Source organism: Streptosporangium sp. NPDC001681 (assembly GCF_040298085.1).
GTDB lineage: Bacteria > Actinomycetota > Actinomycetes > Streptosporangiales > Streptosporangiaceae > Streptosporangium.
In genome coordinates this window covers 1-42,077 of sequence record NZ_JBEOZN010000090.1, presented here as the reverse complement: position 1 = coordinate 42,077, position 42,077 = coordinate 1, and the positions used below count along the sequence as shown (strand labels likewise).

At 68.7% G+C, this 42,077-nt stretch carries 40 protein-coding genes and 1 pseudogene; 17 read left to right on the top strand and 24 right to left on the bottom strand.

Features of this window, described 5'->3' with window-relative positions; translation table 11 throughout:
- Positions 1 to 196 precede the first annotated feature (196 nt).
- The 10 genes from ABT130_RS32475 to ABT130_RS32430 all read right to left on the bottom strand — a co-directional run bounded on the left by ABT130_RS32475 (position 197) and on the right by ABT130_RS32430 (position 10,875).
- The gene (locus tag ABT130_RS32475) at positions 197 to 613 is read right to left on the bottom strand and encodes a nuclear transport factor 2 family protein (protein WP_350928604.1); all 417 of its coding nucleotides are present in this window, start codon (positions 611 to 613) and stop codon (positions 197 to 199) included.
- Complete coding sequence (locus ABT130_RS32470) at positions 595 to 1,047, bottom strand: VOC family protein (RefSeq protein ID WP_350928602.1); 453 nt, start codon at positions 1,045 to 1,047, stop codon at positions 595 to 597. The genes ABT130_RS32475 and ABT130_RS32470 overlap by 19 nt, the downstream gene beginning before the upstream one ends.
- 59 nt (positions 1,048 to 1,106) lie before the next feature.
- Positions 1,107 to 2,021, bottom strand: a complete 915-nt coding sequence (locus tag ABT130_RS32465; RefSeq protein ID WP_350928600.1) for an ABC transporter permease — start codon at positions 2,019 to 2,021, stop codon at positions 1,107 to 1,109.
- A complete protein-coding gene (locus ABT130_RS32460) occupies positions 2,018 to 3,250 on the bottom strand; it encodes an ABC transporter permease (RefSeq protein WP_350961872.1) in 1,233 nt (410 codons plus the stop codon). Before ABT130_RS32460 ends, ABT130_RS32465 begins: the two co-directional genes overlap by 4 nt.
- Positions 3,247 to 4,830 carry an ABC transporter ATP-binding protein gene (locus ABT130_RS32455; RefSeq protein ID WP_350961869.1) on the bottom strand — a complete coding sequence of 528 codons (1,584 nt, stop codon included), beginning with the start codon at positions 4,828 to 4,830 and terminating at the stop codon, positions 3,247 to 3,249. Before ABT130_RS32455 ends, ABT130_RS32460 begins: the two co-directional genes overlap by 4 nt.
- Position 4,831: 1 nt before the next feature.
- Complete coding sequence (locus ABT130_RS32450) at positions 4,832 to 5,941, bottom strand: BMP family ABC transporter substrate-binding protein (RefSeq protein WP_350961866.1); 1,110 nt, start codon at positions 5,939 to 5,941, stop codon at positions 4,832 to 4,834.
- Positions 5,942 to 6,059: 118 nt separating this feature from the next.
- Positions 6,060 to 6,728, bottom strand: a complete 669-nt coding sequence (locus ABT130_RS32445; RefSeq protein ID WP_350928592.1) for a flavin reductase family protein — start codon at positions 6,726 to 6,728, stop codon at positions 6,060 to 6,062.
- Complete coding sequence (locus ABT130_RS32440; protein WP_350961863.1) at positions 6,725 to 8,164, bottom strand: amidohydrolase family protein; 1,440 nt, start codon at positions 8,162 to 8,164, stop codon at positions 6,725 to 6,727. The genes ABT130_RS32445 and ABT130_RS32440 overlap by 4 nt, the downstream gene beginning before the upstream one ends.
- Entirely contained in the window at positions 8,161 to 9,147 is a 987-nt protein-coding gene (locus ABT130_RS32435; protein WP_350961860.1) for a zinc-binding dehydrogenase, read from the bottom strand. Before ABT130_RS32435 ends, ABT130_RS32440 begins: the two co-directional genes overlap by 4 nt.
- A gap of 258 nt (positions 9,148 to 9,405) precedes the next feature.
- Positions 9,406 to 10,875 (bottom strand): aldehyde dehydrogenase family protein, encoded by a 1,470-nt coding sequence (locus ABT130_RS32430; protein ID WP_350961857.1) that lies wholly within the window; start codon positions 10,873 to 10,875, stop codon positions 9,406 to 9,408.
- A gap of 75 nt (positions 10,876 to 10,950) precedes the next feature.
- On the opposite strand from ABT130_RS32430, the gene ABT130_RS32425 reads away from it, so the two are divergent.
- The 3 genes from ABT130_RS32425 (at position 10,951) to ABT130_RS32415 (ending at position 15,012) form a co-directional block, all read left to right on the top strand.
- On the top strand, positions 10,951 to 12,033 hold the full coding sequence (locus tag ABT130_RS32425) for an NAD(P)-dependent alcohol dehydrogenase (RefSeq protein WP_350961854.1): 1,083 nt from the start codon (positions 10,951 to 10,953) through the stop codon (positions 12,031 to 12,033).
- A gap of 155 nt (positions 12,034 to 12,188) precedes the next feature.
- The gene (locus ABT130_RS32420) at positions 12,189 to 14,414 is read left to right on the top strand and encodes a cytochrome P450/oxidoreductase (RefSeq protein ID WP_350961851.1); all 2,226 of its coding nucleotides are present in this window, start codon (positions 12,189 to 12,191) and stop codon (positions 14,412 to 14,414) included.
- A 118-nt stretch (positions 14,415 to 14,532) separates the two neighbouring features.
- Positions 14,533 to 15,012, top strand: coding sequence for a hypothetical protein (locus tag ABT130_RS32415; RefSeq protein WP_350961849.1), 480 nt, complete (start codon positions 14,533 to 14,535; stop codon positions 15,010 to 15,012).
- 90 nt (positions 15,013 to 15,102) lie between these two features.
- On the opposite strand, the gene fdhA is transcribed toward ABT130_RS32415, so the two are convergent.
- Positions 15,103 to 16,326 carry a formaldehyde dehydrogenase, glutathione-independent gene (gene fdhA / locus ABT130_RS32410; RefSeq protein WP_350961846.1) on the bottom strand — a complete coding sequence of 408 codons (1,224 nt, stop codon included), beginning with the start codon at positions 16,324 to 16,326 and terminating at the stop codon, positions 15,103 to 15,105.
- Positions 16,327 to 16,566: 240 nt separating this feature from the next.
- Complete coding sequence (locus tag ABT130_RS32405; RefSeq protein WP_350961843.1) at positions 16,567 to 17,406, bottom strand: IS5 family transposase; 840 nt, start codon at positions 17,404 to 17,406, stop codon at positions 16,567 to 16,569.
- 384 nt (positions 17,407 to 17,790) lie between these two features.
- On the opposite strand from ABT130_RS32405, the gene ABT130_RS32400 reads away from it, so the two are divergent.
- Positions 17,791 to 18,555, top strand: a complete 765-nt coding sequence (locus tag ABT130_RS32400; protein WP_350928576.1) for a class I SAM-dependent methyltransferase — start codon at positions 17,791 to 17,793, stop codon at positions 18,553 to 18,555.
- Between the two features lie 67 nt (positions 18,556 to 18,622).
- Here the strand turns inward: ABT130_RS32400 and ABT130_RS32395 are convergent, their stop codons facing one another.
- The 6 genes from ABT130_RS32395 to ABT130_RS32370 all read right to left on the bottom strand — a co-directional run bounded on the left by ABT130_RS32395 (position 18,623) and on the right by ABT130_RS32370 (position 24,741).
- On the bottom strand, positions 18,623 to 19,267 hold the full coding sequence (locus tag ABT130_RS32395; RefSeq protein WP_350961875.1) for a DNA alkylation repair protein: 645 nt from the start codon (positions 19,265 to 19,267) through the stop codon (positions 18,623 to 18,625).
- A 305-nt stretch (positions 19,268 to 19,572) separates the two neighbouring features.
- A complete protein-coding gene (locus ABT130_RS32390; RefSeq protein WP_350961840.1) occupies positions 19,573 to 20,493 on the bottom strand; it encodes a hypothetical protein in 921 nt (306 codons plus the stop codon).
- 330 nt (positions 20,494 to 20,823) lie between these two features.
- Positions 20,824 to 22,356 (bottom strand): apolipoprotein N-acyltransferase, encoded by a 1,533-nt coding sequence (gene lnt, locus ABT130_RS32385; protein WP_350961837.1) that lies wholly within the window; start codon positions 22,354 to 22,356, stop codon positions 20,824 to 20,826.
- Positions 22,357 to 22,672: 316 nt separating this feature from the next.
- A complete protein-coding gene (locus ABT130_RS32380; protein ID WP_350961834.1) occupies positions 22,673 to 23,365 on the bottom strand; it encodes a hypothetical protein in 693 nt (230 codons plus the stop codon).
- 357 nt (positions 23,366 to 23,722) lie between these two features.
- Complete coding sequence (locus ABT130_RS32375; protein WP_350928568.1) at positions 23,723 to 24,199, bottom strand: hypothetical protein; 477 nt, start codon at positions 24,197 to 24,199, stop codon at positions 23,723 to 23,725.
- Between the two features lie 80 nt (positions 24,200 to 24,279).
- Positions 24,280 to 24,741 (bottom strand): hypothetical protein, encoded by a 462-nt coding sequence (locus ABT130_RS32370; protein WP_350961832.1) that lies wholly within the window; start codon positions 24,739 to 24,741, stop codon positions 24,280 to 24,282.
- A gap of 656 nt (positions 24,742 to 25,397) precedes the next feature.
- Here ABT130_RS32370 and ABT130_RS32365 point away from each other — a divergent pair.
- Genes ABT130_RS32365 through ABT130_RS32355 form a run of 3 tightly spaced genes read left to right on the top strand, consistent with a single transcriptional unit; the run spans position 25,398 to position 26,733 of the window.
- Entirely contained in the window at positions 25,398 to 25,733 is a 336-nt protein-coding gene (locus ABT130_RS32365) for an ArsR/SmtB family transcription factor (protein ID WP_350961829.1), read from the top strand.
- Positions 25,730 to 26,200: an SRPBCC family protein gene (locus ABT130_RS32360; protein ID WP_350961826.1), complete on the top strand. Its 471-nt coding sequence runs from the start codon at positions 25,730 to 25,732 to the stop codon at positions 26,198 to 26,200. Before ABT130_RS32365 ends, ABT130_RS32360 begins: the two co-directional genes overlap by 4 nt.
- 20 nt (positions 26,201 to 26,220) lie before the next feature.
- Complete coding sequence (locus ABT130_RS32355) at positions 26,221 to 26,733, top strand: DUF6069 family protein (RefSeq protein ID WP_350961823.1); 513 nt, start codon at positions 26,221 to 26,223, stop codon at positions 26,731 to 26,733.
- Positions 26,734 to 27,019: 286 nt separating this feature from the next.
- On the opposite strand, the gene ABT130_RS32350 is transcribed toward ABT130_RS32355, so the two are convergent.
- A complete protein-coding gene (locus ABT130_RS32350; RefSeq protein WP_350928558.1) occupies positions 27,020 to 27,481 on the bottom strand; it encodes a MarR family winged helix-turn-helix transcriptional regulator in 462 nt (153 codons plus the stop codon).
- Positions 27,482 to 27,579: 98 nt separating this feature from the next.
- On the opposite strand from ABT130_RS32350, the gene ABT130_RS32345 reads away from it, so the two are divergent.
- Complete coding sequence (locus ABT130_RS32345; RefSeq protein ID WP_350961820.1) at positions 27,580 to 28,446, top strand: alpha/beta fold hydrolase; 867 nt, start codon at positions 27,580 to 27,582, stop codon at positions 28,444 to 28,446.
- Here the strand turns inward: ABT130_RS32345 and ABT130_RS32340 are convergent.
- Entirely contained in the window at positions 28,403 to 28,804 is a 402-nt protein-coding gene (locus ABT130_RS32340) for a hypothetical protein (RefSeq protein ID WP_350961817.1), read from the bottom strand. The genes ABT130_RS32345 and ABT130_RS32340 overlap by 44 nt on opposite strands.
- 488 nt (positions 28,805 to 29,292) lie before the next feature.
- Between ABT130_RS32340 and ABT130_RS32335 the strand changes: the two genes are divergently transcribed.
- From ABT130_RS32335 to ABT130_RS32310, 6 genes are all read left to right on the top strand, one after another.
- Entirely contained in the window at positions 29,293 to 30,009 is a 717-nt protein-coding gene (locus tag ABT130_RS32335; protein WP_350961815.1) for an ABC transporter ATP-binding protein, read from the top strand.
- Positions 30,006 to 30,728, top strand: coding sequence for an ABC transporter permease (locus tag ABT130_RS32330; RefSeq protein WP_350961812.1), 723 nt, complete (start codon positions 30,006 to 30,008; stop codon positions 30,726 to 30,728). Before ABT130_RS32335 ends, ABT130_RS32330 begins: the two co-directional genes overlap by 4 nt.
- The gene (locus tag ABT130_RS32325) at positions 30,722 to 31,975 is read left to right on the top strand and encodes a histidine kinase (RefSeq protein ID WP_350961809.1); all 1,254 of its coding nucleotides are present in this window, start codon (positions 30,722 to 30,724) and stop codon (positions 31,973 to 31,975) included. Before ABT130_RS32330 ends, ABT130_RS32325 begins: the two co-directional genes overlap by 7 nt.
- A 15-nt stretch (positions 31,976 to 31,990) precedes the next feature.
- Entirely contained in the window at positions 31,991 to 32,617 is a 627-nt protein-coding gene (locus ABT130_RS32320) for a response regulator (RefSeq protein WP_350961806.1), read from the top strand.
- Positions 32,618 to 32,868: 251 nt separating this feature from the next.
- Positions 32,869 to 34,170, top strand: coding sequence for an FG-GAP-like repeat-containing protein (locus ABT130_RS32315; RefSeq protein ID WP_350961803.1), 1,302 nt, complete (start codon positions 32,869 to 32,871; stop codon positions 34,168 to 34,170).
- A 181-nt stretch (positions 34,171 to 34,351) separates the two neighbouring features.
- On the top strand, positions 34,352 to 34,549 hold the full coding sequence (locus ABT130_RS32310) for a hypothetical protein (RefSeq protein ID WP_350928540.1): 198 nt from the start codon (positions 34,352 to 34,354) through the stop codon (positions 34,547 to 34,549).
- 75 nt (positions 34,550 to 34,624) lie between these two features.
- Here the strand turns inward: ABT130_RS32310 and ABT130_RS47830 are convergent.
- A pseudogene (locus tag ABT130_RS47830) lies at positions 34,625 to 34,807 on the bottom strand (IS30 family transposase); the annotation flags it as partial.
- Between the two features lie 174 nt (positions 34,808 to 34,981).
- On the opposite strand from ABT130_RS47830, the gene ABT130_RS32305 reads away from it, so the two are divergent.
- Both ABT130_RS32305 and ABT130_RS32300 read left to right on the top strand, forming a co-directional pair.
- Entirely contained in the window at positions 34,982 to 37,411 is a 2,430-nt protein-coding gene (locus ABT130_RS32305; protein WP_350961800.1) for a GDSL-type esterase/lipase family protein, read from the top strand.
- 178 nt (positions 37,412 to 37,589) lie between these two features.
- Positions 37,590 to 37,721, top strand: coding sequence for a hypothetical protein (locus ABT130_RS32300; RefSeq protein ID WP_350961798.1), 132 nt, complete (start codon positions 37,590 to 37,592; stop codon positions 37,719 to 37,721).
- Positions 37,722 to 37,810: 89 nt separating this feature from the next.
- On the opposite strand, the gene ABT130_RS32295 is transcribed toward ABT130_RS32300, so the two are convergent.
- From ABT130_RS32295 to ABT130_RS32285, 3 genes are all read right to left on the bottom strand, one after another.
- A complete protein-coding gene (locus ABT130_RS32295) occupies positions 37,811 to 38,308 on the bottom strand; it encodes a flavin reductase family protein (protein ID WP_350961797.1) in 498 nt (165 codons plus the stop codon).
- Between the two features lie 9 nt (positions 38,309 to 38,317).
- Entirely contained in the window at positions 38,318 to 39,541 is a 1,224-nt protein-coding gene (locus ABT130_RS32290) for a styrene monooxygenase/indole monooxygenase family protein (RefSeq protein ID WP_350961794.1), read from the bottom strand.
- A gap of 187 nt (positions 39,542 to 39,728) precedes the next feature.
- Positions 39,729 to 40,718 carry an AraC family transcriptional regulator gene (locus ABT130_RS32285; protein WP_350961791.1) on the bottom strand — a complete coding sequence of 330 codons (990 nt, stop codon included), beginning with the start codon at positions 40,716 to 40,718 and terminating at the stop codon, positions 39,729 to 39,731.
- Between the two features lie 285 nt (positions 40,719 to 41,003).
- Between ABT130_RS32285 and ABT130_RS32280 the strand changes: the two genes are divergently transcribed.
- Positions 41,004 to 42,077: aldo/keto reductase (locus tag ABT130_RS32280; RefSeq protein WP_350961788.1), on the top strand; the 1,074-nt coding region annotated here is incomplete at its 3' end.

Below are 42,077 nucleotides of genomic sequence, written 5' to 3'. Positions count from 1 at the left end.
ACAACCTCTCGCGGGCGGGGGGTACCACCCCCCCGCCCCTTCCCAGTTTGGGGGCCTCCGGACGCCCCCCCGGGGTCCTCGGGGGCCTCTCGGTGCCCGTTCCGGCACCGAGAGGCCCCTGAGGGTCATTTCGGCTCACCTAAGCCCTTACCGATGCTTTGGGAGCCTTTATTGGTTTGATCGACCTAAAGGGAACTTAGGGCTGGGTGTCGAGTTGTCGCCGTACCTCGCCGCTGTCCCAGTAGTCGGTGCGGTGCGCGATCAGGCCGTCGGCGTCGACCCGGAACCTGAACACCCCGCGCACCACCACCGGCCTGCCGCCCGCCGAGGCCAGCCGGAACGACATCCGGTAGGCGAGCGACGCCCGGTCGCCCTCGACGAGGAGGTCCTCGACCTCGTAGCGCAGATCCACGAAGTCGGCCAGGAAACCGGTGAGGTTGGCGCGGTAGCCGTGCCTGCCGGTCACGCTCCGCCCCAGGGCCGAGGTGTGCTCGTTGACGAAGTCCTCGCTCACGCAGGCCGCGACCGCATCGGCGTCGTGCGCGTTGAGCGCCTCGACGTACCGTGCGACCGCGGCCCGGGTGAGCTGTCCGCTCAGGAGGGGTTCGCCCACAGCTTGCGCACCGTGTTGAAGACCTGCTGGTTGTGGGAGATCTCGATGACGTTGCCGTCGGGGTCCTTCAGCGCGCAGATGTAGCCGACCGGGTCGGGCATGTCGCGCGGTTCCCAGTGCAGGCAGCCCAGCTCGCGCGCCCGCTCGGCGATGCCGTCCACGTCGGTGCGCTCGGGCACCTCGATGCCGATGTGCGCGAACGGCGTCAGCAGCCCCAGCTGCCCGCCCTTGTCCTTGTTGAACGAGACGAGCACCAGGACCATCGGGGTCTCAACCTGCTTGTCGTTGGAGAGCCAGGCGCTCTCACCGTCGGCGTCGCGGAACCGCTCGACGACCACCAGCGGCGTCAGCGACGTGTAGAACTCGATCGCCTTGTCGAGGTCGCCGGTGGGCAGCGCGACATGGGTCCATCTCGCCTGGGTCAGATCACTCATTGATTCCTCCAAATATCGTGTGTTTCACTGCGGGTGGTCATCGGGGCTCGACCCGGTCGTCAGGTAGATCCCCGTTCGAACGGTTGGCCGAGCGCCCTGGGTTCACGGTTCTGGTTCGCGAAGAGCAGCATCGCCAGCAGCGCGAGCAGGTACGGCGCCACCACGAGCAGCTGCGAGTTCATCGTCAGGCCCAGCGCCGGCAGCGCCAGGCGCATGGCGTCGGCCAGGCCGAAGAGCGCGCAGCCGATCAGGGTCCGCCGCAGCCGCCAGGCACCGAAGATCACCGCCGCGATGACGATGTACCCGCGCCCGGCGGTCATGTTCTGGTTGAACGAGCCGACCTCGCCGACCGCCAGGTACGCGCCTCCCAGCCCGGCCAGCGCGCCGCACCACAGCAGCGCCTGGCGGCGGCGCAGGTTGACCCGGATACCGGTGACGTCGGCGGCCTGGGGCTGCTCGCCGACCGCTCGCAGTTCCAGGCCCCACCTGCTGCGTTCCACCAGCCACCAGGTCAGCGGGATGAGGACGATCAGCAGGTAGACCGGCCAGCGCTCGACGAACAGCGGGTGGCCGATCAGCGGGATGTCGCGCAGCCAGGGGATGCTGACCTGCGACACCTGGTGCGACTCGAACGAGCTGACCGTGATCAGGTAACTGGTCAGCCCGAGCACGAGGGCGTTGAGCACCAGGCCGATCACAAAGGTGTTGATCTCCAGCCGGTGTGAGAGGTTGCCGTGCACGAACCCGATCAGGAGCCCGATCAGCACGCCCGCGACCAGCCCGGTGGTGGCACTGCCGGTGGCGCTGGCCGTGGCGACCGAGCCGAACGCGGCGCCCAGCATCATCGCCTCGACGGAGATGTTCATCGCGCCGGCCCGCTCGGCGAGGTACTCCCCGCACGCCGCGAAGGCCAGCGGAACGGTGAGCCTGATCCCGCTGGACAGGATGGTGGAGATGTCGTCTACGGCGATCACAGCGCGGCCCCCTCTGCGACGGGCGCGGGCCGGTGCTCGGCGCGCGCGGTACGGACACCGGCCCTGCGACGCCGGATCATGGCGACGATGACGGGCGGAGCGACGAAGGCCAGCACCAGCAGGGCCTTGACCACGTCCACGAGGAACGGGGGCACACCGGTCGCGGCGAGGAAGCCGCCGCCGGAACGCAGCACGCCGAAGAGCAGGGCGACGGGTACGGTCAGCAGCGGCCGGTTACGCGCGACCAGGGCCACCAGCATGCCGTCCCAGCCGATGTTCATCGCTATGCCCGGCTGAAGCCGGTTGACTCCCACCGGGCTGGCCAGCAGCACGGCCCCGGCCAGACCGGCGAAGGCGCCGGAGATGGCCAGCGCCATACCGCCCAGCGCGTTGACGCGCACCCCCGCGTGCTTGGCGGCGAGCGGGTTGAGGCCGAGCATGGTGAGCCGGAACCCCCACCGGGTGCGGGCGAGCGCCACCGCGACCACCACGGCGCCGACCAGCGCCAGCAGCAGGCCCCCGTTGACCTGAAGGTTGGGGTACTCACCGACCGAGCCGAGCAGCGCGCCGGCCGGCAGCGGGTTGGACTGCGGCGAGACGATGGCATCCCCGATCCGCGACTCCTGCAGCAGCCACGACGTGTTCACCGCGAACGCGACGACCTGCTGGGCGATGAAGATCATCAGGAGCGTGCTGACCACGATGTTGACGCCGCGGATCCGGTACATCAGCGCGCTGAGGGCCGCCCAGGCGCCGCCCGCCAGCGAGGCGGTCAACAGGACGATCACCAGCAGCAGCGGCCCCGGGACCGCCAGGCGCAGGCCGACCCAGGCCCCGAAGAGGGCGCCGATCAGCACCTGGCCCTCCTGGCCGATGTTGAACGTGCCCGATCGGGCGCTGACGCAGGCGCCCACGGCGACCAACAGCAGCGGTGCCGCGTACAGCAGCGTGGAGGTCCAGGCCGTCCAGTTGGCCATGCTGCCCTGGAAGAGGGCCTGCACCGACGCCAGGGGAGATCCCCCGGTGACGGCGATCAGCAGTGACGACAGGGAGAGCGCCACGAGCACGCCCGCGGCGGTCGCCAGGCCGGTCTGCCAGCCGCCCGCACTCGGGGTGAGGAAGGCCAGCAGGCGACGCCCGGAGGTGTCGTCCGTGCCGGGAGCCGGATGGGACTTTCGCCCCGGCTTCTGGGGGGAGTCCTGGCGGAGGTCCTCGCGGACTTCGTTCACGCGGCCACCCCGCCCACCAGCATCCCGAGCCGCTCGGCCGTGGCCTCCCCGGTGGAGAGCACGCCGGTGATCTTCCCGGAGGAGATCACCGCGATCCTGGAGGAGAGCGCCATGACCTCCTCCAGTTCGGTGGATATCAGCAGCACGGCCACTCCTCCTGACGCGACGTCGCGCAATCGCCGGTACATGTCCTCGATGGCCCCCACGTCCAGCCCGTGCGTGGGCTGCGCGGCGACCAGCACGAGCGGTCCCGCCGAGAGTTCACGGGCGAGCACGACCCGCTGCTGGTTGCCTCCCGACAGGCTGCGCACCGGGGTGTCCATCGACGGGGTGACGATGTTGAACTCGGCCGCCAGGCGGCGGGCCACCTCATGCGTCTTCCTGCGGCTGACGAACGCGCGGCCGCTCACCGCGTTCAGCGACTTCATGACCAGGTTCTCGGCGACGCTCATGTCCAGCACCACCCCGGATGCGTGCCGGTCCTCCGGCACGATGCCGAGTCCGGCCGCGTGCAGCGCCCCCGGGCGGTTCAGGTCCACCTGCCTGCCGGAGATCTCGACAGACCCGGCGTCCGGGACGACGAGCCCGGACAGCACGTCGCCCAGGTTCGACTGGCCGTTGCCCTCGACCCCGTACAGGCCGACGATCTCGCCGGGGGCGACGTCCAGATCGAGGTCGGACAGCACGCGCACCCCGTCGACGGTGACGGTCAGGCCGCGCAGCCGCAGCGCGGCCACCGAGGACTCCGCTTTACCCGCTCCGGATTCACCCGTCCGCGGGGTATCGACCGGCAGCAGGCCGAGCGCCGCGGCCTCGCTGCCCAGGGAGACCTCCCTGCCCACCATCTGGCGGGCCAGTTCCTGCGGCCCCGTCTCCGCGGTCACGCTCTGGAAGACGACCCTCCCCTTGCGCAGCACGGTCACCCGGTCGGTGGCCGCGGCGATCTCCGCCAGCTTGTGGCTGATCAGGATGACCGCACGGTTCTCCGAGCGGACCACGTGGCGCAGCACACCGAACAGCTCGGCCGACTCCGCCTGGGTCAGCACGGACGTCGGCTCGTCGAGGATGAGCACCGACGGATCCCGGCGCAGGCATTTGATCAGCTCGACCCGCTGCCGCTCGCCCGCGGAGAGCCGTTCGACCCTGGCCAGCGGGTCGATCGGCAGGCCGTAGCGCTGGGAGACGTCCCGCACCTGGTCACAGGCGGCGGCCTTGTCGATCTTCCCGGTGTCCCCCAGGATGACGTTCTCCCAGACCGTCAGCGGATTGATCAGGCTGAAGTGCTGGTGCACCATGCCGATACCGAGAGCCACGGCCTCCTGCGGGCTGCCGATGTCGACGGGCCCGTCATGATGCAGGATGGTCCCGGCGTCCCGCTGGACGAGGCCCAGCAGGATCTTCATGAGCGTCGACTTTCCGGCCCCGTTCTCACCGAGCAGACCGTGGATCTCGCCCTGGTGCACGGCGAGATCCACGGCGTCGCAGGCGACGACCGGACCGTAGCTCTTGCTGATTCCCCGCAGCCGCAGCGCGGGCGCCGATGGCGGGGTGAGCTCCCTCGCCCGTTCGTCCTCTGTCATCTCAGGAACCGAGCCTCTTCACCGTCTCCGTGGTGTCGATCTTCTTGCTACCGACGTCGGCGATGAAGGCCTTCAGCTTCTCGTTCTGCTCGGGGGTCCCGTTACAGATCTTGACGGTCGGGAACGGGTCGACGCCGAGCGTCCAGACCTTCTCCACGCCCATCTGCAGCTTCGCGGCGGCGAGTTCCTCCAGCGCGGCCTTGAAGTAGTCTCCGGGGCTGAAGAGCACCGAGATGTCGAACTTGGGCTTGGTGGAGTCGCACCGGTCGGTACCGGGGGTGAGGGTGAGGACCCCGTTGGCGTTGGCCAGCTCCGCCGCCGCGTCGGTGGCGCCGCCGAGGTAGGGGTAGATGACCTTGGCACCCTGGCTGATCTGCGCCTGGGTGGCCTCCTTGGCCTTGGCGGAGTCGTTGAGGTCTCCGCTGTAGGTGGTCGTCAGCGTGGCCTCCGGAATCACCAGCCGGATGCCGGCCTTGAACGCGGCGGACGCGGTGACGGTGAAGTCGGCCTCGGGGCCGGTCACGAACCCGGCCTTGGTGTCGCCGTTGTCCTTCATGATCAGGCCCGCCGCGTACCCCGCGGCCAGCATGCTCTGGTCGGCCCGGTCGGTGGAAAGCATGATCTTCGGGGTCTGCAGGATGTTGTCGGCGGACGGCACGTACCAGGCGGTGTTCGCGCACACCGGCTCCTCCGAGGCCGGGATCGCGTCCCGGAGCTCCGAGGCGCCGAGGGCCACCATGTCGACCTTCTGCTGGCAGAGCGCCCGCGCGGCGTTGAGCGCCTCGCTGGTGTTGACGCTGCCGCGCTTGATGATCGTCCAGCCCTTCTCGTTGGCGAACGCCTCCGCCGTGTCGACGAAGCTCTGGTAGTAGCCCTTGTCGTTGATGTCACCCGGGCTCAGCACCCCGATGACGACCTTGCCGTCGCCGTTGATGTCCGGCTGACCCGGCAGCACGTTGCCACCCTCGGTCTTCGCGCTCGCGTCGGCCGGGGCGGGGGCCGTGGCCTGGGGCGCGGTGGCGTCGTTGCTCGCGCACCCGGCGAGCGCCAGCGCGCTCAGGCAGGCGGTCAGTGCGGCCGTGGCCCGGCCCCTTCGATAGTATGCGGCCATGACGATCCTCTCGATCTGAATGCTCGCGCACCGCCCACGGTGCGCGAGTGGGGGATGAATCTTGGTCGCCGGCGGGGTGCGGGCTTTAGCGGAGCCCCTCCCCTGCCTGCGCGACAGGTCAGGCGAGCACCTCCTCGCCACCCGGCAGGTCGGCGTAGGCGATGCGGTCCTGGCTGAAAGTCGACTCCGGCGACGCCGCGACGAACCAGGGAAAGCCCATCCTGCCGACCGCGTGCACCTTGGTCGGGTCGATCCTGGTGGGGGACGCCATGATCGACTCGTCCACCGTTATGCAGACCACCTCGGCCAGCACGATGTGCACGCCCGAGAAGCAGGAGGAGGAGTCCCCCCGGTCGATGACCTCGCGCACCCGGCACTCCAGGTGCGCCGGGCTGTCGGCCAGCGACGGGGGCTGGACGACCTGCGACGGCACGGTCCGCCAGCCGACGAGGTCGGCCTCGTCGACGCCGGCCGGATACTCCCTGGCCACCGTCTCGATGTGGTCGGCCAGGGCGGTCGTGGTCACGTTGATCACGAACTCGCCCGAGGCGTTCAGATTCACCCAGCTGTCCTTGGGCTCATCCGTCGCCTCCCTGACCGAGCCCACCGTGACCGCGACGAGCGGGGGTTCTCCGGAGACCGGCATGTAGTAGCTGAACGGGGCGACGTTCACGCCGCCCTTGGCGTCCAGCGTGGTGATCATCGCGATCGGGCGCGGCACGACGAGCTGGGAGAGCAATCCCTGCTTCTGCGCCGGCGTCCTGTCTGCGAGATCAATGATCCTCATCCGTGTACTCCTTGGATGTATTCTTCCGCCGACAGGGCCTGCCAGCGGTGGGGAACGTCGATACCGGTCCTGCGGAGCAGCGCAGCGGACCGTGCCTGCGCCTCCTTCGACAGGGCTTCGAGATCGACGGTGGTGATCCGGCGGTCGCGCACGACCACCTGACCGTCGACGAGGACGTCCCGGACCGTGTGGCTCGGGGCGCCCCAGACGAGGTGGGTCGCGAGGTCACCGCGCGGGGCCCAGACAGGGTCCCCGGTGTCCAGGACCACGAGGTCCGCGGCCTTGCCGACCTCGATCGAGCCGACGAGGTCGCCCAGGCCCACCGCGGCGGCGCCGTCGATCGTGGCCAGCGCGAACGCCTGGTCGGCGCGGAGGACGGGCCGCACGTCGCGGTCGCGCTCCAGCGCGGCCAGCAGCCACGCGGCACGCAGCAGATCGGGCACGTCGCCCGCGTTGTGGGAGTCACAGCCCAGGGCGACCCTGCCGCCTCGGCGTACGAGCTCGGCGTGCCGGCCGGCGCGGGTGTAGCCCTGGCCGAGGCGCAGGTAGGCCCCGGGGCAGGATGCCACCGCGGTCCGCGTCTCGACGAGGGCGTCCAGTTCCGCGTCGTCGAGCCAGACGGCGTGGCCGAGCACCAGCCTCGGGCCCAGCACGCCCAGCTGCCCGAAGTGGAGCACCGGCCGCCTGCCCGCGCGCCGCGCGTAGGCGTGGACGTCCGCCTCGCCCGGCGAGATGTGCCAGGTGAGACCGACATCCAGCCGCTCGGCCAGCTCGGCGGCGCCGGTGAACAACTCGTCGCTCGCCAGATCGTGCCCCACCAGGGTGACCCAGCCGGTGACGGTCCCGCCTGGCGGCAGCGCGCGTACCGTCTCCTCCTGCAGGGCCAGGGTCTCGGCCGCGGGCAGCGCGTGAAGGGCGCCGGGCACGTCCCAGCCCCACCGGCCGACCCGGCCGCGGATGCCGGCCGCCCGGAGCCCCGCCGCCACCCGCAGCGGGTGGGCGACGGTGCCCGGCTCCAGGATGGTGGTGACCCCGCGCAGGAGCGACTCGGCGGCGGTCAGGGTGGCGGACAGCTCGTCGTCGTCGCCGGTGACCTTGCCGTGCAGCGGGACGATCCAGTCGAAGATCGACTCCTGGGAGTCGATGTCGTCCGGGATCATGCTGCGCACCAGCGGGTCGGCGGTGGTGTGCTGGTGGGCGTTGACCAGGCCCGGGATGACGACACAGCCGCCCGCGTCGAGTTCGGCCGCGCCGGGGAAGTCCTTCCGCAGGGTGGCTGCGGGACCGATCGCGGCGATGCGCCCGTCGGCGACGGCGACGGTGGCGCCGGTGACCACCTCGCGACGCGGCGACATCGTCACCACGTCCCCGCCGACGATCAGCAGAGCGGCGTCATGCCCCGCTCGACCCGGCTGCGTTGCCCGCTCCTCCGTCATGGCCGCACCAGCACCCTGCCGACCAGATCGCGCGAGCGCTCCAGCCCGAAGCTCTCGTGCAGGTCTTCCAGGCCGCACTCGGCGGCGCGGAGGGTGCGCATGCCTCCCGCGAAGTACGCGTCGAGCATGGCGGTGAAGTCAGCCGGGGCGTAGGCGCCGGCGCCCAGCAGGCGGAGCCCTCGGTGGTAGATCTCGGCGAGGGAGAGGGAGACCTGGTCGCCGCTGGTGTTGCCGAAGGTCACCAGCCTGCCGCCGATCCGCAGGCAGCTCAGGGAGTGCCGCCAGGTGGCGGCGCCCACGTGATCGAGGACGACGTCGGCACCCCTGCCGCCCGTGTAGTCGCGGACCGCGTCGGCTATCGGGGCGTCGTTGCGTAGCAGCAGGTCGGCACCGAGCCCGGCCGCGACGGCGAGCTTCTCGTCGCTTCCGGCCACGGCCACCACTCGGGCGCCGGCCCGCTTGGCCAGCTGGATCGCGGCGATGCTGACGGAGCCGGCGGCGCCCTGGATCACCACGCAGTCGCCGGCGATCACCTTCCCGACGGCGTAGGTGGCGTTCCAGGCGGTGCTCCACGGGGTGGGCAGCGCCGCGGCCTCGTCGAGGTCGACGTGGTCCGGCACCGGGTGCGCCAGGTTGGCGGGGACCGCCACGAACTCGGCGTAGCCGCCCGGCATGTTCCCGCCGATGACCCGCAGCCGGACGCAGTGGCCGCGGTCACCGGCCAGGCAGTGCGAGCACGATCCGCAGCCCACCGTAGGATCGACCACGACCCGGTCTCCGGCCGTCAGGCCGGTGACCGCCGATCCGATCGCCGCCACGTGGCCGGCGATGTCCATGCCGGCGATGTGCGGCAGGCTGAAGCCGGGGAGCACCCCGGGGCCGCGCCGCTGGAGCAGGTCGAGCCGGTTGAGGGCGCAGACGCCGACCCGGACGACCACGTCGAGCGGACCGGGCTCGGGGTCGGCGACCTGTTGAACGCTCACCGCCTCCGGACCTCCGAAGGCCGTCTGGACCAGTGCTCGCAACTCTAACCCTCCAAGCGATCGTTATTCACGATGGCATCTCGCATTGTGATTCATCGCCCGCAATGCGTCGTACTCTGCCGCCGCTCCGATAGGCGTGTCAATGCCTCCGGAGCCAACTGCCCCGCGCGTCACATGCTTGTTACATGCGTGCCGCGTGGCGTGAATATGTGCAGGTTGGAACGCTGCCATTTAACAGCCGCTCCGTCACTGTCACGTTCATTCCACGGGCGACCGGTCGAGCAGACGTACCGCGACAGCCTTCTCCTGCGTGTACTCCCGCATGGCGGCGTATCCGCCGCCACGGCTGAAGCCGCTGTCCCTCTGCATGTTGAAGGGGAAGCCGATGACCCCGGCGTCGGCGAACTGGTTGACCGAGACCTGCCCCGAGCGCACCTCCTGGGCCAGGCGCAGCGCCCGGGAGACGTCGCTCGTCCAGATGCACGCCAGCAGGCCGAAGTCGGTGTCGTTCATCATCTCCACCGCCTGCCGGGCGCCGGAGAACTCCTGCACCGCGAGCACCGGGCCGAACACCTCCTCCCTGGACAGCCGGGAGCGCGGGTCCACGCCGTCGAAGAGCGACGGCTGGACGAACCAGCCGCCGTCCGCCCGCTGCGCGGGGCCACCCCCGGTGACCAGGCGGGCACCCTCGGCGGGGGCACTCTCCAGGAAGCCGAGCACCCGGCGGTACTGCGCCTCGTTGACCAGCGGCCCCATGTCGAGGTCGGCGTCCCACGGGCCGATCCGCACGGCGCGCATCGACTCCGCCACCCGCTCCACGACCTCGTCCCTGATGGACGCCTCGACGAGCAGCCTCGACCCCGCGTAGCAGTTCTGCCCGGCGTTCTCGGTGATGGAGCCCACGATCGCCGGGATCGCCACGTCGAGATCGGCGTCGGCGAAGAGCACGTTGGGCGACTTGCCGCCCAGCTCCAGCTTGACCGGGACCAGGTTGTCCGCCGCGGCCCGCATGATCGCACGGCCGGTGGTCGTGGAGCCGACGAAACTGATGTGGTTCACCTCGGAGTGGGAGGTGAGCGCGGCACCGGCGTCGGCGCCGACTCCGGTGAGCACGTTGAGCACGCCCGGCGGGAAACCGGCCCGCCGCGCCAGCTCCGCCAGCGCGAACGGCGCCAGCGGCGCCACCTCCGAGGGCTTGAGCACCACCGTGTTGCCCGCGGCCAGCGCGGGGGCCACGTTGGCCGCGGTGAGCACTGCCGGAACGTTCCAAGGGATGATGACCGCGCAGACGCCGTACGGCTCCTGCAGGGTGTAGCCAAGGTAGTCGGGGGTGCGGGTGGGAAGAGTCACGCCGGTCAGCTTGTCGGCGGCACCCGCGAAGTACTCGATGATGCCCTGGGCGATGAAGATGTTCATCCGGCCACCCGACAGCGGCTTGCCGACGTCTCGGGCCTCGAAGCGGGCGAGGTCCTCGACATGCTCGCCGATCAGCTCCGACCAGCGGCGCAGCAGCCTGCCGCGCTCGGAGGCCGAGGTCGCGGCCCAGCCGGGGAAGGCCCGCCTGGCGGCCGCCACGGCGTCGTCCACGTCCGCTCGGCCCGCGCAGGCCACCGTCTGGATGGTCTGGCCGGTGGCGGGGTCGGCGATGTCGAGCTCACCGGCGTCGCGAGCGGCTGCCCACTCTCCGTCGATCAGTTGCTGGGCGGATGGGATCACAAGTTCGGCCATGTCGGAATCCTTGACCCCCCTTGTTCTGCATGTCAAGATGCCATCTCGTTTTATGAAAATAGCTGTGGAGGATCCGTGCGTATCACCGCCGCCGTTCTGGAGGCCTCCGGAGGGTCCTTCGCCCTCCGGGAGACAGAACTCGAAGAGCCCCGTCCCGACGAGGTGCTGGTCCGGGTGAGCAGCACCGGCATCTGCGGTACCGACCTGGAGTTCGCCACCTTCTTCCCCACCCCCGCGGTGCTCGGCCACGAGGGCGCCGGGGTCGTGGAGCGGGTCGGCTCGCGGGTGACCTCGGTGGCCCCCGGTGACCACGTGGCGATGAGCTTCACCTCCTGCGGGGCCTGCCCCCTCTGCCTGACCGGCTCCCCCGCCTACTGCCGGAGCTTCGACGCCCTCAACTTCGGCGGCAGGCGGCCCGACGGCTCCTCGGCGCTCTCCCTGGACGGCGCGCCGGTCAACGGCCACTTCCTCGGGCAGTCGTCCTTCGCCACGCACGTCGTGGCGACCGAGCGCGCCGTCGTTCCCATCGACAAGAGCATCGACCTGACCCATGTCGGCCCGTTCGGCTGCGGCCTGCAGACCGGCGCGGGCGGGGTGTTCAACGTGCTGCGCCCGTCCCCCGGCTCCTCGATCGCCGTCTTCGGGGCCGGCGCGGTGGGGGTCGCGGCGATCATCGCGGCGGCGATCAGCGGCTGCTCGATCGTCGCGGCGGTCGACGTCAACGCCGCCAAGCTGGAGGCCGCCCGCGGCTACGGAGCGACGCACACGGTCGACTCCTCCGCCTCCGGCTCGGCCGAGGCGCTGCGTGAGATCGCACCGCACGGCTTCGACTTCGTCATCGACACCACCGGCCGCCAGGACGTGCTGCGCACCGCCGTCGAGGCGCTCGGCCCGCTCGGCCGGTGCGGCGTGATCGGCGTCGGCCCCAGCCAGGAGATGAGCTTCGACTGGCGCAGTATCCTCAACGGACGCACCGTCACCGGGATCATCGGCGGCAGCAGCCTCCCCCAGGTGTTCCTGCCCAGGCTGCTGGATCTGTACGTCGCGGGACGCTTCCCGGTGGACAGGATGATGACGTCCTACCCCTTCGAGCGGATCAACGAGGCGATCGCCGACCTGCGCGCCGGTAGGACCGCGAAGGCCGTCCTGACCTTCTGAGCTCCCGGTCCTCGCCGGAGACCGTGTGACATCGCTGCGATATGCGAGACATTGTCTCGTGATCCGCACGTGAGTAGACTTCCGGCACCCAGACACCCAGTGGCGCGGCTGGGCAACACCGCGCATCGTTCGTATGGATATGGGGCCTGTGCGCCATGACCCAGCAGGTTGACTTCGACCACCACTCCGCGGCGTGCACCGCGGACCCGGTCACCTACTACGACTCCTTTCGCGAGCAGTGCCCGGTCGGCCGGACCCCGGCCCACGGCGGCTTCGTCTACACGACCCGCTACGCGGACGTGACCAGGATCGCCCGCGACGACGACACCTTCTCCTCCTCCAGGGCCTCCTCGGGCGAGGACCGGGTCGCGATCGTCATCCCCAGCGGGCCTGGCCTGGAGCAGTACCCGATCGAGTTGGACCCTCCACAGGCCACCGAGTACCGCGACCTGATCAATCCCCTGCTCACCCCGGACGCCGTCGACCGGCTGCGGCCGATGATCGCCAGGCACGCCACGCGCGTCGTCGACGCGTTCATCGAGCACGGCTCGGCCGACTTCGTCCGTGATCTGACCAATCCGCTGCCCGCCGCGGTCACCCTGGACTGGCTGGGCTTCCCCGAGGAGGACTGGGCCCGGCTGGCCGGGCCGATCCACGACATCTTCGCCGCGCCCGCCGACAGCGACAGGGCCCGCAGGGGCGCCGAGGGCCTCGCCTACATGGAACGGCGGATCCGCGAGATCATCCGGCTACGCCGGGCCGAACCCGCCTCGGACGCGACGAGCGTCCTGGCCGCACAGCACCGTCCCGACGGCACCCCGTACGGCGAGGACGAACTGGTGTCGGTGATCGGGCTGCTCATCGCGGGCGGTGTCGACACCACCACGTCGCTGACCGGCAGCGTCCTCGTGCATCTGAGCCGCCACCCCGAGCAGCGGCGCCGCCTGATCGAGTCGCCCGACCTGCTCGACACGGCCACCGAGGAGTTCCTCCGGGCGTTCGCCCCCTCGCAGTCCATGGCGCGCACCGTACGCGCCGACACCGAGATCGGCGGGTGCCCGGTGCGGGCCGGCGAGCGCGTGCTGATCTCGTGGGTCGCCGCCAACCACGATCCGGCCGTCTTCCCCGACCCCGCCGAGGTGCGCCTGGACCGGGACGCCACCAGGCACCTCAGCTTCGGCATCGGCACGCACCGCTGCGCCGGCGCTCACCTGGCCCGCGCCATGTTCCGCGAGATGATCACCCAGGTGCTGACCAGGCTGCCCGAATTCCAGGTGCTCGAAGACGGGCTCGTCGCCTACCCCACGCGGGGGAACCAGTCCGGCTGGGACGCGATCCCCGCGATCTTCCCACCGGGACCCCGGCTGGGTGCCGGATCCGCGCCCGGCACCCAGCCGGCCTTCACCTCTTCTTTCAACAAGGCCACCTCCTTCGAGGCGGTCGTCACCCGGGCCGAGCCGGTCGCCGACGGTGTGCTGGCGCTGACCCTGACCAGGGCGGACGGCGGCGAACTGCCCGCCTGGGAACCCGGCGCTCACCTGGAGTTCCGCCTGCCGTCGGGCCGCGTCCGGCAGTACTCCCTGTGCGGCGACCCCGGGCAGCGAGACAGCTACCGGGTGGCGGTGCTGCGCGAGGAGAACGGCCGCGGCGGCTCGGCCGAGATGCACGAGATCGCCCGTGAGGGTGTCACCGTCGGCGTACGGGGACCGCGCAACCACTTCCCGCTGGTGGCCGCCGAGGACTACCTGTTCGTCGCCGGGGGTATCGGCATCACCCCGATCCTGGCCATGGTCCGCGCCGCCGCCCGCCGGGGCAGCCCCCTGCGCGCCGTCTACGGCGGGAGATCCCGCGCGTCCATGGCCTTCGGCGACGAACTGGTGGAGTGCGCGGGCGAGCGCGCCGAACTGGTGCCACAGGACGAGTTCGGCCTTCCCGACCTGGACGCGATCCTGGCCTCGGCGGGGCCGGCCACCGCGATCTACTGCTGCGGCCCGTCCGGGATGATCGAGGCCGTTGAGCGGGTCTGCGAGCGCCTGGGCATCGGCGACCGGCTGCACGTCGAGCGCTTCACCGCCGGGGACGCCCCGGAGGTGCTCTTCGACCCGGCGGCCAACACCGCCTTCGACGTCCACCTCGCCCGGACGGGGCGGACCGTGCGGGTCGAGCCCGACCAGCGCCTCATCGAGGCGATCCGCGAGGTCGCCCCCGGCCTCTCCTACGACTGTGAGAAGGGATACTGCGGCGCCTGCGAGACCCGGGTGCTCGCGGGAACGCCCGAGCACCGCGACTCGCTGCTGACCGCCGAGGAGCGGGAGGCGGGCCGGACCATGATGATCTGCGTCGGCCGCTCGTCGTCACCCCGCCTGGTCCTGGACCTCTGACGGTCCGGCGAGACTCGCAGGAAGCGAGGAGCGGGGGCGGAGGGGGAATCGCCCACGGGTTCCCCCTCCGCCCCTCGCACCTGTACCGCTCGCGCGGATCCGTCATACGATGCCGCACATGCCGAACTTGGGACCCGTGGAACTGCTGATCGTCGCCGTCCTGGTCGCGGTGATCCTGGTGATCGTCATCGGGGTCGTCATGGCCGCCAGGAAGGGCAACCAAGCGCCCATGCCCATGCCGACGCCCATGCCTACCCCGCAGGGGCTGCATGAGCTCGTCACCGGCCTGGTCCGCACGGGACGCAAGATCGAGGCGATCAAGGAGCTGCGCCGCCACACCGGGCTCAGCCTGCGGGACGCCAAGATGACCGTCGACGGCGTGGCCATGGGACACGACCTGTGGAGCCAACCCGTCATGACCCGGTTCAAGCCCGCCCAACCCACCGCTCTGCCGCACGCCGGTGCAGCGGGTCCCGATCTGGCCACCCGCGTGCGCGAACTCAAGGCCGCCGGCCGCGCCGAGCAGGCGGTCTATCTGGTGCGGGGCGAGACCGGCATGGGCGAGCGCGAGGCCGAGTTGTTCGTCGAAGCACTTTGAATCCGGGCGACCACCGGGAGCGGTGGCACGTACGGGGAAGGGATCGGTTCACCCCGCCCGCACGCGGGATCCGGCGTCGGTGACGGATCGCTACCCCGTCGTGCCGAGCATGCCGTTGGGGTCGAGCACGAACTTGGACGCGGCGCCCTGGTCGAAGTCCTGATACCCCTGGGGTGCCCGCTCCAGCGGGATCGGCACCGCGTTGACCGCCTTCGCGATCTGCACCCTGTCGTGCAGGATCGCCTGCATCAGGTAGTAGTTGTAGCGCATGACGGGGCACTGGCCCGTGGTGAAGGAGAGTGACCTGGCCCAGCCGAGGCCGAGCCGGAGGGAGAGCGAGCCCTGCTTCGCCGCCTCGTCGTGGGCACCCGGGTCACCGGTCACGTACAGGCCGGGGATGCCGAGCGCGCCGCCCGCTCGGGTGATCTCCATGAGCGAGTTGAGCACGGTGGCCGGGCGTTCCTGTCCGGCGTCGGCGCCGTGGCCGCGCGCCTCGAAGCCGACGGCGTCGACGCCGCAGTCGACCTCCGGCACGCCGAGGATCTGCTCGATCTGGTCCCTGGGCTCGCCCCGTGACACGTCGACGGTCTCGCAGCCGAAGCTGCGGGCCTGCGCCAGGCGGTCCTTGTTCAGGTCGCCGACGATGACCGCGGCGGCCCCGAGGAGGAACGCCGAGACCGCCGCGGCGAGCCCGACCGGGCCCGCACCCGCGATGTAGACGGTCGATCCCGGCTTCACCCCGGCGGTGACACAGCCGTGGAAGCCGGTCGGGAAGATGTCGGTGAGCATGGCCAGGTCGAGGATCTTCTCCATCGCCTGGTCCCTGTCCGGGAACTTGAGCAGGTTCCAGTCGGCATAGGGCACCAGGACGTACTGGGCCTGCCCGCCGACCCAGCCGCCCATGTCGACATACCCGTACGCCGAGCCCGGCCGGTCGGGGTTGACGTTCTCACAGATCCCGGTCTTGCCCTCCTTGCAGTTGCGGCAGCGGCCACAGGAGATGTTGAAGGGCACCGAGACGAGGTCGCCCACCTTCGTGAACTCCGCGTCCGGGCCGACCTCGACGACCTCTCCGGTGATCTCGTGGCCGAGCACGAGGCCGATGGGCGCGGTGGTGCGGCCACGGACCATGTGCTGGTCGCTGCCGCAGATGTTCGTCGCGACGGTCTTGACGATCGCCCCGTGCGGCACCTTGCGGCCCACGTTGGCGGGGTTGACCCCCGGGCCGTCCTTGAGCTCGAACTCGGGGTAGCCGATGTTCTGGACTTCCACCTTGCCCGGTCCCTGGTAGGAGACGGCTCTGTTGCTCGGCATGACGTCCTCCGTGTTCCCTCGTGGCGCCCTTCCGCATGATGCCCGGTGGAGCAAGCCGGTCATCGCCCGCGAGGGGGGCTACGAGGGGCTGTGACGGCCGAGTCCGGACCGGAGACAATGGCTCACTGTCCGTTTTCCACCATATACCCGCTGTTTTCGGCGCCACCTCGGGAGCCGTTCCCCGCGCGAACAGTTCCTTGAGTGGGTGTTTGATCCCGTGAGTTCTGTCTGATTGTGGTTTCAGGTGTCTCTCCAGGTTGGGGTGGATTCGCGGGTGAGGCGGCGGGTCATGAGGTCGATCATGGCGATGTGAATCATGGCTTCGGAGCGGGTAGGCAGGGCTTCGTAGTCGCGGGCCAGGCGGCGGTGGAACATCAGCCGGCCCAGCGTGCGCTCGATGACCCAGCGTCGAGGCAGAACGGTGAATCCCCTGGTGGCGGAGTCGCGGCGAACGACTTCGAGGTCGATGCCCAGCGCGGCGCCACCTTCGATGACCGTGGTGCGGTAGGCGCTGTCGGCCCAGGTCTTGGTGATGGTCGGGTGATCGGCGGCGACCTGGGTCGGCAGGGGCAGGCCGGCGGCCCCGTCGGAGACACTGGCAGCGGTGACCATGACCGCCAGTAGCAGGCCGAGGGTGTCGGTGACGATGCTGCGCTTGCGACCGGTGATCTTCTTACCCGCGTCGTAGCCCTGGCCGGCGGCGGGCACGTTGGCCGAGGTCTTGACGCTTTGGGCGTCGATGACGCAGGCCGTCGGTTCGGGATCACGGCCTTCGGCGGCGCGTACCAATCGGCGCAGCAGGCCGCTGAGCTGGGTGAAGACGCCGTCGTTCTGCCAGTGGGCGAAGTAGCCGTAGACGCTCTGCCAGGGCGGATACTCGTGCGGCGGATAACGCCAGGGGATGCCGGTGCGGTCGACGTAGACGATGGCGTTCATGATGGCGCGCAGGTCATGCTCGCAGGGGCGGCCGATGTCCAGGCCTCTGCCGCGGCGGTCGGCGCGCCAGGCGCTCAGCACGGGTTCGATGAGCTTCCAGCGGGCGTCGGACAGGTCGCTGGGGTACGGTCGCTGCTCGGCCATGCCTCCGGCGTACCGCGCGGCACATCGGCCGCCCAGGCCTCGATGGGTATCCCTCACCGGCGGGTAAGGACAGGGCGCCAGGTCTTGGGATGAGACAGGATTTTCCTGGACGGGACCGGCGCTCGGCGGCCTGTTCCTCGAAGGCTGCCGTTTCGGAATCCATTGAAAGAGTACAAGTCGGGCGCACAGGCTACCGAATGGATCAGGCGATTCCCCATCTCCTGGGATCAAACACCCACTTAGCGGCCTGGCCGAGGTTCGCTTCGGTACGGCCGTGCCCGATAGGGGCGCCGGGATCAGCGGCGCACTTCGCCGCGCCCGCTTGGCGCCGTAACCCGAGAAAGCAGTGGCCGCGCGGGCTCGGGGCCACATACGTTCGCCTCCATGGTTGACACAGCTTTCGGGCATCCGCGCCTCGCCGCCATCTACGACCCACTCGATCCGGACCGCAGCGATCTCGACGCGTATCTCGCGATGGCGGAGGAGTTCGGCGCGCGGTCCGTGCTGGACATCGGGTGCGGTACGGGCGTGTTCGCGCTGCTGCTCGCCGAGCGCGGGATTACGGTCACCGGGATCGATCCCGCGCGGGCGTCCGTCGACGTCGCGCGTGGCAAGCCGGGCGCGGAGCGGGTGCGCTGGCTCGACGGCGACGCGGGGGACCTGCCGCCCATGCAGATCGACCTGGTGACGATGACCGGGAACGTCGCCCAGGCGATCGCCGATCCGCAGGCATGGCGTACGACGCTGCGCGGCGCGTACGAGGCGCTGCGGCCCGGCGGGCGGCTTGTCTTCGAGACGCGCGATCCGGCGCAGCGCGTGTGGGAGGAGTGGGCGGAGTGGACGCGCGAGACCACGTACCGCATGACGGACATCCCGGGCGTCGGCCACGTCGAGACCTGGGCCGAGCTGACGGACGTGAGCCTGCCGCTGGTGAGCTTCCGGGGTACGCACGTGTTCGCCGCGGACGGGGACGTACTGACCTCGGAATCGACACTTCGCTTCCGCGAACGTACGGAGATCGAGCGGGACTTGCACGAGCACGGCTTCGTCGTCGAGGACGTACGCGACGCACCCGACCGGCCGGGCAGGGAGTTCGTGTTCGTGGCGCGGCGCGGTACCGCGGAGCCCGTCCCTCCCGGAATGCCCTAGGGAGCGTGCGCACCACACAGCGCCGAGCAGATGATGCTTGACGGCACGAGCGTGAGCGCGAACCTTCCTACTTATCGTGCTGTCGGCGCACCATCTCGGTGATCCAGATGGGCGCGAACGGAGACGTGCAGCCCGGGGAAGTCGGATAGTCCTTGAGCACCTCCAGGCGCTCACCAATGTCGATTGCACGGGCGCGGTGCTCGTCGTGCTCGATCCCGATCTGAGCCAGGCAGTGGTTCATCGCCCACTGCAGGCGATCCGGGGCGTCTTTCATCTCCGCCTTGATGACGTCGAGCAGTCCTGCGAGGTCGAGGCCCTCGGGCTTCTTCGTCACGCGTTCGGTGGTCAGCGCCCAGCCGGCACTCGCGACCACTGGATCCGGATCGGCGGACCAGGCCAGGCGCAGCTCTTCGGAGTGCGGGTTCTTCTTCACCACGTAGTTCACGAGCCAGTCGTGCACCTTGGGTGTGCGCGCCTCGCGCAACATGACATCCAACTTGTCACGCTCGAACGCCTTCGGGCGGCAGATCAGGATCGCCAGCAGTCTCGCCGCGGTGTCATCCGTCTCCCAGAGCCGGCACGCGAGTTCCTGCTGCGTCTTCAGCCGCTTCGCGAGCGCGCGCAGCTTGCCGAGGTTCACACCGTGATCGTCACCGTGTTTCTCGTTCACCTCGCGTGTCTTCGGATCCTCGAGCTCGGCCAGCTCGGCCATCACCTCGGCCACCATCGTCTCGGTCAGCGTCGTCTCGGCCACCTCAGCCTCCTGTCCGTCATGTGCGAGATTCAGCCTACGGCGGAAGTCGGCCTCCTGTCGTACACGCCGGTTCGACGGAGCCACCGACACGAAATTCCGCGTCTTCACAAATTTGCAGCAGTTCTCGGCACTGACCCTCGCCTTCGCTGCGAGCAGCCATCCAACTCCTAGCTAACCCGGTACATCAAGCCCGCCAACGCGATCTTGGAATATCTGGCGATCTTCCATAACCGGCGGGCCGTTCTCGTGATCGCCAGAGCGTCTTAAGTGTTCTTGGCGTCCGTCGGAGCGGACGTGTTCTGCATGCGGACGTACTCCAACAGATCACCTTCGTCGATGACCTCATCGGCGGGCGGGGTGGTGATGACGAGATGGCATCCCCAGTCGGTGTAGCGCGTGTCGCTCCGCTTGACCAGCGGTTCTTTCCCCCCTCCCGCGGTGTCGGTGGTGATCAGGCGCTTGGGCAGACCGTCACGGCCGGTCCAGAGTTGCCAGGAGACCTTCCCCTTGCTCTTCTTGCCGATGGGCTTCCCCGAGGTCCAAGCGATGGGGGCGCTCTTGGAAATCCTGCGCAGTTCTTGGTAGCTCACGGTGCCTCGGTAGAGGAAACCGCCGGAGACGGCCTTGCTCGCTGAGCGCTTCAGTACGGCCTTCATCATGGACAGGTCGTACATGTCGATCGGCTGCAGGCTGGCGTCCCGGGCCATGTCCCGGTTCATGCGTCCCCTGTGCTCGTTCGGGAACCGGACCCACTTCTTGCCATCCGGAACGGGCCCGGGGTACCGGGTGGCGTCGTCGTACACGTTTTTACCGACGCGGATCACCCGGTAGGGGTCCGATTTCTTGGACGGGAGCCCCTTGCCTTTCGGCCGGGAGAGATCCCACCAGGTGAAATCCGCAGCCACCGGACCTGACGGGGCCAACTGGAGATGACCGCTGATCCGGATCCCACTCCCGGAGATCGTCGACTTCTTACCGTAGAAGAAGCGGTTGGTCTCGGAAATCCGAACGCCATGCTCATTTCGGAACTGCTGCTTGAGCGCACGTGCCGGATCAGGAGCGCCTGCCTGCGCGGCGGCGGGACTCATGGCGCCCGACATGGACGCGATCAGTACGGCGACTGCTAGGGCAGCCCATCGTCTCATGGGGCGTTTGTCCTTGTTTTGGGTTTTTGAGGCATTCAACGGAAAAGTGAAGCTCAGCTGAGATGATAACGGGCGCATTCCATCGGGGACCTTGCCTGCTTCGGCGTTCGGCCTTGTGCTTTTCTGCGTGGCGGGCGGCAACGCCGAGCACACGTGCGATGAAGCGGGAGCGATGCCTGAAACCCTGGCACTACGCTCGATCTTCCTAACGGAAGTGCTGACACCACCCCTGGACAGGGATGGACACTCACAGAAAACGATCAAGGGCCTGTGAACAGGTCTTGGGGATGCCGGTGGACGCCGACGGACGATCTCGAACTGGCTACGGAACAGAAGGTGAGGGCTGTGCGGGCCTGGCCCTTCGTTCTGCTATCTCCGACTACGGTTGCTGTCTGCCCGAGTCTCGCGGCAGCCCCAATGGGCCAGGCGCCGCCCGACCCTCCGGATGGCAAGCCCGAGAATGGCCGCGATCACGATCGCACCGGACATGAGAGGCACCCAGTCGCCCAACCGGACGTAGAGCGTTTCTTCGCTGGAGAGCGGTACGTCGACGATGAAGGTGCCGCGATACTCGGGCGGGACCCATATCAATGGCCTGCCTCGCGCGTCGAATGCCGCCGAGGTCCCGTCGAGCTCCACCAGCACCGCTGGGCGGCCGGACTCCACCGCTCGTACGGCCTCGAAGCCGGCCTGCTGTGAATGTGCCCAGCTGCCGTGGAATGTGGTGAGCGAGCCTTGCACGATGGTGACATCGGCGCCCATGCGCGCGAGGTCGCGCCGCATGTCGGGGAAGGTCGACTCGTAGGAGATCAGTGGGCCAACCTTCAGACCGGAGACGTTCAGCGTCGTCAGCTTGTCGCCGGGGGATCGGTCCTGTTTGGGGGCCCCGGTGTAATCGGCTATCCAGCCGAGCAGCGGTCGCAGCGGTATGTACTCGCCGAAGGGCGCCAGCCGCTGCTTGGCGTACGTGGCCACGAGCCCTTTGCCGGTGTACTGGTAGGTCGATTTGGTGATCTGCCCGGACGGGCCGCGAGCGTCCACGTTGACCAGCAGGTCGCTGCCTGTCGCCGCAGCGGCCTCACGCAACTGGCGATCAACGTCGGGCCGCTGCTTGGGGTCGAGTCCGACGCTGCTCTGGCCCCACACGATGACGTCGTGGTCGAGTCCCGCGAGTTCGTGGGTGAGCCGCAGATGGACGGCGAGGCGCTTCTGCGGGCCGTAGACGATACCGGGCTGCACACCCGCCACGCGCATGCTGCCGGTCACCACCGGCTCCGGCCGTAATATCCCGTAGCCGACCGCGGCCGCGGCCAGAACGACGGCGACTCCCCCGCCGACCAGCCGGGTACGGAGCATGGCGCCGGGGATCAGCAGGGCGGTGATTCCGATGTTGACCGTGACCAGCAGGAAGCTCAGCAGCCACACCCCGCCGAGGGCGGCGACGGCGAGTACCGGCCTTACCGTCCACTGGCTGAGGCCGAGGAGCCCCCACGTCCCGCCCAGGTGCTTCCAGGAGCGCAGCGCTTCGACGGTCAGCCACACCGAGGGCAGTACGAGCATCGCCACCAGCACTCTGGCGAGCGAGGGCCGCCGCAGTAGCCCGTAGGCGGCAAGCCCGAAGGGCACCCAGACCAGGCCGACTATTCCAGCCGCCACCACCGAGAAGACTCCCAGGTAGGGGAGCACCCAGTGGTGCAGCGTCACAAAGAAGCCGCCCGCCGCCAACCAACTGCGCCATGCCGCCTCCCGAAAAGATCCTGCGCGGGCCAGGAGCAGCAGGAGAGGAACGAGCCCCACCCACGCCCACCACCACGCGCTGACGGCCGGAAACGCCAGAGCCAGGCAGGCGCCGATCAGGAGGGCGAGGAGACGGAGCCCCCAGCGGACCAGCACGGCGAGCATGCCATCGAGCTACCCACGCGGATACCGGCGAACCCATCGGCGATCCCGGTAAGGCGAACGGCCCCTGTGGGTCGGCCGATCGCGTCATACCGGCCGGTCAAGCACCCACCATCCGACGGTCTGCCGATCGTTGCCAACGGCACCGCAGACAACCAGCTCGGCAAGATTCAGTAGACGGGGTTGGCCGCGGCCGTTGACGCCTACGCGCCCTCAGGAATCGAGGGCATCCGCAAACCCGACACCGGCCTGTTCGAGATCGCTGCCCGATGTTCTGGACGCGCCGCGCAAGCAGCGCCACACCGCCAAGCGGATCTGCTTACGGCGACTCCGCAGCTGCCAGAGAGCGCCGACGTCGCTCCACGAGGAGGAAACGGACGACGATGAAGCCGATACTCGCGGCAGCCGCCACCCACACGACCGTCTTCCCTATGGTCGCGATCACCTCATTTCTGCCCGGTGGGAGCAGGATCATCTGTACGGCAGCGCCGGCCGGCACGGTCAATCTCGCGAGGAGACCGATCACTCCCGGACGCTTGACGAACGCACCTACGGCACCCAGGGGCGCCCCGAAGAGGACGCTGGTGACCCACCACACAAGCGGCTCGGTCTCGTACCAGGATGACAAGGGTTCGCCGTTGCGCATGGTTTCCATGACGCTGTAGGCGGCCGTGGCCGCGAGCAGGGCCAGTGCACCCGCGGCAGCGCCTCGGGCCAGTGCCGCAGGACGGATCTCTCTTGCGCGGGTTACCAGCCACCCCATGGCGACCGCCAACCCCGCCCAAGCCCAGCCGGAGTCGAGCAGCACGCTCATGATCTCCGCGATTGACCACCCGCTGGTGGTGTAGGCACGGCTTTCAAGGTCGGCGTAGCCGTGGGAGAGGGCGTTCACGAGGGAGGTCGCCGCGCCGAATCCCGCTCCGACCGCCAGGGCGCTCACCAGGATCTCTACGGGACGGGTCGCACGCGAGCGGTCCTGCCAGCGACTGCCATGCCGCTGATCGTTGGTCACGACGTCTTCCTATCGTAAAGATCATGATTTGTGCGGCGGATGTTCCATCCGATCCAGGGATCAGCCGCGTTTGGCGATTGGTGACATGTCCGTTGACGGTACCCCAACACCGTCACTAAATCTCATCGACATCACCGCCCCGAAGCCCCCGCAACCGGCGCTCAAACGTTGCTGCTTCTCGCGGTCACAGTCAACAACCCTTGCCGACGGGGGACAGGCCAGTCGACTGCGGCATGGTCTCTCCCCCGATCCGGTAGCGGCCGGTCCTGGGGCCTGCCGATTCCAGCAGCGCAGGCAAGGTCGGCATGAGCCAGTCGACGACTGTGTCCGCAACGGCCCGATCCCGGAATTCTGTTCTCATTGGTCGACGTAATCGAAGTAGACGCTGTCCGTCTCCGGATCGAGGTAGAACGCTCCGGAGTCTCCTTCGCTCGTCACCTCAAGGTCGAAGGATCCGCTCCGGACCCACCGGGCGCCCGCGGGCATGAACTCGGCGAGCGGCTCCGGAGGCGAACTCGGCGTCTCGGGCTCGAAATCCCACTGTGGCGTTCCCACGACGGCGGCGACGGCGCCTGCTCTCAACTGGGCGATTCCCACCAGTCGAACGTCGCTGGGGCCCGGAACGGACAACCTGGAATCGCCGCCCAAGACGATGCCGAGCCAGTGCGCGCCAGACAACCGGCCGAGCGCGGCGAACCGGCGTTCCAGCGGCTCCAGGTCCGTGCGGACCCGCTCGTCATCCGCGCCTTGCGCAGTCGATGCACACGCCGCGAGCACCGCCACCGCACCGAGCAGGAGCACCCCCCGGCGTCCGAGATCCACCAGGCCGCCCATGACGCCGCGCTCCTCGGGATTTCCGCGCCCAAGCCGTGATCGCATCGGCCGGCTCATGGCCACCCCCTGTAAATGATCATCTAGTCAGCTCCACGCATGTTCTTCCTGGAGAGGAACAGCAGGATCGTCGCGGCGACGTAGAGGAGCCAGACCATGACCGCCAGCCAGGCGGCCAGGTGCGAGTACCGGTCCAGGACTTCATCGGCCCGGAAAGCCGACGTCGACCACAAGAAGAAACAGAGCAGCGTGTACGGTACGAGGCCCACCGCCATGGCGGCCCGCGTGCCCGGCGTCCCGCCTCGTCGCCGTACCAGAGCCGCCAGCGCCAGCGTGATCGCCCCCACTATGGCGTAGGAGTACAGCAGCGTCTGGGCCTTGTCCAGCGCGAACTCGGTGTAGAAGCTCACCCCGTCACCGCCCTTCTCCTGCCTCCCCAGCTCCGCCGCAAGGCCGGGCAGAAGAGCGAGGCTGACTCCCACGGCCACCAGCTCGCACAGGAAAGCCGCCAGCAGGCACACGGAAGCACGTCCCGGAACCTTCAACCCCGCCCTCCCCCATCGCCGCCTTCTCTTGGGACCATGGCGGAACCTGCTTGCGAGGCGCTTGTGGATCACAAGGAAACCCCGCCGAACCTTGATCGCGAACACGTCTCGAAACCAGGGCTTCGGCGTAGTAAGGAGCTTGATCGGGGTTACCGCTCACGCTCGGAGAGTGGGTGTGAGCCGTACGAGCGCGATCCAGAGGATTACTCCTCTGCGGGAACCGGACCCCTCTGACAGGCGGCCCACTCGGACGGGTCACCCAGCTTGACATTGGTGCCTCCGATACCGCACGTCCGGGTTCTCGCAGCGGTACCGCCGGTGGTAGGCGTACGACCGGCGCAATGGTTCGGCCTCACATCCGCTGTACCGAGGCCCACCCTGCCTTCGCCCGATGCGAGCAGGATGGGCATCCGTGTGTCACTCGATCCACCACCTCCGAGAACGGGCCGGGAGCCCGCCCGTCGGCACTCTCACGTCTACGTCCCGGCGAACCGAATCAAGGCCGTTCCCGGCGATGTCCCGTGATCATGTGGCCGGATCCTGATCGAGACGACGCCGAGGATGCCGGACGACGGCAGTTGGAACCTTTGATCTGTCCATGTACGCCGCCCGACCACTTATTGAACCTTCTGGTTCAGTGATCTATAGTAAACCATATGGTTCAGCAAGAGGTCCTTGACCGTACGTTCGCGGCCCTCGCAGATGCGACACGACGACAGATCCTCATCCGGCTCGGCCAGGGTCCCGCCTCGATCGGCGAGTTGGCCGAACCGTTCGGCATGTCGCTCACCGGCATGAAGAAGCATGTGCATGTCCTGGAGAACGCCGGGCTGGTCACCACGGAGAAGGTCGGGCGATCACGGCAGTGTCGTCTGGGCACCGAACGACTGGAGGACGTCATGTCCTGGATCAGGTTCTACCAACGGCTCTGGGAACGTCGGCTCGACGGCCTCGACGCCTACTTCACCCTCAAGAAGGAAAACGACCAATGACCCAGAACATCGAGACCACTCGGCTGCGCACAAGCCGTTTCCTGCCCGCGAGTCCGGAAGAGGTCTTCGACGCCTACACCGACGCCGAGAAGCAGAAAATCTGGTTCAGCATCCTCGACGAGAGGCCCGGCATCGTGGAGATCGACGTAGACCTGCGCGTCGGAGGCCGGCAGACCGCGGTGTGGGGACCGGACTCCGGCACTCTGTTCCGCGAGACACAGACCTTCCTGGTCATCGACCGTCCGCATCGCCTGGTCACCGAATCCACCGGCATCAGCCCGGACGGCATGACCATGACGACCACGATCGAGATCACGTTTGAAGAGCACGACGACGGAACGCTCCTCACGGTGGTGCAGACCGGATTCCCGACGCCTGAGATGCGTGACTTCTTCGTGCAGGAGGTCTGGGCCGGAGCGCTCGATCGGATCGAAGCGTACCTGCGCAGCGGGGAGCGGCGGCCTTGACGGAAAGCGCGGAGAGCCAGATGAACACCTCGAAGAACGCATCCGATCGGGCACCGGACGGCTCGAACGGATACGGTTACGGCAGCCCCATCATCACCGTCGTCGCAACTGCGGCAGCCGCGCTGTTCCTCAATCTCGTCATCTACGGGCTTGGGCGTGCCGCCGGCGGCGACTTCCGGTTCACCGCCTCGGGTCAGCCCGCTGAGGTCGACGCGCTCACCGTCGCCGGCTTCACCGTCCTGCCGTTGCTTGTGGGGATGACCGCAGTGGCGATACTCACCCGAATCTGGCCATGGGTGGTGCCCGCGGCGCTGGTCGTCGCCCCGGCGATCGCGCTCGGGACCATCCTTGTCATGACGATTCCCGCTGATTTCGACGACACCAGCAAGATCACGTTGGCGTTGTGCCATGTCATGCTCGTGCCCGTGACCGTCACCGGACTACTGAGACTGCGCGGGCAGCGCCATGGACAGGCCGCCGCGGCCCCGGATATCGCCGAGACGACTCCACCCCGGCCCGGCGGGCAACCATAGGGACGGCGACCGCGGAAAGATTCACGACGGTGGACGAGTACATCGCCGCCCGGCAACGAGGCACAGGTCAGAGATCAAGCCAGGGGCGATCGAGATCGAAGGTCACCTCGGCCGACCGCACCATGCGGACGCGGGGTCCTCGATGATCTCCCTGAGCTTTTGACCGTGGCGAGCTGATCGACGTAGCCGTAGGCCAGGCCCTCGCTATAAACCACCTTTTCCGGGCACGCGTTGTACTTGTGGCCGTCGGCTACCTTGAAGGGCCCAAAAGGGAATACCGCAAGTGCTACTCCTGGCTGGTTCGCTTCCGGGTGACAGCCTCGTGCACGCCGCCGAGAAAGCGCTCGACGGTCGCCTGGTCCGCGGCGTCGAACCGGCTCATGACGGCGACTACCTCGTGGATGAGCGGGCCGAAGAAGCTCCAGCCGAGCGCGACCGCGCTCTCATCCACTTTCAACAGCACACGCCGACGGTCTCGGGTGTCGCGCTCCCGGCGCACATGACCGAGTCTTTCCAGACGGTCGATCACCGCCGTGGTACCCGCGGAGTTGAGGCCAAGTCGCGCCCCCAGCACTCCCGGGGTGGCGGGCGCGCCCGTACGGGCGGCATCCAGGAGGCAGATGAGCGCACGCACATCGGTCGGGTGGAGGGCGTGTCGGGTGGCGAATCTCTCCCCGACCCGGTCGAGCTCCATGGTGATGGCGCGCAGCAGGTGCACCACTCGCATCCCGGCGTCCTGCTCGTTCACGTCGTCTGCCGCCTTTCTCCGTCGTCGCCGCTGCCATATTATGGCAATATCTCGCTCAGCGAGATTCTTGCTTGGCGAGCTACCTGTTGAGGTGGGGCATGTCCGGTGATGGCCACGGCACGAACGCGGCTTTCCTCGCCGCCTATGACGCGGTCCTGGAGCGTTGGCCGGTCCGGGTCGAGCCGATCGACCTACCGTCGACATACGGAACGACGCGGGTGAACGCGTGCGGGCCCGCGGACGGCCCGCCACTGATCCTGTTACACGGCGGTGGCACCACCGCGGCGATGTGGTTCGCCAACGTCGCCGAGTTCGCACGCCGACATCGGGTGTACGCCGTGGACCGCATCGGCGAGCCGGGACGGAGCGTCCGGGGCGAGCGGCCTCCTCGCAACATCCCCGGCCTGCTCGGCTGGCTGGACGGGGTGCTCGACGGGCTCGGGGTCGGAAGCGTCGCCGTGTGCGGGCACTCCTACGGCGGGTGGGTCGCCCTGACATACGGCCTCCACGCACCTCAGCGGGTCCGGCGGCTCGTTCTCCTCGATCCGACGCAGTGTTTCGGAGGATTCCGGGTGGGATATCTGGCACGCGCGCTGCCGTCCCTCATCCGGCCGACGGCCTCACGCGCGCGAGCTTTCCTGGCGTGGGAGACCGGCGGCGTGGAAACCGACCCCGCCTGGCTGCGGCTGTACGGCCTGGCCGCGGAGTTCCCTGACGCGAAAATCGTGACCGGGAAGCAGCCCGAGCCCGGACTACTGCGCACACTTACGACGCCGACTCTTGTGCTCCTCGCCGGACGTGGCCGGGCCCATCCCCCTCACCGCGTCGCGTCCGCCGTCACCCGCCTCCTGCCGCACGCGGAGACCGCGGTGCTGCCGGGCCTCTCCCACCACGCGATGCCATGGCACGAGGCCTCCGACCTCAACACCCGCGTCGTCGGTTTTCTCGACAGGACGGCGACTTGAGAGACGAAGGAGACCCCGAACCCCCATCGGGTGCCCAGAAATCGAAGAACGATCCGCTCACGTCGAAGACCGGGGTCCGTTCGGTCTCGTCGAACAGGACGTAGTCCCAGACGACCGGTTCGGCGCCGCTCAGAGCTGCGGGACGTACCCAGGCGGCGTCCTGCCGGAACCCGGTCTCGTTCAGCAGATTGCCGTCGACACAGGCGACGTAGACTGCGTCGGGGTCGTACTCTCGCAGGGGGCGGCCGAGCAGGACGGCGAAGGCGTCGGCGAGCTGCCGGTCCCAGTCGCCGTCCGGAGACGTCCGGGACACCGAAGGTGCCCGGGAGTCCACGGGCGTGGAGGGTTCACGTGTCATGGCGGCACCGTAGTGCCGCCCTCCGACAGCCGGGCACGACCACCTAGTGCCGCATCAGGCCACGTTCGCTCTGTTGCCTATCTCGCCCAGGTGGGTGGTGGACGGAATCCTTTCCCGGACCTGATCGACGCCATCCTCGACCGCCGCCGGGGCGTGAGGAGTTGCACAGTCTCCAGAACCACCCCCGGATCGGGCACGTACGGAAGGAACAGCGTCGGCCCCCTGCGTAGCCGGCTGGCCAGGAAAAAGTCGCGAATCCCCACGCAAAGCCTCCTGCGATCTCAGTGCCGGAAGCTCAGAGTCACAGAACGCCCTGGCATCTCACTTGGACGCCACTGAAAGCACCCGGCGGCAAGGCAGACGCTGCCTGATGCGGCACTAGGTCGAACGCGGCGAACAGGCCGGGGCTGTGGCCAGGCGCATAGGGCCGCCCCCCATCAACCATTCGATGGATGCCGGAAGCGTCGCCCACCGGTGATTCTCGAAACATGACAGTCATCGAGATCGACGGCTTGAGCAAGAGCTACCGGACCGGCAAGGCGGTGGACAGCGTCTCCCTGCAGGTGAGGCGAGGCGAGATCTTCGGAATCGTCGGCGCCAACGGAGCGGGGAAGACCACGGTCGTGGAATGCATGTCGGGATTGCGGCGGCGAGACGGCGGCACCCTGCGGGTGCTGGGTCTGGACCCGCAGAACGACCGGCGCAAGCTGATGCAGCGCATCGGTGTCCAGCTGCAGGAGGCAGCCCTGCCCGACGCGATCAAAGTCAGTGAGGCGTTACGGATGTATGCCTCCTTCTACGACAAGCCCGCCGACTGGCGGGAGATCATGGACGAGTGGGGGCTGACAGACAAGAAGCGCGCCGGCTTCGCGAGCCTGTCCGGCGGCTGGAAGCAGCGACTGTTCATCGCGCTGGCCCTGGTCGGCAACCCGGAAGTCGTCTTCCTCGACGAGCTCACCACGGGCCTGGACCCCTCCGCCCGCCGTAACACCTGGGGTCTGATCCGCGACATGCGCGAGCGCGGGGTCACCATCGTACTGGTCACCCATTTCATGGACGAGGCCGAGGCGCTGTGCGACCGCATCGCGATCATCGACCAGGGCCTGGTCGTCGCCGAGGGCAGCCCGCGCGAGCTGATCACAAAGGGGCGATCCGATTCGCTGGAGGGCGCGTACTTCGCGCTGACCGGAAGGGAAGTGGAATGAAAGGCATCACGCAAGTCATCGCGGTCGAGCTCAAACTGATCATGCGTGATCCGATGTCGGCGTTCTTCGCCTTGGCCTTCCCGGCGATCATGCTGTGGGTCAAGTTGCGCAGCGGCAAACCCCTGCCGGGCGGGCTGCCGGCCATCGACGCCACGGTGCCGATGCTGAGCATCTTCGTCATCGGTCTCGCCGCGCTGGTCATCCTCCCCGCCACACTCGCCGGGTACAGAGAACGCCGGGTGCTGAAGCGGCTGCGCGCCACTCCCGCCTCGCCCACCATGCTGTTCGGTGCCCAGTGGGCTGCTCACATGCTGCTGGCCGCCCTCGGGACGGCGCTGCTGACAGTCATCGGCCTGGCCGTCTACGGGCTGACGGCACCCGCAAACGCGGGGAGCGTTCTCCTGGCGTGGATACTCAGCGCGCTGAGCCTCAGCTCCATCGGCCTCCTCGTCGGCGCGCTCGTCCCCAGCGGCCGCACCGCGACGGTGATCGGGCTGAGCCTCTTCTTTCCGATGAGCTTCCTCTCCGGCGCCATCATTCCCCGCGAGACCATGTCCGGCTCGATGCGTGCCATCGGCGACCTGACCCCCATGGCCCCCGCAGTCCGGGCAATCCGCGACGGCTGGGCCGGCGATGCGACGTCCCCGATCACCCTGGGCGTCATGGTCGCGATATCCATCGTCGCCGGCGGCGTCGCCCTCAGGGCGTTTCGGTGGTAGCCGCCGACGACCCCGCCGCCTCGCGCTGGGATCGCGTCTGGCCCGCCCTGCCGTACCTCTTCATCCTGCTTCCGGCGGTCTTCGCCTTACTGCGGGACTGGAGGCCGGAGGTGCCGGCCCTGGCGTTGCTCGCCGGTGCCTGGTACTGGTTCATGGTCATGTCGCATCCCGGCTGGATCGAGAGACCGGTGGTGGTGATCATTTACTTCATCGTGATGCTCACCGTCATCGGGGCACTGATCAGAATCGACACGCTGTTCACGGTGACGGCCCTGGCGATGTTCATCCAGTCCTTCACCCTGATCCCTGGGTGGTGGGCATACGCAGGGGTGGCTGCGACAGCCGGTCTGCTGGTCGTCGCTCGCCCTGAGCAAGGGCGGACCCCGAGCCAGATGCTCTTCTCCTTCCTCGTCGCGCTGCTGGTCGCCTCCGCGATCGGCCTGGTCAGCCAGGCCATCCGCGATCAGAACGAGAATCGCAAGGTGATGATCGCGCAGTTGCAGGAGACCGGCGCCAAGCTGGCCGCGCTCGCGGAGGAGAATGCCGACCTGCAGGCCCAGCTACTGACCCGCGCTCGTGAGGCCGGTGTGCTCGCGGAGCGGCAGCGGATGGCCAGGGAGATCCACGACACCATCGCGCAGGGTCTGACCGCCATCCTCACCCAGCTCGAAGCCGCCGACAGCGTGATCGACGACATGCCCGCCGTTCGCTCACCCCTGAACACGGTGCGTACCTTGGCCAGAGAGAGCCTGAACGAAGCCCGCCGATCGGTCCAGGCGTTGCGTCCGGCACCGCTGGACGAAGCCCAGCTCGCCACCGCCCTGCACGACACCGCGACGAAATGGTCGCAGACCACCGGCGTACTCGCCTCTGTGTCGGTCACCGGCGACCCCCAGCCGCTGCATCTGGAGGTGGAGGTCACCCTGCTGCGGGTGGCGCAGGAGGCGCTGGCCAACGTCGGCAAGCACGCCTCGGCCACCCGGGTCGCCCTTACCCTGTCGTACATGGAGGACGTCGTGGCACTGGACGTGCGTGACGACGGGTCCGGCTTCACCCTTGAGGCGGCGGGCTCCTCGAACGCGGGCGGCTTCGGCCTCATCGCGATGCGGCAGCGCGTCACCCGGCTGGCCGGGAACTTCGAGATCGAGACGGCCCCCGGCCAGGGAACGGGGATCTCCGCCACCATTCCGGCCATCCCCGCCGACTCGGATTCGAGATCGTCCGACCACTCCAGAAACGCGTTGTGAGACATGCCGATTCGTATGATCATCGTGGATGACCATCCAGTCGTCCGCGATGGGCTGCGTGGAATCTTCGCCGACGACGATGCCTTCGAAGTCGTCGGTGAGGCGGCAGACGGGCCGGAAGCACTCGTCGTAGCCATGCGGACCAACCCCGATGTCGTGCTCATGGACCTGCGCATGCCGAAGATGAGCGGCGCGGAGGTCATCCGCCGGCTACGCGAACAGACGCCCGGCATCCGGGTACTGGTCCTGACCACCTTCGACAATGACGCCGACGTCCTGCCCGCGATCAAGCAGGGCGCCACCGGCTACCTGCTCAAGGACACTCCGCGCGCCGACCTGCGTCGCGCGGTGCGGGCGGCGGCCCACGGTGAGACGGTGCTGTCCCCCTCCGTGGCCGACGTGCTGACGCGCAAGGTGCGCAAGCCGGAACAGCGGACGCTGAGCCGCCGGGAAGTCGAGGTGCTCGGGCTCATCGCCCGCGGCGCGACCAATCGTGAGATCGCCGCGAAGCTGTTCATCACCGAGGCGACGGTGAAGACGCATCTGCTGCATATCTTCGCCAAACTCGAGGTGAACGACCGGGCGGCCGCGGTCGCGGCAGCATATGAGACCGGCCTGCTCAAGCCGGCCACCGACGTCTGACCAAGGACGCTTCGTGGCCGAGACGGTTCTGATCGGTGACGAGCCTCCTCGGTCTCACCGGCCGCCCGATCGTCACGGGCGCGTGGTGGTGGGGGTCGTGCCCGGCCGAAGAGCCACGGCGGCCGCCCAACTCTTCTCAGTCGCCATCCTGTTACTCAGTCCAATCCGCTTGGCTTCGGCCACCTATCTCGATGGGTCACATAGCTTGACGTTGGCGCCGCAGTAACCGACGGAACGCTTAGCATCCCTACATGTCCCCTCGCATAGTGGTCATCGTGTTGGCGGCCATGCTCGCCACCGGAGCCTCGTTGCCTTCTCGCCCCGTTCGTGGGGATGTCAACGGGGACGGCGGGGCCGACCTGGTGGTAGGTGGCGCCGGTCTGCTCACGATTCAGCCTCTGAAGGGCAGAGCGGCGGTCCTGAACCAGCACGCGACCGCGCTGTCGACGGGCGACTTCGACAAAGACGGCCTCGCAGACGTGGCGGTCGGCACCGGCGGCACGGTCACCGTCTTGTACGGCCGGCGCGCGGACGGCCATGTCGGCCGGAGCAGCCGGTTCACCCCCGGCCAGGGCGGTGTTCCCCGGCTCGGCACCGGCCACGGCTTCGGCAACGCGCTGACCACCTCTGACTTCAACCGGGACGGTTACGCCGACCTCGCCGTCGGTGCGCCGGAGACCACGCTGAACACCGCGGCAGTGCACGGCGGCGCCGCCGTCGTCCTGTACGGCTCCCGCCGCGGTCTCACCTCATCCGGGGCACTGCGGCTCAGCGAGGACACACCGGGAGTGGTCGGCTTCAGCCAGCACAGCCGTCTGTTCGGCGCCGGGCTGGCGGCCGGGGATGTGACCGGCGACGGCTACAGCGACCTGGTGGTCACCGCGCCGTCTGGGCGGCCGGGATACGACATCGGCGGGGCCATCCACGTGTTCAAAGGGTCGGCCAGAGGCGTGACGATCACTGGAAACACCATGGTGACCAGCGGAAATGTGGACGGCCGCGTTATGGATGTGCAGGCGTGCGCGGGTGGCGTCGAGGGTGCCGACAACAAGGCGAACACCGCCAGGTGCACGCGCGAGCCGTTCGGCTGGTCAGTCCGGGTCGGCCGCTTCCACGGCGGCAAGTACGCCGACGTGATCGCCGGGATCGGCACCGGCAGGCTTCTCGTCCTACGGGGCGGTCCCGTGGGCGTCGACAAGCGCCGGTTGAAGACACTGGCTCTGCCCGGCATCGCCGGGACCAGCGACCCGGCCAATGACTACGCCGGCTCGCTCGCGGCCGGCGACGTCGACAAGGACGGTTACACCGACCTCGTCGCGGGGGCTCGCGGCAGGGGCGAGGTCGCCATCCTGTACGGCTCCGCCGCCGGGCCGCGCCGGCCTGACTGGATCGGGAAGGGCGGGGCCAACGTGGCGCTGCTCGACGTGGACGGCGACACCGTCCCGGAACTCGCCACCACCGGCGGAGAGTCCACCCGGGTTTTCTGGATCAAGAACGGCCGGGTTGCCAGGACCATCGCCCTTCCCCTGCAAGGCAGGCTGATCGCACGCTGACCAGAGCCGATACCCGAACTGCTGAACAAGAAAGCTCGAAGTCACCGGCAATCATGCCTCTAATGAGGGTGAACCGAGAGTGGTCTGCTCGTGACCGTGGCTCCCGTTAGCCCCGGACTCTCCACCACCGCCGAGGCACTGCGGCTGCGCGAGTGGCAGCTCGGCCCGGCCCACGCTCGTCATGAACCAGTTCTCTGCCGAGGACTTCAGCCTGGTTGTGGACGACCGGGCGGACGTGCACGTCAGCAGCAAGGACGGCCGTTTCTACCTCGGGTGGTTCCCGCTCGGGCGTCCCGGCCAGCAGTACCCAGATGACCAGGTGGGCGGGGTCGAGGCGGACCGCGCGTACCAGAGGAGATCAGTGAACCGGTCTGGGTAGCGCTGCGCGAGGGCCGCAGCGGTACGCACCGAGCGCAACCGTGCGTACTTCTGGACGGGACGAGTGGAGAGCGAGGCCGGCTCGATCGACCACCGTCCGTCCGTACCGCCACCGGGTGCCGGTCCTGCGGTTGATACCCGGTTTCCGGCACGCGGCCGAGCTGCTCATTCCCTGTGCCATGAGCCGAAGGTATTGATCACGTTTGTCCGCGAGCGGAGCGGGTCCCCGCTTCTTACGTGTCCGACGCGCCTCGGTCATGGCAACACCCCTCAGGGTCAGGTGTTGCGACCACCTTTAGCACCCAGGCCGCCTCAAGTCGTCATAACCACCCGCGAGTGTTAATGGGGGATTCACGCCATTTTGGTCTGGGCTGGAGATGATCAACTCCTGAATACGGAGGTATGCGTGAATACGCGAAGTACGACTGGCCGTGTGGCCTTGTTTTCCCGTCATGTCCTGGTCTCCATGCTGTCCGTCGTGGTGGCCACCGCGATGGTGGGCGTCGCTCCCGCCACGTCGGCGCGAGCGGCCGACCAGGACTTCATCCTCACCCTCAACGCCTCGGACCTCGGCATGGACCCTGCCGACCTGCGGGACATCGTGCCGGAGATGCAGGCGGATATCAGGGAGCACGGCGGACTGGGCCCCGCGATCAAGCAGACGCTCGCGGACAACCAGGACGGCGCCACCGTCGATACCTCGGAGTGGCCGAATTTCGACGGCACGGTGAACGTGACCGCCAACGGCGCCGGCCTGGCTGTCACCATCCCGGCCGGGGAGGTCACCACCTCCTGGTCCTGGAAGACGGTTGCCGCCGGGGTGATCGCCTGGACCACGGGGTATGGGCTCAGGACGATGTGCATCTCGGCCTTGACGGCCACCGGGGTGGGCGCCGCGACCATTCCGCTGGTCTGCACCCCCCTCCAGGGCGCCGTTACCGGCATCATGGGGCCGCTCATGATGAACGCGTTCAACGGAACCCTGGGCACCCCTAAGGCGACCAGCGAGATCATCATCGGTGGGCTGCTCGGACTGGCCGGTGGCTTCCTGTGGGAGAAGTACCTCGCCCCGTGGGCGAAGGCCAATCTCGCCAACGCCATGAGGAGCGTCGGCACCTGGGTCAGGTCCAGGGTGCCCTGGCTCGATTCCTGGTTCGGAAGCGGGGTCGCCAACAGGGCGGATGAGCTCGGCCACCAGCTTGAGGAACTGGAGGACCTGCTCAACGAAGCGATGAGGGACTGGGGTGGGCTGCGGCCCTCGCGTCCCTCCTCGCTGCGGGTGATGCCGCTCGGAGACTCGATCACCTACGGCGTGGAGAGTTCCGATGGGAACGGCTACCGCGACGAGTTGTACACCTATCTGGAGAACAGTTGGAGCAGCGTTGACTTCGTCGGGTCGGTGAAGGGCGGCTCGATGAGTGACCCCGACAATCAGGGGCACCCGGGCAAGCGGATCGGCGAGATCGCGGCCTTCGCCTATTGCACTGTGCCGCGGTATCAGCCGAACGTGATCACCCTGCACGCCGGCACCAACGACATGAACCAGGACTACCACCTGTCGGAGGCGCCCACCCGGCTCAAGAAGCTGATCAACCAGGCACTGACGCACTCACCACGTGCCACGGTGCTGGTCGCCAAGCTCATCCCGACCGGCAAGGCCGGGCTACAGCCGCGCATCGACGCATACAACGCGGCGCTGCCCGGCATGGTGCAGGACCTGCAAAGCGAGGGCAAGCACGTACTTTTGGTGGACATGAAGCGGGTGCCGGTCAGCGACGGACTGCAGAACGACGCGCACCCGACGGACGCGGGCTACGCCAAGATGGCCGACGCCTGGTACAGCGCCGTATCGGCGGCGGACGCCAAGGGCTGGATTCAGACCCCGCTGCCCGAGAATGCGGCCAACGGCTGCAACCCGGCGGACTCTCCCGTCGACGACGGCCCGACGGACTCTAACGTCGGGTCCAGCGACCCGGGGGGCTCTACCATCGGGTCCAGCGGGACGGCTCTCGGCACGGGATGGCGTGCGCTGGGCGTGATCGCGCCCGGATACGGCACCAGGATAGGCCGCACGATCATCGCCGAGCTCAATGGCGACCAGCGGGCCGACTACCTTCAGGTCGCCGCAGACGGCAGCTTCCGCGCATCGGTGAACACCGTCGGCACCCCCGGGCAACCCGACTGGGTGAACGTGGGCACGTACGCTCCGGCAACGAGCGACGTGTCCAAACCGATCGATGTCAATGGGGATGAGGTGCGGTTCGCCGACCTTAATGGGGACGGACGCGACGACTACCTCCTGGTCGGTTCCGACAGCAAGGTACGGGCCTACATCAACTTCCCAGGGCCGGACAACAAGCTTAAATTCCTCCACTGGGGGATCGTCTTCAGCGAGGAGTCGTTCAGCCGGAACAACCTCCGATTCGCGGACGTCACCGGGGACGGGCGCGACGACATCCTGCGGGTCAGCGATGCGGGCGCGGTCCACGTGTACCGGAACATGTGGGACCCCAACAGCGAGCAAGTCAGTAGCGAGCCACAGCCCCCGGACTGGCGGCTCTGGCTCAACTGGGCCGGCGGCACCCGGGGCTCGTCGCTGGAAGCCGTCCGGTTCGCCGACGGCGACGGTGACGGCCAAGCCGACTACCTGCAGGTCGGCGGAGACGGCTCGGTGCACGCCTTCCTCAACCGCGGCGGCGGGGGCAACGGTAGCTTCGAGGCCCGCTACAACTGGGCCCAGGCGTCCAACTACCCTCGCCCGTACGTCCAGTTCGCCGACATCAGCGGTGACGGCAAAGCCGACTATCTGGTCGTCTACGACGGCGGCTCAGTCCGCGCCTGGCTGAACCGCGGCGGCAACTAGAAACCGTCTACGGACCACGGCCCGGTCCAGACAGTCGCCGCAAGAGTGAGTGCGGCCTGGCAGCCTCCGGCAACTTCGTCGGCGCGCACAGCCAGGCCGCACCGCTGCCGAGTCGATCGATGCGGCCGCTGTCGACGCTGCGTGGTGTCTTAACTGCCTGGGCGTCGCCCTGCGCCAGATGGGCCGCTACGAGGAAGCACTGGCCCACGAGGGGATCGCGGCCGTGCTCGACGAGACGGACCCGGCTGCCGCCGCCGAGCACCGCGCGGCGGGGCAGGCCATCCGGCAGGAGCTCAAACCAGGGGCCTGACGTGACTGGTCGCTCCCGCGGATCATGTCTGGTCTGGTTTTCTAGGCGCCAGGCGCCGCAGTGCCTCGCCGAAAAGGGAGGCCACCGCGTCAGTCCACGGCGCCGAACGCCATCTCCCGGTCCGGCGAGGAGAACACGCGGTAGCCCCCCGAGTGGAAGACCAGCGGCTCGCCCTCCGTCCGCCGGAAGTGCTCGACCTCTCCGACGAAGATGAGGTGGTCGCCCCCCTCGTAGGTGCTCACCGTACGGCAGGCGAAGTGGGCAAGGGTTCCGGTGAGCACCGGCACCTCGCCGGGTGCCAAGTGGGTCTCCACCCCGGCGAACTTGTCCGGCAGCGGCGTGGCGAATCGCCGGGACAGATGCTCCTGTCCGGCGGCCAGGACGTTGACCGCGAACCGCCCCGCCTCGGCGAAGGCCGGTGCGCTGGGAGCACGCCGGGCCAGGCACCACAGGACCAGCGGCGGATCGAGCGAGACCGAGGTGAAGGAGTTGACGGTCACGCCCAGCCGGTCACCCCGCCGGGTGACGGCGGTGACCACCGCCACCCCGGTGGCGAACTGCCCGAAGGCATCGCGCAGAGACCTCATGACCCCTTCTCACTTCCCGAACCGCGCCAGATACCCGGCCGCCCCGGCCGGATCCATGAACCAGCCCGCGTAGTCCGACGGGTCGTCGAAGCCGTTCACGAAGCGGGAGGCCACCTCGGGCAGCCGGCCCGCGGCGCCCAGAATCTCCAGCACGTGCGGCGGCGGGGGCGCGAGAAGCGCGTTCGTCCACGCGGTGACGTGCCGGGCATCCTGCCAGTAGCGCTCGAAGGCCCGCTCCATCCACGCCGCGTCGAACGGCCGCTCACCACGCTCCAGGATGTCGGACAGGTAGGAGGCCGCGCACTTGGCGGCGTTGTTGGCCCCCTGCCCGGTGATCGGGTCGTTGAGCACGACCACATCCGCCACGCCCAGGACCGGGGCGCCGGACGGCAGCGTCGCCACGGGCCTGCGCACGACGGGGGTGAAGCGTCCCGACAGGACGCCGCCCTCGTCGGTGAGCTCGACACCGTCGCAGCGATCCGCCTCCCACGGCAGGAAGGTCTCCAGGACCCACCGGCTTCTGGCCAGGTGCTCGGCGGGGGTGCGAACGTCCGCCCAGCAGTCCATCGGTCCGCCGGGGACACCCTCGAACACCATGATCTCGCAGGGGCCGGTGATGGTGAGCGCGGGAAACACGAAGTACTCGCCGACTCCGGGAATCACGTTGAAGCACACCGCGGAATGCCCCGGTCGCGGTACGAGACCGTTGACGTAGGTGAGGGCCAGGGCCCGCTGCGGGGCGCGGTACGGCGAGCGCGACGCGTCCTGCTCGAAGAGCGAGGCGATGGCCCCCTTGCCCGCGGCGACCAGGACCAGGTCGTACCGGGCGGCGTAGGCCTCCAGGTCGTCCACGGTCGCGTCGTGGATGACGATCTCGCCGCCGAGCCGTTCCACCTCGGCCATCCACTCGGGCATCTTCAACCGCTGGTCGACCGAGCGGGCGGGCGTGTCGAGCCGGGCGGCCCAGTGGATGGCCGGTTCGCCGTCGGGACCGGCCACCGCGAACTGGATCCCGTCGATCGGCGGGCAGTCATCCGCCCACAGGTCCAGGCCGAGGTCACGCTCGTGGCCGAGGGCGATGCCGAACATGGCCTGGCTCGACGTGACCCGGCCGCCGCGAATGTCATCGGGGGTTCGGTTGGAGACGACGGTGACGTCGTAGCCGTTCCGCAGCAGGCCGAGGGCGAGGTGCAGGCCCGCCTGACCGGCACCGACGACCAGGATTCTGCGCATGACGATGTCTCCTTTTCAACGGAGGGGGGGGAACCTGATGAAAAGGTATGGCCGGGGCCGCCACTCGGGCCATCCGTTCAGCGCGGGTTCCATCCGCCTGGCGCGGAATCCTCCCCGGGCCCCGCCACACGACGGCAGGACGGCGGTGGCAGGACGGGGACACCCGGCGCCGGTCGGTCCCGGACCGTCAGCTGCCGCGCAGCGTCCGCGACGGCGCCTGGCCGTAGCGCGCGCGGTAGAGCGCCGCGAACCTCCCCTGATGAGGAAAACCCCACCGGGCCGCCACGCCCGTCACCGTGCACCTGGCGGGATCGCCGGCCATCAGGTCGTCGTGGACCCGGCCCAGGCGCACGTCTCTGAGATAGGTCATCGGGGTCAGGCCGAGATGACGCCGGAAACCCTCCTGGAGCGAGCGGCCACTGACCGCCACGGCGCCCGCGATCTCGTCGGTGGTCAACGGCAGGTGGGCGTGGTCGTCGACGTATTCCATGGCCCGGCGCACCACCTTGGGCAGCGCGGGAGGCCGGGGCGCGTTCAGCCGTGCCAGGTAGTTGGACGGCTGCCCGGTGAGCAGGGAGGAGAGCATGGCGTTCTCCAGGTGGGCGACCGCCAGTGGCTGCGCGGCGAGCCCGTCACCGCGCTCGGCCTCGTTCACGATAAGGTCGGCCATCGCTCGCCAGGCCCGCGCCCAGCCCGTGGTCATGTCCATGCCCAGGCCGAAGACGAGCGGCCTGTCGAGCCGCTCCCCGAGCATCCGCTCCAGGGCGCCCTCGACCGCCGACCGGTCGAATTTGACGATCAGCTGGGGACAGCCCGCCGCCCAGCGCATGTCGAGGTGTTCCGACGGTGACGGCAGGGAGGCCAGGCGGGGGGTCGACACGATCTCCTGCCCGCCGCACCGGATCAGGCTGCTCCCTGCCAGCGGGATCTGCACCAGGAAGAAGGACCCCAGTTCCCCGGGCTCGATGCGGACGTCCGCCCCGTAGTCCAGGTAGTTCACTCGTACGGCGCCCAGCTGTGCCGAGTTCAGCCGCGCGGCCAGCCGCGAGAGGTCACCGGTGAGTTCCAGCCGGTGAGGACAGAACACGCCGGCCACCCGCTCGCGGGCCTCGTCGAGGTCCGCGGTGTCGAAGACCGGCCTGTTGCCGAGCGGGACGCGCCCCCGCACCTCGCCCATCGACGCTCCCGCCCTCGGGTGCCCATCGCACGCGTACGACTGATCTCGACATGGTCGGTAGGACCAGTGTCTCCGACCACGTACAAATACACAGAGGCCCGTGGAACCGGTGTCCGATATCGGACAGCGGAGCCGGTCCGGACCCGCGCGCCCGCCGATCGTTCTCGCGAACATCTTGATCATGTGGAGACCGCACACGGTCGCCCGCACGCACCCCTTCCAAAACCGCACCAAAGGTGACACCCGGCATGAAGCGGTCTGAGTCGGGCTGGCAGGATCTGTGCCGTGAACCATCGCACGCTTGGCCGCACCGGCATCCAGGTCAGCCCGCTCTGTCTCGGCACGATGATGCTCGGGGCCTGGGGAAACACCGACTACGACGAGTGCGAGCGCATCGTCGGCACCGCGCTCGACGCGGGCATCAACTTCATAGACACCGCCGACGTGTACGCGTTCGGCGAGAGCGAGACGATCCTGGGCAGGGCTATCAAGGGCCGCAGGGACGAGATCGTGCTGGCGACGAAGTTCCACAACCAGATGGGCGACTCTCCCAACCGGCGTGGCAACTCCCGTCGCTGGATCATGCAGGCCGTCGAGGACAGCCTGCGCCGCCTGGACACCGACTGGATCGACCTCTACCAGGTGCACCGCCCCGATCCGCAGACCGACATCGACGAGACCCTCGGCGCCCTGTCCGACCTCGTGCGCCAGGGCAAGGTGCGGGCGATCGGCACCTCCTCCTTCCCCGCCGAGGAGATCGTCGAGGCCCAGTGGGTCGCCGACCACCGGCAGCGCGAGCGGTTCTCGACCGAGCAGCCCTCGTACTCGATCCTCGCCCGGCACGCCGAGGCCGCGGTCCTGCCGGTGGCCGAGCGCCACAACCTGGGGGTCATGGTCTGGAGCCCGCTGAACGGTGGCTGGCTGACCGGCAAGTACCGCCGGGACGCGCCGCTGCCCTCCGGCTCCCGGGCCTCCAGCAACGGCGACCACTTCGACTTCAAGGTCGAGGAGATCCGCGCCCGCAAGCTCGACGTCACCGAGAAACTGGCGGTCCTGGCCGACGAGGCGGGCATCTCGATGATCCACCTGGCCCTGGGCTTCGTGCTCTCGCACCGGGCCGTCACCTCGGCGGTGATCGGCCCGCGCACGCTCGAGCAGCTCACCAGCCAGCTCGGCGCGGACGAGGTGCGGCTCTCGCCGGAGATCCTCGACGCGATCGACGAGCTGGTCCCGCCGGGGACGAACATCAGCCCCGACGACGTCGGCTACGTGCCCGAACACGTTGCCGAGCAGCGCGTCCACGCAGGCGGCCAGCTCGTCCGCGGGGACGGCGACCGGCAACGGGCCGGGAGCCAGATC

Coding starts and splice junctions, on each gene's coding strand:
- ABT130_RS32290 (WP_350961794.1), bottom strand. CDS start 39,541: ATGCGCAGAATCCTGGTCGTCGGTGCCGGTCAGGCGGGCCTGCACCTC.
- ABT130_RS32340 (WP_350961817.1), bottom strand. CDS start 28,804: ATGACACGTGAACCCTCCACGCCCGTGGACTCCCGGGCACCTTCGGTG.
- ABT130_RS32295 (WP_350961797.1), bottom strand. CDS start 38,308: ATGAGGTCTCTGCGCGATGCCTTCGGGCAGTTCGCCACCGGGGTGGCG.
- ABT130_RS32450 (WP_350961866.1), bottom strand. CDS start 5,941: ATGGCCGCATACTATCGAAGGGGCCGGGCCACGGCCGCACTGACCGCC.
- ABT130_RS32330 (WP_350961812.1), top strand. CDS start 30,006: ATGAAAGGCATCACGCAAGTCATCGCGGTCGAGCTCAAACTGATCATG.
- ABT130_RS32375 (WP_350928568.1), bottom strand. CDS start 24,199: ATGGGCGGCCTGGTGGATCTCGGACGCCGGGGGGTGCTCCTGCTCGGT.
- lnt (WP_350961837.1), bottom strand. CDS start 22,356: ATGCTCGCCGTGCTGGTCCGCTGGGGGCTCCGTCTCCTCGCCCTCCTG.
- ABT130_RS32405 (WP_350961843.1), bottom strand. CDS start 17,406: ATGGCCGAGCAGCGACCGTACCCCAGCGACCTGTCCGACGCCCGCTGG.
- ABT130_RS32285 (WP_350961791.1), bottom strand. CDS start 40,718: ATGGGCGAGGTGCGGGGGCGCGTCCCGCTCGGCAACAGGCCGGTCTTC.
- ABT130_RS32415 (WP_350961849.1), top strand. CDS start 14,533: ATGCCGAACTTGGGACCCGTGGAACTGCTGATCGTCGCCGTCCTGGTC.
- ABT130_RS32455 (WP_350961869.1), bottom strand. CDS start 4,830: ATGACAGAGGACGAACGGGCGAGGGAGCTCACCCCGCCATCGGCGCCC.
- ABT130_RS32320 (WP_350961806.1), top strand. CDS start 31,991: ATGATCATCGTGGATGACCATCCAGTCGTCCGCGATGGGCTGCGTGGA.
- ABT130_RS32300 (WP_350961798.1), top strand. CDS start 37,590: ATGGGCCGCTACGAGGAAGCACTGGCCCACGAGGGGATCGCGGCCGTG.
- ABT130_RS32400 (WP_350928576.1), top strand. CDS start 17,791: ATGGTTGACACAGCTTTCGGGCATCCGCGCCTCGCCGCCATCTACGAC.
- ABT130_RS32440 (WP_350961863.1), bottom strand. CDS start 8,164: ATGACGGAGGAGCGGGCAACGCAGCCGGGTCGAGCGGGGCATGACGCC.
- ABT130_RS32355 (WP_350961823.1), top strand. CDS start 26,221: ATGAACACCTCGAAGAACGCATCCGATCGGGCACCGGACGGCTCGAAC.
- ABT130_RS32445 (WP_350928592.1), bottom strand. CDS start 6,728: ATGAGGATCATTGATCTCGCAGACAGGACGCCGGCGCAGAAGCAGGGA.
- ABT130_RS32430 (WP_350961857.1), bottom strand. CDS start 10,875: ATGGCCGAACTTGTGATCCCATCCGCCCAGCAACTGATCGACGGAGAG.
- ABT130_RS32365 (WP_350961829.1), top strand. CDS start 25,398: ATGGTTCAGCAAGAGGTCCTTGACCGTACGTTCGCGGCCCTCGCAGAT.
- ABT130_RS32310 (WP_350928540.1), top strand. CDS start 34,352: ATGAACCAGTTCTCTGCCGAGGACTTCAGCCTGGTTGTGGACGACCGG.
- ABT130_RS32315 (WP_350961803.1), top strand. CDS start 32,869: ATGTCCCCTCGCATAGTGGTCATCGTGTTGGCGGCCATGCTCGCCACC.
- ABT130_RS32345 (WP_350961820.1), top strand. CDS start 27,580: ATGTCCGGTGATGGCCACGGCACGAACGCGGCTTTCCTCGCCGCCTAT.
- ABT130_RS32395 (WP_350961875.1), bottom strand. CDS start 19,267: ATGGCCGAGCTGGCCGAGCTCGAGGATCCGAAGACACGCGAGGTGAAC.
- ABT130_RS32335 (WP_350961815.1), top strand. CDS start 29,293: ATGACAGTCATCGAGATCGACGGCTTGAGCAAGAGCTACCGGACCGGC.
- fdhA (WP_350961846.1), bottom strand. CDS start 16,326: ATGCCGAGCAACAGAGCCGTCTCCTACCAGGGACCGGGCAAGGTGGAA.
- ABT130_RS32470 (WP_350928602.1), bottom strand. CDS start 1,047: ATGAGTGATCTGACCCAGGCGAGATGGACCCATGTCGCGCTGCCCACC.
- ABT130_RS32420 (WP_350961851.1), top strand. CDS start 12,189: ATGACCCAGCAGGTTGACTTCGACCACCACTCCGCGGCGTGCACCGCG.
- ABT130_RS32360 (WP_350961826.1), top strand. CDS start 25,730: ATGACCCAGAACATCGAGACCACTCGGCTGCGCACAAGCCGTTTCCTG.